The organism is Carnobacterium sp. CP1, assembly GCF_001483965.1.
Taxonomy (GTDB): domain Bacteria; phylum Bacillota; class Bacilli; order Lactobacillales; family Carnobacteriaceae; genus Carnobacterium_A; species Carnobacterium_A antarcticum.
In genome coordinates this window covers 1,967,501-2,025,171 of record NZ_CP010796.1, presented here as the reverse complement: position 1 = coordinate 2,025,171, position 57,671 = coordinate 1,967,501, and the positions used below count along the sequence as shown (strand labels likewise).

General features: G+C 38.8%; 57 protein-coding genes, 8 tRNA genes, 2 rRNA genes, 1 other RNA gene, 3 pseudogenes and 2 riboswitches (2 of these 73 running past the window's edge). Of the genes and pseudogenes, 17 read left to right on the top strand and 54 right to left on the bottom strand.

From position 1 onward, the window contains the following. Window positions 1–1,171: the 5' portion of a peptidoglycan DD-metalloendopeptidase family protein gene (locus NY10_RS09560; protein ID WP_058919740.1), read on the bottom strand. It extends 335 nt beyond the left edge of the window; the window shows 1,171 of its 1,506 coding nt (coding positions 1–1,171); the start codon lies at window positions 1,169–1,171; its stop codon lies off the left edge, out of view. Window positions 1,172–1,373: 202 nt separating this feature from the next. Here NY10_RS09560 and NY10_RS09555 point away from each other — a divergent pair, with 202 nt between their 5' ends. Beyond that, on the top strand, window positions 1,374–2,510 hold the full coding sequence (locus NY10_RS09555) for an NAD(P)/FAD-dependent oxidoreductase (protein WP_197409011.1): 1,137 nt from the start codon (window positions 1,374–1,376) through the stop codon (window positions 2,508–2,510). 101 nt (window positions 2,511–2,611) lie between these two features. Here NY10_RS09555 and NY10_RS09550 read toward each other — a convergent pair whose 3' ends face one another. Further along, window positions 2,612–2,833: a GNAT family N-acetyltransferase gene (locus NY10_RS09550; RefSeq protein WP_058919738.1), complete on the bottom strand. Its 222-nt coding sequence runs from the start codon at window positions 2,831–2,833 to the stop codon at window positions 2,612–2,614. 340 nt (window positions 2,834–3,173) lie between these two features. Between NY10_RS09550 and NY10_RS12485 the strand changes: the two are divergent. The 3 pseudogenes from NY10_RS12485 to NY10_RS09540 all read left to right on the top strand — a co-directional run. Beyond that, window positions 3,174–3,374: pseudogene (locus NY10_RS12485) on the top strand (SDR family oxidoreductase); the annotation flags it as partial. 148 nt (window positions 3,375–3,522) lie between these two features. Further along, window positions 3,523–4,131 (top strand): annotated as a pseudogene (locus NY10_RS09545) (NUDIX hydrolase). Window positions 4,132–4,470: 339 nt separating this feature from the next. Continuing rightward, window positions 4,471–4,779, top strand: a pseudogene (locus NY10_RS09540) (YrhK family protein); the annotation flags it as partial. 261 nt (window positions 4,780–5,040) lie between these two features. Here the strand turns inward: NY10_RS09540 and NY10_RS09535 are convergent. The 8 genes from NY10_RS09535 to NY10_RS09505 form a co-directional block, all read right to left on the bottom strand. Then, window positions 5,041–6,396: an FAD-dependent oxidoreductase gene (locus NY10_RS09535; protein ID WP_058919737.1), complete on the bottom strand. Its 1,356-nt coding sequence runs from the start codon at window positions 6,394–6,396 to the stop codon at window positions 5,041–5,043. 476 nt (window positions 6,397–6,872) lie between these two features. Then, window positions 6,873–7,757 (bottom strand): SDR family oxidoreductase, encoded by an 885-nt coding sequence (locus NY10_RS09530; RefSeq protein WP_058919736.1) that lies wholly within the window; start codon window positions 7,755–7,757, stop codon window positions 6,873–6,875. Between the two features lie 231 nt (window positions 7,758–7,988). Continuing rightward, entirely contained in the window at window positions 7,989–9,794 is a 1,806-nt protein-coding gene (locus NY10_RS09525) for an ABC transporter ATP-binding protein (protein WP_058919735.1), read from the bottom strand. Continuing rightward, window positions 9,794–11,548, bottom strand: a complete 1,755-nt coding sequence (locus NY10_RS09520; protein ID WP_058919734.1) for an ABC transporter ATP-binding protein — start codon at window positions 11,546–11,548, stop codon at window positions 9,794–9,796. Before NY10_RS09520 ends, NY10_RS09525 begins: the two co-directional genes overlap by 1 nt. 111 nt (window positions 11,549–11,659) lie before the next feature. After that, the gene (locus NY10_RS09515; protein WP_058919733.1) at window positions 11,660–13,333 is read right to left on the bottom strand and encodes an FAD-dependent oxidoreductase; all 1,674 of its coding nucleotides are present in this window, start codon (window positions 13,331–13,333) and stop codon (window positions 11,660–11,662) included. Between the two features lie 41 nt (window positions 13,334–13,374). Then, window positions 13,375–13,671: an ArsR/SmtB family transcription factor gene (locus NY10_RS09510; protein WP_058919732.1), complete on the bottom strand. Its 297-nt coding sequence runs from the start codon at window positions 13,669–13,671 to the stop codon at window positions 13,375–13,377. 245 nt (window positions 13,672–13,916) lie between these two features. Further along, window positions 13,917–14,045: a hypothetical protein gene (locus tag NY10_RS12905; RefSeq protein ID WP_257721133.1), complete on the bottom strand. Its 129-nt coding sequence runs from the start codon at window positions 14,043–14,045 to the stop codon at window positions 13,917–13,919. Between the two features lie 173 nt (window positions 14,046–14,218). Next, window positions 14,219–15,100 carry a coiled-coil domain-containing protein gene (locus tag NY10_RS09505; RefSeq protein ID WP_231726728.1) on the bottom strand — a complete coding sequence of 294 codons (882 nt, stop codon included), beginning with the start codon at window positions 15,098–15,100 and terminating at the stop codon, window positions 14,219–14,221. A 240-nt stretch (window positions 15,101–15,340) separates the two neighbouring features. Here NY10_RS09505 and guaD point away from each other — a divergent pair, with 240 nt between their 5' ends. Then, window positions 15,341–16,693 (top strand): guanine deaminase, encoded by a 1,353-nt coding sequence (gene guaD / locus NY10_RS09500; protein WP_197409009.1) that lies wholly within the window; start codon window positions 15,341–15,343, stop codon window positions 16,691–16,693. Window positions 16,694–16,712: 19 nt separating this feature from the next. After that, window positions 16,713–18,032, top strand: a complete 1,320-nt coding sequence (locus NY10_RS09495; protein ID WP_058919730.1) for a uracil-xanthine permease family protein — start codon at window positions 16,713–16,715, stop codon at window positions 18,030–18,032. Between the two features lie 305 nt (window positions 18,033–18,337). Here NY10_RS09495 and NY10_RS12625 read toward each other — a convergent pair whose 3' ends face one another. Then, complete coding sequence (locus NY10_RS12625) at window positions 18,338–18,514, bottom strand: hypothetical protein (RefSeq protein ID WP_156413289.1); 177 nt, start codon at window positions 18,512–18,514, stop codon at window positions 18,338–18,340. A gap of 211 nt (window positions 18,515–18,725) precedes the next feature. Further along, a complete protein-coding gene (locus tag NY10_RS09490) occupies window positions 18,726–19,511 on the bottom strand; it encodes a hypothetical protein (protein WP_058919729.1) in 786 nt (261 codons plus the stop codon). 476 nt (window positions 19,512–19,987) lie between these two features. On the opposite strand from NY10_RS09490, the gene NY10_RS09485 reads away from it, so the two are divergent. Beyond that, window positions 19,988–20,302, top strand: a complete 315-nt coding sequence (locus NY10_RS09485; RefSeq protein WP_058919728.1) for a hypothetical protein — start codon at window positions 19,988–19,990, stop codon at window positions 20,300–20,302. Between the two features lie 317 nt (window positions 20,303–20,619). Here NY10_RS09485 and thiE read toward each other — a convergent pair whose 3' ends face one another. From thiE to NY10_RS12620, 4 genes are all read right to left on the bottom strand, one after another. Next, entirely contained in the window at window positions 20,620–21,252 is a 633-nt protein-coding gene (gene thiE, locus NY10_RS09480) for a thiamine phosphate synthase (RefSeq protein ID WP_058919727.1), read from the bottom strand. Further along, window positions 21,242–22,057: a bifunctional hydroxymethylpyrimidine kinase/phosphomethylpyrimidine kinase gene (gene thiD, locus NY10_RS09475; RefSeq protein WP_058919726.1), complete on the bottom strand. Its 816-nt coding sequence runs from the start codon at window positions 22,055–22,057 to the stop codon at window positions 21,242–21,244. The genes thiE and thiD overlap by 11 nt, the downstream gene beginning before the upstream one ends. Continuing rightward, window positions 22,054–22,794 carry a hydroxyethylthiazole kinase gene (gene thiM, locus NY10_RS09470; protein WP_058919725.1) on the bottom strand — a complete coding sequence of 247 codons (741 nt, stop codon included), beginning with the start codon at window positions 22,792–22,794 and terminating at the stop codon, window positions 22,054–22,056. Before thiM ends, thiD begins: the two co-directional genes overlap by 4 nt. Before the next feature lie 173 nt (window positions 22,795–22,967). Beyond that, window positions 22,968–23,066, bottom strand: a riboswitch (TPP riboswitch). Window positions 23,067–23,123: 57 nt separating this feature from the next. Beyond that, window positions 23,124–23,221: riboswitch (TPP riboswitch) on the bottom strand. Window positions 23,222–23,400: 179 nt separating this feature from the next. Beyond that, window positions 23,401–23,571, bottom strand: coding sequence for a hypothetical protein (locus tag NY10_RS12620; RefSeq protein WP_156413288.1), 171 nt, complete (start codon window positions 23,569–23,571; stop codon window positions 23,401–23,403). A gap of 131 nt (window positions 23,572–23,702) precedes the next feature. Here NY10_RS12620 and NY10_RS09465 point away from each other — a divergent pair, with 131 nt between their 5' ends. The 3 genes from NY10_RS09465 (at window position 23,703) to NY10_RS09455 (ending at window position 24,941) form a co-directional block, all read left to right on the top strand. Further along, window positions 23,703–24,143 (top strand): ASCH domain-containing protein, encoded by a 441-nt coding sequence (locus NY10_RS09465; protein ID WP_058919724.1) that lies wholly within the window; start codon window positions 23,703–23,705, stop codon window positions 24,141–24,143. A gap of 29 nt (window positions 24,144–24,172) precedes the next feature. After that, complete coding sequence (locus NY10_RS09460; RefSeq protein ID WP_058919723.1) at window positions 24,173–24,418, top strand: hypothetical protein; 246 nt, start codon at window positions 24,173–24,175, stop codon at window positions 24,416–24,418. Between the two features lie 187 nt (window positions 24,419–24,605). Continuing rightward, window positions 24,606–24,941: a hypothetical protein gene (locus tag NY10_RS09455; RefSeq protein WP_058919722.1), complete on the top strand. Its 336-nt coding sequence runs from the start codon at window positions 24,606–24,608 to the stop codon at window positions 24,939–24,941. 133 nt (window positions 24,942–25,074) lie between these two features. On the opposite strand, the gene NY10_RS09450 is transcribed toward NY10_RS09455, so the two are convergent. Then, window positions 25,075–25,902 carry a hypothetical protein gene (locus NY10_RS09450; RefSeq protein ID WP_058919721.1) on the bottom strand — a complete coding sequence of 276 codons (828 nt, stop codon included), beginning with the start codon at window positions 25,900–25,902 and terminating at the stop codon, window positions 25,075–25,077. A gap of 245 nt (window positions 25,903–26,147) precedes the next feature. Here NY10_RS09450 and mscL point away from each other — a divergent pair, with 245 nt between their 5' ends. After that, window positions 26,148–26,564 carry a large conductance mechanosensitive channel protein MscL gene (gene mscL, locus NY10_RS09445; RefSeq protein ID WP_058919720.1) on the top strand — a complete coding sequence of 139 codons (417 nt, stop codon included), beginning with the start codon at window positions 26,148–26,150 and terminating at the stop codon, window positions 26,562–26,564. Window positions 26,565–26,650: 86 nt separating this feature from the next. Here mscL and NY10_RS09440 read toward each other — a convergent pair whose 3' ends face one another. From NY10_RS09440 to cypC, 18 genes are all read right to left on the bottom strand, one after another. Beyond that, window positions 26,651–27,895: an MFS transporter gene (locus tag NY10_RS09440; protein ID WP_058919719.1), complete on the bottom strand. Its 1,245-nt coding sequence runs from the start codon at window positions 27,893–27,895 to the stop codon at window positions 26,651–26,653. Between the two features lie 330 nt (window positions 27,896–28,225). Next, complete coding sequence (gene rsmI, locus NY10_RS09435) at window positions 28,226–29,104, bottom strand: 16S rRNA (cytidine(1402)-2'-O)-methyltransferase (RefSeq protein ID WP_058919718.1); 879 nt, start codon at window positions 29,102–29,104, stop codon at window positions 28,226–28,228. Then, on the bottom strand, window positions 29,082–29,441 hold the full coding sequence (locus NY10_RS09430; protein WP_058919717.1) for a GIY-YIG nuclease family protein: 360 nt from the start codon (window positions 29,439–29,441) through the stop codon (window positions 29,082–29,084). Before NY10_RS09430 ends, rsmI begins: the two co-directional genes overlap by 23 nt. Continuing rightward, window positions 29,425–30,180, bottom strand: a complete 756-nt coding sequence (locus tag NY10_RS09425) for a tRNA1(Val) (adenine(37)-N6)-methyltransferase (RefSeq protein ID WP_058920304.1) — start codon at window positions 30,178–30,180, stop codon at window positions 29,425–29,427. Before NY10_RS09425 ends, NY10_RS09430 begins: the two co-directional genes overlap by 17 nt. A gap of 114 nt (window positions 30,181–30,294) precedes the next feature. Beyond that, complete coding sequence (locus NY10_RS09420) at window positions 30,295–31,278, bottom strand: NAD(P)H-quinone oxidoreductase (RefSeq protein ID WP_058919716.1); 984 nt, start codon at window positions 31,276–31,278, stop codon at window positions 30,295–30,297. 133 nt (window positions 31,279–31,411) lie between these two features. Next, window positions 31,412–31,618 carry a hypothetical protein gene (locus NY10_RS09415; RefSeq protein WP_058919715.1) on the bottom strand — a complete coding sequence of 69 codons (207 nt, stop codon included), beginning with the start codon at window positions 31,616–31,618 and terminating at the stop codon, window positions 31,412–31,414. A 192-nt stretch (window positions 31,619–31,810) separates the two neighbouring features. Next, on the bottom strand, window positions 31,811–32,719 hold the full coding sequence (locus tag NY10_RS09410) for a 1,4-dihydroxy-2-naphthoate polyprenyltransferase (RefSeq protein WP_058919714.1): 909 nt from the start codon (window positions 32,717–32,719) through the stop codon (window positions 31,811–31,813). Between the two features lie 250 nt (window positions 32,720–32,969). Continuing rightward, window positions 32,970–33,314 (bottom strand): DNA replication initiation control protein YabA, encoded by a 345-nt coding sequence (locus tag NY10_RS09405; RefSeq protein WP_058920303.1) that lies wholly within the window; start codon window positions 33,312–33,314, stop codon window positions 32,970–32,972. A 65-nt stretch (window positions 33,315–33,379) separates the two neighbouring features. Continuing rightward, window positions 33,380–34,363 carry a DNA polymerase III subunit delta' gene (gene holB, locus NY10_RS09400; protein WP_058919713.1) on the bottom strand — a complete coding sequence of 328 codons (984 nt, stop codon included), beginning with the start codon at window positions 34,361–34,363 and terminating at the stop codon, window positions 33,380–33,382. A gap of 12 nt (window positions 34,364–34,375) precedes the next feature. Next, window positions 34,376–34,705: a cyclic di-AMP receptor DarA gene (gene darA, locus NY10_RS09395; protein WP_058919712.1), complete on the bottom strand. Its 330-nt coding sequence runs from the start codon at window positions 34,703–34,705 to the stop codon at window positions 34,376–34,378. 34 nt (window positions 34,706–34,739) lie between these two features. After that, a complete protein-coding gene (gene tmk, locus NY10_RS09390) occupies window positions 34,740–35,375 on the bottom strand; it encodes a dTMP kinase (protein ID WP_058919711.1) in 636 nt (211 codons plus the stop codon). Window positions 35,376–35,538: 163 nt separating this feature from the next. Then, window positions 35,539–35,763 carry a YaaL family protein gene (locus NY10_RS09385; protein WP_058919710.1) on the bottom strand — a complete coding sequence of 75 codons (225 nt, stop codon included), beginning with the start codon at window positions 35,761–35,763 and terminating at the stop codon, window positions 35,539–35,541. Between the two features lie 85 nt (window positions 35,764–35,848). Continuing rightward, window positions 35,849–36,415, bottom strand: a complete 567-nt coding sequence (gene recR / locus NY10_RS09380; protein WP_058920302.1) for a recombination mediator RecR — start codon at window positions 36,413–36,415, stop codon at window positions 35,849–35,851. Window positions 36,416–36,577: 162 nt separating this feature from the next. Further along, window positions 36,578–36,889, bottom strand: a complete 312-nt coding sequence (locus NY10_RS09375) for a YbaB/EbfC family nucleoid-associated protein (RefSeq protein ID WP_058919709.1) — start codon at window positions 36,887–36,889, stop codon at window positions 36,578–36,580. Between the two features lie 33 nt (window positions 36,890–36,922). Continuing rightward, window positions 36,923–38,794, bottom strand: a complete 1,872-nt coding sequence (gene dnaX / locus NY10_RS09370; protein ID WP_058919708.1) for a DNA polymerase III subunit gamma/tau — start codon at window positions 38,792–38,794, stop codon at window positions 36,923–36,925. A 172-nt stretch (window positions 38,795–38,966) separates the two neighbouring features. After that, window positions 38,967–39,053, bottom strand: an RNA gene (gene ffs / locus NY10_RS12480) — signal recognition particle sRNA small type. Window positions 39,054–39,322: 269 nt separating this feature from the next. Further along, a complete protein-coding gene (locus NY10_RS09365) occupies window positions 39,323–39,967 on the bottom strand; it encodes a hypothetical protein (RefSeq protein WP_058919707.1) in 645 nt (214 codons plus the stop codon). A gap of 219 nt (window positions 39,968–40,186) precedes the next feature. Beyond that, window positions 40,187–41,443 (bottom strand): CYP152 family fatty-acid peroxygenase CypC, encoded by a 1,257-nt coding sequence (gene cypC, locus NY10_RS09360; RefSeq protein WP_058919706.1) that lies wholly within the window; start codon window positions 41,441–41,443, stop codon window positions 40,187–40,189. A gap of 254 nt (window positions 41,444–41,697) precedes the next feature. Between cypC and NY10_RS09355 the strand changes: the two genes are divergently transcribed. The 4 genes from NY10_RS09355 to NY10_RS09340 are packed head-to-tail and all read left to right on the top strand — an operon-like array spanning window position 41,698 to window position 44,881. Further along, entirely contained in the window at window positions 41,698–42,075 is a 378-nt protein-coding gene (locus tag NY10_RS09355; protein WP_058919705.1) for a GntR family transcriptional regulator, read from the top strand. A 10-nt stretch (window positions 42,076–42,085) separates the two neighbouring features. Continuing rightward, window positions 42,086–42,775 (top strand): ABC transporter ATP-binding protein, encoded by a 690-nt coding sequence (locus tag NY10_RS09350; RefSeq protein WP_058919704.1) that lies wholly within the window; start codon window positions 42,086–42,088, stop codon window positions 42,773–42,775. Then, a complete protein-coding gene (locus NY10_RS09345) occupies window positions 42,772–43,605 on the top strand; it encodes a hypothetical protein (protein WP_058919703.1) in 834 nt (277 codons plus the stop codon). The genes NY10_RS09350 and NY10_RS09345 overlap by 4 nt, the downstream gene beginning before the upstream one ends. Window positions 43,606–43,621: 16 nt before the next feature. Then, window positions 43,622–44,881, top strand: a complete 1,260-nt coding sequence (locus tag NY10_RS09340) for a hypothetical protein (RefSeq protein ID WP_058919702.1) — start codon at window positions 43,622–43,624, stop codon at window positions 44,879–44,881. Window positions 44,882–45,080: 199 nt separating this feature from the next. Here the strand turns inward: NY10_RS09340 and guaC are convergent, their stop codons facing one another. The 5 genes from guaC to NY10_RS09315 form a co-directional block, all read right to left on the bottom strand. Then, window positions 45,081–46,055, bottom strand: coding sequence for a GMP reductase (guaC, locus tag NY10_RS09335; RefSeq protein ID WP_058919701.1), 975 nt, complete (start codon window positions 46,053–46,055; stop codon window positions 45,081–45,083). A 323-nt stretch (window positions 46,056–46,378) separates the two neighbouring features. Beyond that, window positions 46,379–47,059: a PepSY domain-containing protein gene (locus NY10_RS09330; RefSeq protein ID WP_058919700.1), complete on the bottom strand. Its 681-nt coding sequence runs from the start codon at window positions 47,057–47,059 to the stop codon at window positions 46,379–46,381. A 105-nt stretch (window positions 47,060–47,164) separates the two neighbouring features. Further along, window positions 47,165–47,716, bottom strand: coding sequence for a GNAT family N-acetyltransferase (locus NY10_RS09325; protein WP_058919699.1), 552 nt, complete (start codon window positions 47,714–47,716; stop codon window positions 47,165–47,167). Between the two features lie 124 nt (window positions 47,717–47,840). Then, the gene (locus NY10_RS09320) at window positions 47,841–48,737 is read right to left on the bottom strand and encodes a cation diffusion facilitator family transporter (protein WP_197409008.1); all 897 of its coding nucleotides are present in this window, start codon (window positions 48,735–48,737) and stop codon (window positions 47,841–47,843) included. A gap of 30 nt (window positions 48,738–48,767) precedes the next feature. Continuing rightward, window positions 48,768–49,295 carry a Chromate resistance protein ChrB gene (locus tag NY10_RS09315; RefSeq protein WP_156413287.1) on the bottom strand — a complete coding sequence of 176 codons (528 nt, stop codon included), beginning with the start codon at window positions 49,293–49,295 and terminating at the stop codon, window positions 48,768–48,770. A gap of 236 nt (window positions 49,296–49,531) precedes the next feature. Here NY10_RS09315 and proC point away from each other — a divergent pair, with 236 nt between their 5' ends. Beyond that, window positions 49,532–50,344 carry a pyrroline-5-carboxylate reductase gene (gene proC / locus NY10_RS09310; RefSeq protein ID WP_058919697.1) on the top strand — a complete coding sequence of 271 codons (813 nt, stop codon included), beginning with the start codon at window positions 49,532–49,534 and terminating at the stop codon, window positions 50,342–50,344. A 36-nt stretch (window positions 50,345–50,380) separates the two neighbouring features. On the opposite strand, the gene tadA is transcribed toward proC, so the two are convergent. Continuing rightward, the gene (tadA, locus tag NY10_RS09305) at window positions 50,381–50,923 is read right to left on the bottom strand and encodes a tRNA adenosine(34) deaminase TadA (RefSeq protein WP_058919696.1); all 543 of its coding nucleotides are present in this window, start codon (window positions 50,921–50,923) and stop codon (window positions 50,381–50,383) included. Window positions 50,924–51,043: 120 nt separating this feature from the next. On the opposite strand from tadA, the gene NY10_RS09300 reads away from it, so the two are divergent. Then, entirely contained in the window at window positions 51,044–51,907 is an 864-nt protein-coding gene (locus tag NY10_RS09300; protein WP_058919695.1) for a helix-turn-helix domain-containing protein, read from the top strand. A 42-nt stretch (window positions 51,908–51,949) separates the two neighbouring features. Here NY10_RS09300 and NY10_RS09295 read toward each other — a convergent pair whose 3' ends face one another. From NY10_RS09295 to NY10_RS09235, 13 genes are all read right to left on the bottom strand, one after another. Next, window positions 51,950–52,354: a hypothetical protein gene (locus NY10_RS09295; RefSeq protein ID WP_058919694.1), complete on the bottom strand. Its 405-nt coding sequence runs from the start codon at window positions 52,352–52,354 to the stop codon at window positions 51,950–51,952. A gap of 135 nt (window positions 52,355–52,489) precedes the next feature. Further along, entirely contained in the window at window positions 52,490–54,988 is a 2,499-nt protein-coding gene (locus NY10_RS09290) for an ATP-dependent Clp protease ATP-binding subunit (RefSeq protein ID WP_058919693.1), read from the bottom strand. 19 nt (window positions 54,989–55,007) lie between these two features. After that, on the bottom strand, window positions 55,008–55,475 hold the full coding sequence (locus tag NY10_RS09285) for a CtsR family transcriptional regulator (protein WP_058919692.1): 468 nt from the start codon (window positions 55,473–55,475) through the stop codon (window positions 55,008–55,010). Window positions 55,476–55,795: 320 nt separating this feature from the next. After that, a tRNA-Pro gene (locus tag NY10_RS09280) sits at window positions 55,796–55,869 on the bottom strand. A 29-nt stretch (window positions 55,870–55,898) separates the two neighbouring features. Next, window positions 55,899–55,972 (bottom strand) — tRNA-Arg (locus tag NY10_RS09275). Window positions 55,973–55,979: 7 nt separating this feature from the next. Further along, window positions 55,980–56,068: transfer RNA gene (locus NY10_RS09270), tRNA-Leu, on the bottom strand. Window positions 56,069–56,120: 52 nt separating this feature from the next. Beyond that, window positions 56,121–56,192: transfer RNA gene (locus NY10_RS09265), tRNA-Gly, on the bottom strand. 3 nt (window positions 56,193–56,195) lie between these two features. Further along, a tRNA-Thr gene (locus NY10_RS09260) sits at window positions 56,196–56,271 on the bottom strand. Between the two features lie 21 nt (window positions 56,272–56,292). Next, window positions 56,293–56,377: transfer RNA gene (locus NY10_RS09255), tRNA-Leu, on the bottom strand. Window positions 56,378–56,415: 38 nt separating this feature from the next. After that, window positions 56,416–56,488, bottom strand: a tRNA-Lys gene (locus NY10_RS09250). A gap of 1 nt (window position 56,489) precedes the next feature. After that, window positions 56,490–56,565 (bottom strand) — tRNA-Val (locus NY10_RS09245). Between the two features lie 29 nt (window positions 56,566–56,594). Continuing rightward, window positions 56,595–56,710 (bottom strand): 5S ribosomal RNA (rrf, locus tag NY10_RS09240). Window positions 56,711–56,802: 92 nt separating this feature from the next. Further along, window positions 56,803–57,671: ribosomal RNA gene (locus NY10_RS09235) — 23S ribosomal RNA — on the bottom strand; it runs 2,051 nt beyond the window's last position.

Below are 57,671 nucleotides of genomic sequence, written 5' to 3'. Positions count from 1 at the left end.
GGTAACCGTATGGCGATGTGGTGTACCCGCCACTAGGACGGATGAATCCTGAACCATTTACGTTAGACGCAGGTGGTTTTATCGGATTCGGTTTAACCGTGCTTGGTTTAGAAGGCGCGGGTGTTGGTGTTGGGTCAGGTTTCGCAAAAGATTCATTGGATGATGCTTGACTATTTGGTGCTTCATCAGCTGATGCTTTTGGTGTTTCTACAACACTCGCTTCTTTTTCGACTACTGCTGCAACCGTTTTTTGCTCCGCAGCTTTTGCTTGTGCTTCCTCTGCTTCTGCTTGAGCTAGAGCTTGGGCTTCTGCCTCAGCAATGGCTTCAGCTTGAGCAGCAGCTTCTTCTTCGGCTTTCTTAGCTGCCGCTAGTTTAGCTTGTTCTTCTTCAAAGATACGTTGACGTTCTTTTTGTAAACTTTCAGATAATACACTCGTTTGAGTGGCAATGACTTCTTGTTCTTGAATAAACGTATTTTTTTCTGATTCTGTCATATCGTATTCTGCTGCGATTTGGATGATCTTATCGTCCATTTCAGCTTTTTGTGCCACTAAATTATTTTTACTCACTATGATATCATTTTTCAGCGTTTCGATCGCTTCTTTTTCAACTTCGGCTTCTTTTTCAGTCAATTCTAAAGCAATTTGGTCGCTTTCTTGTTTAACTACAATACTCTTATTGGCAGAAACCAATTGGTTGGCTACGCCCATTCGGCCGACTAGATCCGATAAGCTTTCTGCAGAAACAATCAATTCGATCAAATTAGAAGCACTTCCATCCGTTTGAACCGAACGTGCTTGCGTTTCAAGTTTTCCTGTCCGTTGTTCGATCAAGCTTTGTAGTAATTGAATCTCTTTTTGCAACTCTTCTATTCTTAGGTTAGACTCTTCTAATTTTTTCTCTTGCTTATGTAAAGTGATGACGACTTCATCAATTTGAATCTGCAGTTGTTGAATGTCAGTTTCAAAAGCTGCTTTTTTTGATTCTAAGCCCGTTAATGTTTCTTCTTGTTTTTTTATATGACTGTTTAATTCAGACGATTTATTTTCAAGTTCTTGTTTTTGCTGTTCCAGCTCTTCAATAGAAGCCGCACTTGCCGTTGCAGGCATAATGAATGGACCTGTGAGCAACATAGTCGTAATAAAACCGACAACTAATTTCTTTTTCATTGAATTCCCCCATACCTTTTCCAAATCTTCTACTTAACTACCCTAGTGTAACATATTTAACCACTTTACTAGATGTTAATTGGCTAACAATAAAAACCCTTATATTACAGAGGTAACAAAAATCAACTCACTGTTATTTAATATATGTATGCTAAACTAAGAAAGAATCTAAAGAAAAAGGGGACTTATTATGAACAACAAAATGCCCATTGCAGTTGTCGGTGCAGGCATCGTAGGAGCAACGACCGCATTTTATCTTAGTGCTGCCGGCTATGCTGTTACGATTTACGATGAAGGTACAGGACAAGCAACATCGGCCGCTGCGGGAATTATTTGCCCTTGGCTGTCACAACGCCGCAACAAACAGTGGTATCAATTAGCCGCTGCCGGTGCAGCTTTTTATCCAACGTTGATGCAAGACTTGAATGAGGACATGTCGAATTCTGGCATTTACCGCCAAGTCGGAACGTTAGTCTTTAAAAAATCTCCTGAATTATTAGCTAAACTTGAAAAAATAGCTTTAAAACGACGAGAAACTGCTCCAGAAATTGGCGAACTGTCTATCCTTTCGCCTGCTGAGATCAAAGCCAAGCTGCCTTTGCTGGAAACGGAACAATCGGCTTTATTTGCTTCTGGCGGAGCACGAGTTGATGGATCCTTGCTGACTAAAAAGTTGGTAGAGGCGGCCGTTTCAAATGGCGCAGACTATTTTCCTGAAAAAGCTCAGTTAACAATGTCGACAACCGGCACTTATACTATCGCCACACCTACACACACTAAGCATTTCTCTGCTGTGGTTTTAGCTGCAGGCGCTTGGTTACCTGAAATATTGCAGCCTTTAGGATTTTCTGTCGACATCCGGCCACAAAAAGGCCAATTGATCCATTTAGAAGTAGAGGAAGAAACACAAGACTGGCCAGTGGTGATGCCAGATGGCGAAAAAGATATCATTCCTTTTCCGAACGGACGCATTGTAGTCGGCGCTACTCACGAAAATGATGAAGGATATGATTTAGTGCCGTCTGAAGAAAAACTAGCAGTCATGCTGAATGAAGCAGCCGAACTTGCTCCTAGTTTAGCCAAAGCAACAATCAAAGAAGCACGTGTCGGTACACGGGCTTTCACTTCTGATTTCGCCCCCTTTTTTGGCGAAGTTCCAGAATCTCCCGGCTTATATGTGGCCAGCGGTTTAGGCTCTTCCGGGTTGACTTCAGGACCAATCATTGCCCGTATGTTAACTCAATTGATCATGGATAAACCCACTGATTTGCCAGTATTCGACTACCCTGTAGCACGTTATATTCACAGAACTCATTCATATACAGAGATAAAAGATTAAAACTTAAGTTAAAGCAACATAACAACAATCGTGAACTGGCTAGCGTTCACGATTGTTGTTTAATTATTTGGTCACCTTTTAAAGACTTCTGCGTTTAGTGATTATAAATATTTAGACATGCTTATATCTGTCGTTTTGAATCCCATTTTTTCATATAGTGAGAATGCCGTCGTATTATGCGCAAATACATGCAGCATAACTTTCTTTATTCCCATCTTTTTAGCGATTTCTTCAAGTTCCGACATCGTTTGCGTACCATAACTCAAGCTCCGAAATTCTTCAAATATAATAAAATCATAGATAAAAGCTGCTTTGCCATGCACTGATATGCTCCCAATATAGTAGACAGTAGAAATACACAAAATTTCTAGACTATTATGTGGGGAGTGTCTTTTCAGCTAAGTAGAGTGCTCAGTTTATTTGAATACTAAATGAAAAAACTCTACAACAGTAAAAAATAATTCGTTTTAATAAACTGAATCACTTTCTTGATTTCTTTTTCCATGCAGCATTAATTTTGATGATTAAATTCCAAGTAATCCAAGACCATAGCGATTTGTTCTTCGACTGAATAGTCTCCTTCAATCCTTAGTATTGGACAAGATAACTCTGCCATCCAATGTTCATGCAAGATTTTACTTCTAACTTCCATACCTGCATGCAGGACCTATCTGGACGCCTCTTCAATTAGATAATGGACAATTAGAAGGACATTTCCCTGAGTTTGGCCAAAGCAATCCATTGAAACGGGCTGGACAACCTGTAGAGCTAGCCCCGGTTTACGTTCTCTTGGCTTCAGATGAAGGTAGTTATATCACTGGGCAAATTTATGGTGTAACTGGCGGCAAACCGATTGATTTATAATTGATTGCCCTATTCCAAATTCTATAGCGAACTTGCACCATCAGGTTACAGCCCACGATGGACGAACTCCAACTAAAAGCCAATTTTAGTTGGAGTTTATTTTGTCGCTGTCTTCGTTGCTAGCTGTATTGCCATTGGTTTTGCTATTATAAAATACAATTATTTAGAACAATATAAAAGATTGCTTTCCATAGCTGAAGCTGGAATCTTTTATGGTAAGGATTTATTTGATAAAGAACGATATTGAAGAATTAAAAGAGATAGCATTGAAGTTAATAAATGACGTGGGCAATGAACCGATTGAAAAGTTAGAGAACATAGTTGCTGCTAACGAAGGATACCCTACTCCTAAAATTGACGTTAGAGCTTATATTAAAAAAGATAACAAAATATTGCTCGTAGAAGATTTTCCAACAAAAGAGTGGGCTTTGCCAGGAGGTTATGCCGAAATAGGATTAACTCCTAAAGAAAGCATTATAAAAGAAGTATTAGAAGAAACTGGTTTAACAGTTGATGAGTGTAAGCTAATGGCTGTATTCGATACGAATTTACGAAAAGATATTCCTCAACTGTTTCAATATTATAAATTGGTTTTTTATTGTACTATCGCCGGTGGAACTTTCAAAGAAAACATCGAAACTTCTGATGTAGGCTTTTTGATTTAGAAAACTTACCAAAATTATCAAAAAATAGAACAACTAAAGAGCAATTGATTGAACTGTCTAACAGTAATAGCACAAGTATTTATTGTGAATGATTAGTATTGCACAATCAGCTTTTTTACATAGCTCTTGCTCAGAACGACTATTAAATTACAATATTGCGCTAACTGCATTTACTTAAAAACGAAATTATTGGTTTCAAAGTACTGACAGTCTTTAGTAGTAAAATTCAAAACAAACCTCCACTACTTCTAAAACTGTAGGCATTACTCCTAACACTCCAACCGTCTCTTTAACGACATTAAGCCAATTATTTGCTCTGCCTACTCTACTCTCCTTTCGCTTCTGTTTCTCAAGGTTATTCTTGGTAATAAAAAGTACAACCTTGTATAATAAAAAATAAATGTTTGAAAAATAAAGTGAGGTAAATGGATATGCCAAAAATTAACCGTAAAAAACATGATCTTCACCCTGGTAAAGATGAAGATATTGAAATAAAGAGCGGTCGCTTTCGTTTGTACTTTCAAAATCGCTATTCAATTATATCCTTGATGACTGATCTCCTTACAGGAATATTTTATATTATTGGAAGTATAGCCAGCCTAACTCCTATCCCAGATATTTATGGTACGTATCTTTATTTAACAGGGGCCATTTTTTTAACTGCACGCCCTATTTTAAAAATCTTCCATAATATCTTTATCTACGACGACAAAAAAATAGCAGAACGAGAAGAGCAAAAAGATACAGAAGATGAAGAATACAATGAAGATTATTATGGTGAGGATAACGATGAAGAATATAAGGAAGAGGAAGAAGAGGAGGAAAAAGAAGAACAGGAAAACAATCAAAAGAAAAAATGATCTGATTTGTATAGGTTTTTCGATACAAATGCTAGGCAAATTTTTCATTGCCCATAAAAAAGCTCACCTCTAGCAGCATTTTAATGCATTTAGAGGTGAGCTTTTAGTTTGTACTATTTTATTGGTTTATTTTTTAATCAATCAGAACAACATCTTGTCGCTTCCAAATGTTTCGCCTAACGCTTCTTGTGCGAGAACATTCAAGAAATTCCATGGACGATTGTAACCTGGCTGGAAGAAGAAGTCACCAAGAGCCAACTGTTCCAATGTCCATTCTGCTGAAATGCACACAGACAAAGTATTGATGGCTGCTGTAATATCGTACGTTGACATCAATTGAGCACCAACGATTCGGTGACTGTCTTTTTCAAAATGAATTTTCATCAATACGGAATCTTCATCACCCATAAAGGCAGGGCGAATTTTTTCTTCAACATATTTGCTAGCTACTTCAGCGTCTATTGTATCGCTATCGCAGTCTTTGACTCCAGTAGAAGCAAAGTTATAATCAAATAAAGAAAGACCAGAAGTACCGGAAACAGCTGGCATTTTAACTTTTTTCTCCACAATATTTTTCGCTGCAACAACACCTTGACGGCGAGCATTAGATGCCAATGCGATCAATTTCGATCCGTTATTTGGAGCAAAAGGAACTTTTGTAGCATCTCCGGCTGCAAAAATGTCTTTTTGAGAGGTTTCCATGTATTCATCGATAATGACAGTACCGTCTTGATCCAGTTCAACGATCCCTTGAAGCCATTTTGTATTTGGACGAACGCCAGTTGCCATAATAACTGTATCTACTTCATATTCGTCTTTATCAGTGACTACTTTGGCTACTGCACCATTTTCACCAGTAATTTCTTTCACCATTTCACCGGTACGAACGCTTAGTCCTTTTTGTTCCAAATGGTTTTCTAACACATCTGTAAATTCTTTATCTAGATAAGTGTTCAAAACACGACCTAAAGCATCCACGACCGTTGTTTCTATACCAGCTTTAGCAAATGCTTCTGCTACTTCAATACCAATGTAGCCTCCGCCGACAACAACAGCTTTCTTCGATTTTGCCATACGATTTTTAATTTCCCCAGCCCAATCACGGCCGCGCACATAGAAAACGTTGTTCAAGTCAGTGCCGGGTATCGGCAATTCAATTGGATTAGCTCCAGGAGTAATGATCAGCTTATCGTAGTTTTCTTCCGTTTCTCCGTCTATTGTTTTAACCGTAATAGTTTTTGCATCAGGGTTAATACCTATGACATCGCTATTCATATGAACATTTATTTTTTGTTCTAAGTATGAAGCCTCTGTTGCATAATGCAGGCTGTCAAGCGACTCTGAAATACCTTCCAAATAGCTCTGGATTCCACAAGACAAGAATGAAGCTGTTGAACCTCGTTCATATAAATGCAATTCAGCATCGGGCTGTTCTTTCAATAATGTTTCGATTGCCTCATAACCGGCATGAGATGTTCCTACTACAATAACTTTCAAATTAATGCCTCCTATTAAAAATCATTTCTTACAATGTGCAGTATATCACTTAATTTTTTTTTTTTAAAAGAAAGTGCATTAAAATACTATCTTTTTGTAAAGTTATAATTATCTGAATATTCCTAAATAACCATATAACGAAACAAAACTGTCTTTACCAACACAATCATTCGCTTCAAGAAAAACGCAAGCCTTTTCATTGAAACAAGACGAGAAAAAGTTTTACTTCTTGCGTCAGTTGTGAAAACATTGTTTAGGATAAAAAATCACAATTCAGAAAATGGAATACACTCGTTTAGTATGAATTCAGTTATTACATTGTAAAAGACCAGACAGTTTGATACATACACCATTCAGTCGCTAAGGATGCAAATAAAAATTTATTCCTGTTTTTGATTACAATAAAAAGAGCCTACAGAACAGTAAACTGTAGGCTCTGTTTTCTAATTTCCAAAAAAATTCTCTTCACTCTATTCTTATAGCTTATCTTTTATCTTATTCACAATACCTTTTACAGGAGTTGTGGCGGGTTCAATATCGATCGATTTTTGAACGAGTTCGTGTCTTTCTCCCAAATTTTCGTCGGACTTTTTATCCCACAATTCTTTTTGTCTTTTTTTAATCATCGCACTCATTGCCTTAGGAACAACATTTCGATAGTCATTCGTTTCGCCAGTGATTACTTTGATGCCCTCTTTGATGAGTTCTTCCGGATCCAATTGTTCATAAGGAAATGCCAGCTGTTCATAGTCGAAAAGCCGTTCTGCTGGATTATCCCGCCAGGTTCTCCATGCTTCAAATTCGCGGTCGTTGAAGCCAGTCAAGTAAGGCCCAGGGTTGATGACTGCTACTTGCACATTGAACTCTTGAAGTTCTTTGCTAAGTGATTCGGCAAATGCTTCTAATGTAAATTTTGATCCGCCATAAGGTCCCGATAATGGATCCGCCATAAGACCAGAAACAGAAGACATAAATACGATTTTTCCTCTTTGCTTTTTAACCATTGCCTTAGCTATTTTTTGAGTCAATAGGATCGGCCCGAATACGTTTACCTCAAATTGATTGCGCAAGCGTTCCTCTGGTATATCTGCTAATGAACCGCCTTCCGAAATTCCAGCGTTATTCAATAATACATCGACATCCCAAGTCCATGCCCTTTCCCTATCTGCTGGATCGGTCACATCTAGTTTCTCAACCTGTATGTCAATTTTCCTTTCTTTTGCTTCATTTTCAAGAGCGGATACTTCTGACATCGTTTCGACTCCTGCGATGACCTTTTCTCCTTGTTCCGCCAAACCTAAAGCAATGCCTTTTCCAAACCCGGTTCCTGCACCCGTAATCAAAAACGTTTCTTGTACCATCTGCTATTCCTCCTAAAAGTTTTAATAGACTGGTTATCCTATAAGAAGTATAACGGTACAGGGAAACCGTTTCCCAATGATATGCACCATTTCTCGTAATTCCTGTCTCTAAATCTTTAAAATGCTTGTGTACAAGCAACCTATCTTTAAAACCCCTCAGTGGACGTTAAAACTAACCGAACACATTCTCAACACAAAAAAACACTTTCTAAAAAGAAAGTGTTTTTTTGCTTACTGTTCATAGGTTTCCAATTCACCCGTTTTTTCTTGATATGTTTGTAATTGATACATATCGTAATACGTACCTTTTTGATCAATCAATTCATCATGAGTTCCTTGCTCAACAATTTCACCATTATCTAAAACTAAAATTTTATTTGCGTCTTTAATAGTAGATAATCGGTGAGCGATGATTAAAGAAGTTCGGCCTTTACGCATGTTGGCTAGCCCTTTTTGAATCTTTTCTTCCGTTTCTGTGTCTATATTGGCAGTTGCTTCATCGAGAATTAGAATACGCGGCGAGCGCAGAATCGTTCTAGCAAAACTGATCAATTGCTTTTCTCCTGCAGATAAACTTGCTCCTCGTTCGATTACTTTTGATGCATACCCATTTTCCATTTCTAAGATAAAATCATCTGCATAGACAAACTCAGCAGCTTGCTCAATCTCTGCTTCGGTATAGTTCTCATTGTACATGCGGATATTGTCCGCGATAGTTCCATAGAACAAGAAACTATCCTGTAACACTAGTCCCATTTTAGTCCGAAGTCCTTCTATCGGCATATCTTTCAAAGAATGACCGTCAATAGTGATTTCTCCTTCGTGATAGTCATAGAAACGCATCAGTACATTGATAATGGAACTTTTCCCTGATCCAGTTTGGCCGACTAAAGCCACCGTTTCACCTGGATTGACTTCAAAGTTAATATTACGCAATACTTGCTTTTTGCCATCGTACGAAAAATTGAGATTGCTTACGCGAATGTGGCCTTCTGTGACTAGACTATTTCCCTCTGAATTGGATTGCGGCGCAAGTTCTTCGCTTTGCAGCAGTTCTTGGACTCGGTGCCCAGAAACAATTCCATCTTGTAAAGAACTCAAGCTATTCATCATTTGACTGATCGGTTGAAAGAAAGAGCGAGAATACGCTGTAAAAGCATATACCAGACCGATATCCACTGTATTCTGACTCCAATCTTGATACCCAAAAATGATCAGCACGGCTACTAGTGCGACTGATTCGATCACATTGATGGCTGGTGCTAATAATAATGCATTCATACTGTACATTGAACGACGAGCCGCTACATATTCTTGATTGATATCGTCAAACTCGCCTATCAAGCGCTCCTCTTGGTGGTATTTCTGAACAATGCTCATTCCACTAATGGATTCACTCAATTTGGCGTTCAATTGACTCAATACTCCTCGCATGCGACTGTAAACAAGAGTACTTTTCTTTCGGTAAATTCCTGCAATCCAAACAATGATCGGTGTGAACAGAAGAAATACCAATGCCATCCGCCAATTTAACGCAAACATTGCAATCGTAATTGAAATAACGTTAAATAATCCATTAGAAATATTTAAAAAGACTGTCCAAAATTCTTTAATCGTCTCCGTATCATTTGTCACTCTAGAAACAACTGTACCAGCAGGAGTTTGATCAAAGTACCGCATCCCAAGCAATCCTACCTTTTCATACAATTGATTTCGAATATTCCCTACTGTTCTTTCTGAAGCCGTATTAAAGAGAAAATCTTTTATATAAGAAAATCCGGCTTTAAAGATGGTTAACACACCATAAAAGATGACTACACGTACTGTAATCTCCATAGTTGCTGATCCTTTTGCTAAATAAGTATCAATATAACGCTGAATAATGATAGGTAAATATGCAGCGATCGCTGCACTTAATGCCAGAAATACAAAAGAAAACATAAAAAGGAATTTATAAGGTTTGGCAAAACGTAATAGACTAAGTAAAATATGCCAAGATTCTTTATTCGAAAAAGTTGTTTGTTTTTGTGCAGCCACTATTCTCCCTCCCTATCTAATTTTTTCTCAAGTTGTTGTTTTTGATACATATCGTTATACCAGCCTTCTTCTCCTATTAATTCTTGATGCGTGCCGCGTTCGCTAATGCTTCCTTTTTCGATCACAATGATTTCATCTGCATGCATAATTGAACTGATACGATGAGCAGAAATAATCGTTGTTTTGTGCATTCGCTCTTGTTTTAAAGAACTTAAAATAGCTTCTTCTGTCTGAGCGTCTACGGCTGATAGAGAATCATCGAGAATCAGGCATTCTGGTTCTACCGCTAAAGCACGAGCAATCGCGATCCGTTGTTTTTGCCCGCCCGATAGCGAAACGCCTCGTTCCCCAACTTCCGTATCGTATCCTTCAGGAAATTCCAGGATGTCTTCATGAATGTTGGCTAATTTTGCATATGTTTCAACTTCTTTTTGAGATAATGCTGGATTCCCAAATCGGATATTTTCTCGAATAGTTGTTGAAAACAGAAAGTTTTCTTGCGGAACGATTGCGATCCCTTTTTTTAACGACTCTAAAGCATATTCTTTTATATCGATGCCACCGTATGAAATTTTTCCTTCGTACTGATCATAATCGCGCAGCAACAGTTTATAGATCGTACTTTTTCCAGAACCTGTTCTACCAACAAGTCCCAGCATTTTTCCTTTTTCTAAATGAAAATCAATATTGGTTAACGTAGGTTCCGTATCATCCGGATAAGCAAACGATTGGACATCAAAAGAGATATCGCCATCTAGAGCTCGACGATAGGGATTTTTCTGCTCCACAATAGAAGGAGCGTAATCTAATAGATCTTCTACTCTATCGTAAGCTGCACTTCCGCGTTCCAGTGTATTGATCAGCCCGCCTACAGCTAACAGCGGCCATTGCATCATACCGATATAACTAATGAATGCGACTAGATCTCCGATAGAAATACGCCCGCTTTGGACATAACTCCCGCCAACCAATAAAGCAATCACATACGTTAACCCCATAACGATTTCTATACTGGGGTTTAGTGCCGCTTTTAATTTGTAGACACGCTGATTTTCATCTACAACATGTTGTGTCTCTTTCTTAAAAGCAGACAAATCTTCTTTTTCTTCTCCGAATGTTTTCAGGACTTTCATACCTGTCACACTTTCTTGGACGTGATCATTCATTGAAGAAAAAGCTTGTAACGCACCACGGTAACGTGCGTGAATCATTTTTCCTAAATAAGTCGAAACAACGATTAAAATAGGGAATGGCAAAATCGCTATCAGCGTTAGTTTCCAATCAATGAAAAAGAACATTGAAAAAAGGGTAATGCCGCCCAACGATAAAGCATCTGTTAGAGTTAAAACACCATCAGCTGCAACAAATCGGATGGCTGACAAGTCATTGGTAGCATGAGCCATCAAATCACCTGTACGGTATTTATGAAAAAACTCTGAATCCATCCGAGTAAAAAAAGAAAACAAGCGATTACGCAGTATGGACTCGATTAGTGTTGAGTTGCCAAATAAAGCCATTCTCCATCCGTACCGCAATGCGTACATGACCAGCGAAAAAATAAGAATCAGCGAAGCCCAAAAAAGCAGAATCTTCCAACTTAACGTTCCTCCAATAAAATGGTCAATAATCGTACCGATTATTTTTGGATTCAGAACCTGTAGAATGGCACAGATAATTAAAGCAGAAACACCGAAAGTATAACTTTTCCAGCGCAATTTGAAAAACCAGGTATATTTTTTAAACGTATTAAACATGATTTCGTTCCTCTCTTTTTGGTTTCGTATTTAGATATATGATTGCATCGCTACCCATAAAAAAACAAATAGAAAGAAAAACTTCCTATCTGTTTCTAATAGTAGTTATTTTTAGTGTTTATTTTTTAGACGCATCATTTTCAGATAACTTTGATAGTTTTTATTTCCCCCAGATAAATTGTAAACTTTTTCAAATCCATGGTTCAGCAACACGTTTTGAGCAGCATTGCCTGTAACGCCTTTATTACAATAAGTGATAGTCACAAGAGATTTATCCAACTCTTGGCTTCTTTCTCTTAATTCAGCAAGCGGGATATGAACAGCTCCTTTAACATGAGCTTTTTCAAAGTCTTTTTTTGAACGAGTATCAACAATTTGCAGCAGTTCACCACTGTTTTGACGGTGCACTAAATCAGCTGGCGTCATTAATGGGTTACGGTTTAAAGCATTATCTAACGCCATTCCAGTGTAAAGAACAGGATCTTTAGTTGTGGCAAATGGCGGCGCATAAGCCAAATCAAGATGGAACAAATCTTCCGCTTTGGCTTTAAACGTAATGGCTGTTGCCATCACATCGATCCGTTTATCTACCCCGCCTCGTCCAATAACTTGTGCTCCTAGAATACGGCTCGTTTTTTTGTCAGCTAAAGCTTTAATAATCAACTCTTTTCCACCAAGGTACTCAGCATGGTCCGGTTTAATGTTGTAGAGAACTTCAACTTCATATCCTTCTGCTTTGGCCTCTTTTTCAGTCAAACCTGTTTGCCCAACATGCAAATCAAAGATCCTAAAAATTCCCGTCCCTAACACGCCACGGTGTTCTAAGTTTCCGCCAGTTATCACATCTCCCGCGATCCGGCCCATTTTATTGGCCGTTGAGCCTAGTGGGCGGTAGATAGGTTTGCCTGTAATAACAGAAAAACTTTCAGCAACATCTCCAACGGCATAAACATCCGGAAGATTGGTTTGCATGTTTTTGTTCACAGCAATCGCTCTTGACTCTCCAATTTCCACGCCAATTTCCTTCGCTAATTCAGTATTTGGGCGTATCCCTGCAGATAGGATAACAATATCTGGTTCAATCGTAACCCCTTTTGTAGTTGTTACCTTTTCTACTGAGGTTTCCCCATCAATCGTTTTTACAGTATCGCTTAGGATAAGATTGACTCCTTTTTCACGCATATGCTCTTCCACTCGGAATGTCATGTCCGGATCCATAGGCGGCATCACTTGATCTTCTAGTTGGACGACCGTTACCTCTAATCCTTTGCGGACTAATTGTTCCGTCATCTCCAAACCAATAAACCCAGCACCGATAACTAAAGCTTTTTTAGGTTGGTTCATGGCTGAAAAAGTTTCAATATCTCGTGCATCTTGAATGTTGCGAATTTGGAAGACATTATCATACTGTTTTTGATCAAATGGAGACGGTGTTAATGGTGCAGCACCTGTTGCCAGAACTAAGATATCATAGTAGTCTTCTTTGGTTTTTCCAGAAATTAAATCTTGTACTTCGAGCGTTTTCTTTTCATGGTTTATTTTAGATACTTTATGTTCCGTAAAGATGTCTATTTCATATCTTTTTTTGAACCATGCTGCATCACGTGGGGTTAATTCATCGATATTTTCTACCTCTCCACCAAGTTGATAAGGGATGCCGCATACAGAATATGAGATGTCTTTACCTTGATCATAAACGACGATCTCAGCATCCTCAGTATTTCTTCTCGCTTTAGCAGCTAAAGATGTTCCAGCAGCAACTGATCCAATGACAATAATTTTCATGTTTTTCCTCCTCGTAACCAGCAAATTTTTCTTCTTTTACTCTACTTCTCCACAAATACACCTGTATTGCCAGAAGCTAAATGAATCGTATCGGTTACTAACTGTTTCATCTTATCATCGTTCAATGAATAATAATGCCATGTTCCAGTCTTTTTTACCGTTATTAAATCTGCATTTAGAAGAGCCTTCATATGATGGGATAAAGTGGGTTGGGTAAAGTCAAAATGCTCCAAGATATCGCAAGCACACAATTCGCCACCAGAAAGCAGATCTACTATTTTCACACGTTTAGGATCGGATAAAGCTTTCATTACCTTAGCATAAGCTTCATAGTCCATACCTAGACCTCCTTAACCTTTTTTACTCACTTACCAATATAGATGATATTCTATGTATCAGCAACCTATTTCCCAAAAAAAGTTCGCTTTACACGAATTTATTTAAAATCATTTAGCTCTTTTTCTAGAGAAGAGACCGTTTCATTTTTTTAGACACAATAAAAACATCCCTAAAGTTAGAATTTTTCTAACTTTAGGGATGCAATATATGAATACTCAAGTTCAGCTTTCTTTTTTACAGCTCATCACTGTTTAACAGTTTTTGTTAATGCTGTGACTGTGCTGCCTGGTAGTTCTTCTAAGCCTGGATTACTTGGAGTATCTAGGTTGTCATCATTTTTCATTGCTGAAATTTTTAGTTGAACTTGTTCCATAGCTTTGGCATCAAGTTTATAGGACTTCATGAATACTAACGCAATCGAATCTGTTAACGAGAAAATCGTACCGATAACACCAGTAACATAACCTCTAGATTCACTCGATCACTTAATTTATTATCAGTCGCTAAATTCTCACTTCTTGTTTTCCTTTTAATTTAGCTTTTATTCTAAAACAAGGTTTCTGACTCTTCGATTCGTTTTTGAATGTCTTCTTTGTTGTTTTCAAGTTTACTTTGTAGTTCTTCAATAGCTGTTTCGAGTGTTTCAAGCATGTCAATATTACGTCCAATTTTTGACTTTGTATCCCAGTCAGAGAAAAGATTATCAAAGAAAATATCAAAAGTTTTACTCATGCCGCTAAACTTTTCGTAACTAAGGTAAGTATCTAAAGAAAGATCTTTTAATTCTTGGGTATAATTTTCTAAGAGTTGCTCTAATCGGTTCATCTTAGCCTCTGCTTTATCAATTTTATCGTATTTCATCATGTCGAATAGTAGACTGCTGTTTGTAAACATATCCCATGTTGAAAAAGAATCGGCTGAATCTAAGTCATCTAATGCGAAGTCTATTCCGTCTAATACTTTTTCTCCAGCTGCTAACGCTTCATCAAGTTCTTTCAGTTCTTGTTTAAGTTGAGTACGTTTTGTTTCTTCTACACTGATTTTTTCCCGGAAATTAGTATCTTGTCTGTATAAAAGTTCTTTTAATTGCTTGATTCGAGCAGTAGTTTGATTAATAGCTGTTTGAATAGTGCCTAATTGTTCTCTAGATTCAAGCAATAGAGCTGAAGATAAATCTAATTCCATTTTAGCAGCAAGTTGTTCTTGTATTTCTTTATCGATGTTTTTATCGTAACTTCCCACTAAGCGTTTCAAGAAAGTTGATAAAGATTCAGCTTGTAATTTCTCAACATCTTCACTTTCTTTAGCAAAAGTTTCTTTTGCTGCCTCATACCGTATAGTATTTTCTTCAAATCTTATTTTTGAATTTGCCTCTTTTTTTAACAGTGATTTTATTTCTTCTTGTAAAGCTTGATACTCTTCAATCATCAAATTCACCCCTATGTATGTTTGGTTTAAAACGTTAAAAACTTCTATTGAATCTATTATGACTTAAAGGGCCGTTAATCTCAATAAGTGAATATGCAGTTTGAACTACGGGCGAATACACGAACAATACAATCGGACACTCCATTCATAATTCGTAATTACTGTTGACTTATCAGTTTTATATCCTATATAATAAAAATTGTACAAATAAAACGAACGAAGGAGAGAATTTTGGAGAACATTGTTAAGGTTTTAAAAGGGACAGGTTTTTCTAGCATTTCTGCTCATAAGATTGAAATATTAGAACACTATCTCTACTGCCTAGATAATAAAGGAATGATCGCAAAACGTTTGGCTCCGTCGAACTCGTTATATCAATCGACTCTTCAAGAAGCAAAAAAAGAAGGTAAGTTAATTGAATTATCTGAAGGCCAATACCTCTTACCAGGATTTATCGATTTACATATTCATGCTCCTCAATGGGCACAAAGCGGAACAGCACTAGATATTCCTTTGCACCAATGGTTAAATACATATACTTTTCCACTAGAATCAAAATTTGAAGACACCGCCTTTGCTGAAAAAGTCTATTCTCACTTGGTGGATACTTTGCTGGCAAATGGAACAACAACTGGACTTTATTTCGCGACAGTTCATGAAGAAGCTAGCTATAAATTAGCTGAGATCTGCGCAAAAAAAGGTCAGCGCGGATTGGTTGGCAAAGTCGTAATGGATGATCCTGAACAAAATCCTGACTATTATCGTGATCAAGACACACAAACTGCACTGGCAGATACAGAACGTTTCATTCAACGTGTCAAAACTTTGCATTCTGAAACAACACAAGGTGTTTACCCCGTTGTCACTCCTCGATTTGTGCCAAGCTGTACCGATACCGCTTTAGCAGGTTTAGGGCAATTGGCGGAGACTTATGATGTGCATGTGACCAGTCATTGTAGCGAAAGCGATTGGGAACATGGTTACGTCAAGAATCGATTTGGTAAAAATGATGCCCAAGTCCTGAATGACTTTGGTTTATTAAGAGAAAAGTCCGTTATGGCTCATTGCAATTTTTTAAGCGAGGCGGATGCTCTGACATTTGAAGAGAAAGGCACAGCTATTGCCCATTGCCCCGTCTCTAACGCTTATTTTGCGAACAGCGTAATTCCCATCAAACAGTTTCACGATCTTGGGGTTGAAGTCGGATTGGGAACAGACCTTTCTGGAGGATACGACCCAAGTATCTACTCTGCAATACGCCAAGCAGTTATATCCTCTCGCATGCTTGAAGATGGTGTGGACACGAAGAAGGACCCTAAAGAACGTGGAATGAAAAACTCTCGTATCACAGCTAAAGAAGCCTTTTATTTCGCAACAGCTGGTGGCGGAGAAAGTGTCAGCCTGCCAATCGGACGACTTGCAGAAAATTACGCTTTTGATGCCCAAGTGATCGACACGACTGTTCCTCAAGCTTCAATGCCGATTTTCGAAAAAATAGAACCCTTAGATGATATTTTCCAAAAGCTGCTTTACTTAACAAAGCGTGAAAATATCGTCTCTGTATGGGTTCAAGGAAAACAAATCAGCAAATAAAAAGGAGATTGCATACGAAATGGAAACTACTCAAACGATTTTAACAGTGGGCACAGAAGAGCCCATATCTTGGAAACAAAGTTTTTTACTTGGGTTGCAGCACTTGCTGGCGATGGATGTCTATGTTGTTCCATTCATCGTTGCTTTGACTGTTGGCTTCTCTGCTAGTCAGTCAGCTATCTTGATTCAATCGACTTTCATTGCTGCTGGCATCGCTACTATCATCCAATCTGGTTTGCTGATGAAAATGCCGGTTGCACAAGGCGCTTCTTTTATTCCCATTGGCGCTATTGCCGGAATTACGTTGGCCAATGGCGGTGGCATGGAGGGCTGGGGTGCAGCAATGGGCGCGAGTTTTTTAGGTGCGATCGTGGTAACGATCCTAGGTTTCACAGGCTTGTTTCATAAATTTATTGATTCCTTTGTTCCATCTGCGGTAGGTGGTACCATTATTTTTTGTGTCGGCCTGTCCTTGATGCCTGCTGCTGTGAATGACAATATTTACAACAGTGCTGTTGGATCAATCGGGCAAAATATTTTCTTGGCACTTATAACTGGAGCCATTATGATCGGCTGCTCTATTTTAGGAAACCACTCATCTAAAAGCGGCCGTATTTTCCGCATTGCTTCTGTTATTACTGCCCTGTTTGCCGGCAGTATTCTGGCTGGATTTATGGGGATGCTAGACTTAACTTCAGTGGCAGAGGCAAAATGGTTTTCTATGCCGCAATTCATCTTCAAAGATTTCACGTTTTCTTTTGATTTCTCCGCGATCGTGACCATGCTGATCATTTATATCGTCTTAATTGCTGAAACAACTGGCACTTGGCTGGCCGTCAGCAATGTTACAAACACCCCTCTTAATAAAGATTCCATCAACCGCGGGGTTATCGGCGAAGGATTGGGTTGCATGACGGCTGCTCTTTTCGGCACCACACCTGTAACAGGTTATTCTTCCAATGCTGGTATCATTTCTATTACGGGTATTGCTAGCCGGCGAGTCTTTTTAGCTGCTGGCGGATTATTTATTGTTTTTGGCTTATCGGGCAAATTATCCGCTTTGATTTCCTCTGTTCCTTCTGCTGTTATTGGCGGTGTATTTGCACTCGTATGCGGAGTCATTGCGATGAGCGGCTTTCAAGTCCTAAAACAAGAACAAATTGGACAAAAAGAAACCTATGTTGTCTCTATTCCAATTCTATTGGTAGTGGCCTTGACGTTTCTGCCAACTGATTACTTAGATACCTTGCCTACCATGATTCAATACCTTTTTGGCTCTCCAATAGCAATAGCCGCTTTAACCGCTATTATCTTGAACAAAGTCTTGCCTCAAAATTAAATAAGAAATTTTACAAAAATTAAGACCGAGACAAAAACGTCTCGGTCTTTTTTCATATACAAAAGTACATATTTTTTTACGAAAGCAGTTATTGTTGCTTATTTAAAAATTTCAGAATTCTTAACAAGTTTAATCTTTGTCACGTTTCTTGTAGTTTCTGTAGGAGAACCAGCATCCCAATAAAACAAAAGCTCCTAAGACTACGTGGTCTACAGTAGCTGAAAAACCAATGCTACTTCTTACTACAAATGCTAATGAAGCTAATACTAAACTAACCATAATTTATGGTTTAGTTCTCATTGGAATCACCTTCTCTTAATAAACGAGGTACCAAAATAAACAACACCTACAACTATCGCTAAATACCCTACTTGAATAAAAAATTCCCCAACAGAAGGGTAAAAATATTTCAAACCATAGACTACCGCAGTATAAATAAAAACAATTGTCCAATAATTTTTCGATTTTATTTTTTTATTCATATGGGCGCTCCTTTTCTCTTTTAGATCTCTATTAAAATAGACGTTTGTCACTAATCTTTTCACTTTAGACAGTAGTTTTTAAAAACACCTTTTTGTTTTTTATGTAAAAAAGCCCTTATAATACTTCAGCAATTTTTTATGAAAACTAAAGTAAAACCGTCTTCTAACTATTGCCTTTAGCGGCGTACATATTATTCCTGTCCAATGCTTCTTATGAAGGGTAACGAATATAACTTTTTTGCTTTTCAATACCCGTTTTCAAATCATTTTTAGCCTTTTCAAGGTTTAGTGCAATCATTTTTTCAACGTCCTCAACGATGATCAAATCCAGCGAACGGATATTATTTTCCAATTCTCCTACAGCCCCGGCTATTTTTTCAACAAATATTTTTTGATTGCGTGAGAGCTTCTTCCATTGTTTCGTCGTTTTCAAATAAGCAGAATAGGCTCGAATATCTTCATTTCGCTTTACTAAAATACTAATGGTTTCAAACTGATATAGATTGACCCAGTTCGCTGTTTCAATGCCTTTTTCGATATCTTCACCCGTTAATTCTCCTCTTATCAATAATTCATCGTAATACCTTTGAAATTCGAGGATCAACCTATTGAATTTCTGTTGCATATTCCATAGGTCTTTGAACGCTTCATGACCTGCCAATACTTTTAAATCCTTCGTATTTACTGGAATTTCTAAAGGTTTTATATAGTAATTGGAATCTATCTTTAAATGATCTCCACCAATACTAAAAATATTGTTGCTAACATCAGAAAACAACGAGAGCGAAGACTGTGCAGCGTAAGCTTCTTCTTTATCCTCTTCTCCTACTGTTGTCAAATAGGCTGTTGCTCTGGGCTTATCGTTTACAGTGAACCCCGCCATGTAGTAAGGCTTATTGTTTACTATTCGGTATATCGGATTAATAAATACTCCTTCATACCATTTTTTGTGTTTCTTCACTTTACGCATCAATGTTTTTTCCGTTTCTTTATCCATAAATTTCTCCTTCTATTTAGCTAAATCTGTGCCGCCCTTAATTTTTAAGGACAGCACAGTATAAAACCCATGTGTTGATCTTTTATGTATTTCCTTAAAAATTTTACCATAGCCTTGTTTGTAAATCCTAACAATAGCCTTTAAACAATCTCAGTTGGACAAATAATATTTTTATAAATAGTAACAGCAGCAATCTCTAAAGGATTGCTGCTGTTACATCTCTTTCTATTGATCGAAAGTGAAGGTATTAAAATATAGAGCAAATAACTGTTCCTATTAAATCAAAAAAAGATTCTAATTGCTTCTTTACCGAATAAGTTAGTTTTTTTCTCATTGTTATTCCCACCTTTTCAGTAAAAATGATAATGAATGTGCTAAGAGCAGTTTATTTTCTATAATCAATTCATCTTAATAATACCTGACTGTCCATGATATGTGTATACTAAGAATTAAGTATATTAAGAGGAGGATTAGATATGGTTAATTTACTTATTTTAGGAAGTTTGGCATTGGGATTAACTGCTTGGATTCTCCCAATTATTAATCTTGTGAGACATAAAAAAAATAACAATAAAAACTGGGTGACTCTTTCTATTATGAGCGTTAGTGCTTGTGCTATTTCACTCTATTTACAGCTTGTCTATAGTTCTCATTTGGTAGAAATTAATGACTTAAGTGCGTTGATGGATACAATTGGTACCATAGCTAAAGCAGCAGCAATTCTTTTAATCGTTACCATTGTATTGAACGGCATAACTTTAGTTGTATATCGGAATAGAATAGAAAAGTAAACTCTCAAATTTGATATGAATGAATAATAAAGAGGTTTTTGAAGGAAGACACTATATTCATACCTTCTTAAATAAAATGACATATACACAAAACTAATTTGGGCTATTATATTACTTTTTTTTATTTCTCAGAATAAAGATAACTATGAATAAAAAACACAATAAAAACAAACTAAATCCCATAGAACCATGCTCCTCTTTTCATAAAATAATGACAACTTTATTTTTACTTTCCATAACTTCAATCAATTTTACAGTAAAAAGAGTTTGCATAACAATTTAATGATGCAAACTCTTTTTTTGTTCGTCCTAAACAATCAATTTATATTTTCTAAAAGCAGATTCTCAACCGTTTGCTTAATATCTTTGCTGTGGCAGATAACTGAAATAACCGACACGCCGTCTGCTCCTGAAGAACGAACAGCACTAGCATTTTCTTCTGTAATTCCTCCTATGCCAACAATTGGGAAATTGCCAGCCTGTTTTCGCATCGCACTTAAAAAAGGCAATCCAGCAGGAGGTTTTGCATCTGTTTTAGATTTTGTTCTATATATCGGACCAATTCCCACGTAATCTGCTCCGTTAAGTATAGCTTGTTTCATTTCTCTAGAATTGTGTACAGAAACGCCCACTATTTTTCCTTTTGCTTGTTCACGAAATGTCGAAAGGGCTAGATCTTCTTGGCCGACATGGATACCATCAGCGTTTAGCTTAAGTGCGAGCTCCACATCATCATTAACGATAAACGGCACTTGGTAACTTTGGCACATTTTTTGGCAAGCACGGGCAAACTCTTCATAAGCTGCGCCTATTAAAGCTCCTTCGCCTTTTTCACGTAATTGGAAACAGGTGATTCCCGCTTGTAAGGCTTCTTCGAGCGTTTTCAGTGGGTCTTTTTTGCAGTTTACAGTGCCCATTATAAAATAAACATTCAATCTATTACAATCCATTCACTTCTACCTCGCAGACTCCTTGCTCGCGTTTATAAGCAAAATGATTCGTTGGTCCATGACCATTCCCAATATGAAGAGGCGTAGAAATAGCTAAGTGAATAAATCTTTTCGCTTCAATAATCGATTCCTGCAGCGGTAGCCCTTTTGCTATATTTGCTGTAAGAGCTGCCGAGAACGTACAACCTGTCCCATGTGTATCTTTTGTTTGGACACGAGGAGTCGTTATCGTAAAAGATTTCTGGTGAGTATACACTCTGTCCGTCGCCTGATCTTCATCTAAATGCCCGCCTTTTATGACCACGCATTGAACCCCCATTTGCAGGATTCGCTCTGCAGCTCTTTCAATATCTTTAGAATCTTTGATGCGTATACCGGTTAGTATTTCTGCTTCTGGAATGTTTGGTGTGCAAATGGTTGTATTCGGTAAAAGTTTTTCGATTAATGCCGTTACTGCTGCATCTTGCAATAGACTTGCCCCGCCTTTTGCAATCATGACGGGATCGACGACCAATGGAATTTTTTGTTGATGTACAATTCCAGCTACAACTTCAATAATCTCAGCCGAAAACAACATACCTGTTTTCATTGCTTGTACAGAAAAATCATCTAGTACGTTTTGCAGTTGTTGCTGTACAAAGCTAGGCGTTACTTCAAAAATGCCATGTACACCGAGCGTATTTTGGGCAGTTAAAGCTGTTACTACTGTCGTTCCAAAGACACCAAGTTCTTGAAAAGTTTTTATATCCGCTTGGATCCCAGCGCCGCCGCCTGAATCTGATCCCGCAATCGTTAATGCAATCATCTCTTTACCTCCGCTAACTTTTGTAATGCATTCATCATTTGTACAGCAAATATTCCTACTTCCTCTGTACTTTGTTCAGCAGCTTGTTTGTAGTCTTTTAAAGTCGTAACTAAGCCTTCAAGCGGTTTTGCACTGCTAGCAAGAGAAGCTGCACAGATGGCGCTTAATAAACAACCTGTACCCGTGATGCGTGTAGCGATTTCCCTGCCTCCAGCAATATGAAGTCCTTTGTGCCCATCTGTTACGAAATCAGATTCCCCAGTTACAACAACCAGACACTTGTACTGCAAAGCAACCCGCTTCGCTACCCTAGCGATATCTATTTCGCCTATGCCGCTATCTACACCTTTTGACTGCCAATCTTCACCTGCAATTGCTGCTAATTCACCTGCGTTACATCGAATCAAATCAAACTGAATTTCCTTTAAAAGGTGCTGAACCAATTGTTTTCGATAGTTTGTGGCACCTACGCCTACAGGATCGAGCACAATAGGAATGCCCAACTCGTTTGCTTTTTTGCCAGCAAGCAGCATGGCTTTTGCTGTACGGTCATTCACCGTTCCAATATTAATAAGCACTGCTTGGGCAATCGAGACTATTTCAGAAACCTCATTCACTTCATCAGCCATGATAGGCGAAGCACCAATTGCAAGTAAGCCGTTAGCCGTGAAATTAGCGACAACATAATTTGTCATGCAGTGCACTAAAGGGGCTGCTTTTTTAATTTGTGATAACATGCTTGATCCCTCTTTCTTTTAATTTTTTATCTAACATTTAAGTTTACTATTCGTACTGACTCATCTATATTTCTTTCAAATCACTTCAAAATACACTAATCCCAGCCCTCCTTTTTTGAACGCAAGCACAAAAAAAGCCCCTACAAAAGTTGTAGAGACTAAAAAAGTGTATAAGAAAACCACTAATTGCTCCCTACGTCAGTATTAACTAACAGGTTCAAAGGGTCAGGTTTTAGCCTTCTCAACACAAGTGTGTCCCCCCGCGATTAAAAATTTTACAAAAGAAAAGCTCCCCATAATAATGGAGAGCTCAGTACATATCATTCAATACATATGTACATAGTGCTCCCTGCGTCAGTGTTAACTGACAGGTTCAAAGGGTCAGGTTTTACCTTCTCAACACAAATGTGTCCCCCTGCAAAACATTTAATTACTGATAAGCTTACTATATCTAAAATAGTTAATCAATCATCTTCAGATAAACCCTGTTAACCTTCACAATCAGAAATCTTATGATAAGTAGTGTTATAATGTTTTTCATCTCACTTTTATAGAGAATAGTTTCATTTTATTCGTTACCACATACATTTTGTCATAAACAGATCTTTACTTTTTTGAAGACAGTATACCTAAAGTCACGAAAACAGAAAAGATAAGAGTTCCGATCAGAGCTGAGGTGAAATCAATACTTTGTCCTTTAAAATATTGAGTAACTAAATTAGCTGTTAGATACAGTCCTGCAAGTAGAGCAACTCTTTTAATTTTATTCTTATTCATTTTAATCCTTCTTTCCTTCCTTTTTCTGATTTCACTTTAACACACGTTTTTGATTAAACACTACCATGTTATTTTATTTAAGTTTATACTAATTATAGTTGCATAATAACATTTTCGAATAGGGGATTTTTATGAAAGCAAAACAAATGTGGAATAATTTTATACAGTTACATCCAGAATATCAAGATTCTGCTTATAGTGCTTGGAGTTACGGAGCGATTCCTGATCAATTGGCAGAGTTAACGCTAAAAAATATTAAAACAGCTACAACATCTGCCTATGAATTATATGCTCTAGAAGATGAACCATTACCTCAAGTGAATGAGTTAAGTATCATACTAGATAGTAATGACAACGCTATATGCATGACAAAAACGACAAAAGTTTACGTTGTTCCTCTTAATGAGGTCTCTGCAGAACATGCCTTCAAAGAAGGTGAAGGCGATAGAACTTTAACTTATTGGAGAAAAGAACACATAGACTTTTTCACAAAAATATATCAGGAGACTAACCTTAGATTCAGCGAGAATATTCCAGTTGTTTGTGAAGAGTTTGAAATGATTTATAACTGATTGTCTTTTTATACAGAGGAGTAATTATTTTGAAAAAGAGATTAATAAATTTAGCTTTGTTAAGCATTGTTCCAATTATTTTAGCAACATTAGCACACTTTATCTGGGGCGTTCATTCAAGTTTGATAGCTGGTATCCTTTACGTTGTTTTGTTCGTATTTAATTTGCCTAGCGGAAGTTTCATAAGTACCAATAGCGATTACAATATTAAAAGAGTGAATCCTCATTATAAAGCTGAAAAGCAAGATTTTAGTTCTTTAAACAGCAGCCTTTAATCACATTAGCTGTCTTAGTTTTATTAACTATTGTGAGCTTCCTTATCTATTTTCAGCAAATACAAAACTAGTGTTTAATTATTGTTCGCCCTGTTCCATCCCTACCTTTTTAATAAAGTTCGTATTATACTACGACTATACTGATAAATTGCTTTAATTTTAACATAATAATAAGGAGATGATCATTGTGTATGACATTCAAAACTCTCATGACTTAGTTCAAGCTTTGAATAAAAAAGAAGATGAAATCGTTGTTACAGGCAGTTATTGTAAAGAATTAAAAACATTGATAGCTGCAAACGTACCAGACTCTGACTACGTTGGGGTAATGCCTGGCCAAGTATTAACACAAGGATTTTTCATGCCGCTATTTTCTAATTTTGTAAACGATGTCTTGAGTCTGTTTGACTCTTCTAACCTTTCCAAAGAGCAAAAAGAAATCAAGAAAAGACTGCGGCTTTATAACGTTATCAAAAATTCTCCTAATAAAATTAGTTTAAGGTTGAAGCAACTTGATTATTAAAAGTCGTTTCATTCGCGTATTGACCTGCTATGATGAGTTTTTCTAGCATTCATTCTGCTATTTCATAAAAATGCGAGAACATAAAAACCTCCTATCCAATCAAGGAATAAGAGGTTTGTTCGTATTGATTCTATTAGTTTGTATAAGGAACATACTCGCCATTCAAAGGATCCATTTTCAATAATGTTTCATCTGAAAGGTTGTATTGGAACATTCCTACCATGTTGGAAATCTCTACGCCGTCTACTTCATGAGCATGTCGGATTTCGATTTGGTATGTACCTTCATCGATTTTCGATACATAAAATTGGTTGCCTTCAGCAGAAATCCCGGTCATTGAAACAACTTTGTTCAAGACCTCTGTCCGTTCTTCTTCTGCTGTCATCACGGGTGCTTCACTCGTGCTTGATGCAGCACTGCTAGATGTTGCAGCTTCAGAAGATGCTGCTGTCGAACTAGATTGTTCTGCCGCTGCTTCTTTCTCAGTTAACCATGCTTGGATTTCATCATCGGATACTGTTTTGATATCATGTCCTGTTGCTTCTTTGAATTCTGTTGCTGCTAAATCAGAAGTCCGTTCGGTTTTGTAAGCAGATTGTTCGATCAATGCCGCTGACTCGTCGGCTTTGACTTTTTCTGCTTGTGCGGAATTGATTTTTGTTTTTAATTCTGTTGCTTTTGCTTCTAATTCGCTGTACTCTGTTAAATCGTTTTGCAATAATGTATCGATACTGCCTGCTGCTTCGTCTAGCTTTCCAGCCTCGAATTGCGCTAAGCTGTCATCATACATTTTTTGATACGTTGCTTCTGCTGTAACTTCTTGACTTGATGAGTCTTCTGATACAGAAACAACTTCGGAACTAGCTGATGATTCTGTCGTTCCATTGTTCTCAGTCCCACAAGCACCTAAGAGAACGATACTGGCAAATGCCATCATAAAAATTTTAGATTTTTTTATCATATTTCTGTTCCTCCTTTAACTATTCCTTTTTTATTTCATCCCCATTATACCTTACTTTACTTTCCTACCCATACATTTACGATTAAATTTATGAGATTCTTTCTGATTGCACAATACCTACATGTATATATGCGTTGCTTATTCAATCGATTTGTTCAAATGAAAGCTCTATTACAGGGTATTCCTTTTAATTGATTCTCTTTTTTATTATACTTGGAACAGTTGAAAAGAAAGGAGCAAACCAAATGAAAAATTTTATAGAAGAATTTAAAGAATTTGCCTTCAAAGGCAATGTGCTCGACTTAGCCGTTGGGGTCGTTATTGGTGCTGCATTTACAGCCATCGTAACTTCACTGGTTGAAGACATCATCATGCCTTTGGTCGGTATAATAGCCGGCGGTACTGACGTTTCTAGTTTGTCGTTAGAAATTGGCACCACTACTTTAGCATACGGCGCTTTTTTACAAGCAGTTATTAATTTCTTACTTATCGCATTTGTAGTCTTTATGTTTATTAAACTGATCAACAGCGCTGCTGCCAAATTCAAAAAAGAAACAGGCGAAATTGGCGAAGAAGTGGAAATACCGGCTGCTGAAGAATATTTAAAAGAAATCCGCGACTTATTGGCAAAAGAACAGGCATCTTCTTCAATAGAAGAATAAATTTTATGTGTCACTAAAACAAAAAATCCCAGAAGAAGGTGCCGAACAAGGCACTTCGCTTCTGAGATTTTTTTCGTTGTTGCTAATTATTCGACAATGTAATCTGGGTTTTGGTAGTTGTCTTTTTTCAAGCCTTTGATGCTCATCATGATCACAAAACTGAATAAGTATAATGCCGATAAGAACAGCATAACCGCAAACAGATTGTAGTGGTCCAGAATAAGACCAATTGCAACGGATGAAAATCCGCCGACTGCACGCCCAACATTTAAAATCACATTATTAGCTGTTGAGCGAATATGCGTCGGATAAAGTCTGCCGACGATTGCTCCATATCCTGCAAACATCCCATTTGCAAAAAAGCCGACGACCGCTCCTCCTATCAGCAATGTCCATTCACTTGTCGCTGTGACAAATAAGAAGACTGACGCTGCTGAAGCGAGCAAGAACAGCGCGTACGCTGTGCGAGCTCCAAGTTTATCTAGAATACGGCCAAACAGCAGCATTCCGATGCTCATGCCGATAATCGTTGAAATCATCCAAATCGATGAACCTGAAACAGACAAGCCTAAACTTTCTTGTAAAATCGATGGCAGCCAGTTCATTAAACCAAAGTAGCCGGCAATTTGAACCGTAGCCATGAGCATCAAAGAAATCGTCAAGCGCGTTAATTTAGGCGTTTTAAACAGTTCTTTGATTGATGTCGAAGGACCGTCCGTTTCTTTTTGTGCTTGTTTCCATTCATCGGTTTCATCCAAGTGTTTGCGCACCAAGACAGCCATAATCACAGGCAGTAAACCGAATAAGAATAACGTATTCCAGCCTAGTGTGGGAATAATCAGCGCCGCTAAGACTGCTGCTAAAATGGAACCGAACTGACCGGAAATCGTAACGATCGACGTCATTGCACCCATTTTCTTTCTGGAGAACACTTCAGCAACCAAAGCCATACCGATACCGTATTCGCCGCCCGCTCCCACACCTGCTAAAAAGCGGCAGAAGTAAATTAAGTAGATGTTGTTTGCAAAATACATAGCCGCTGTGGCGAAAGCAAAAATATAAACCGTATAGCTGAACATTTTGATTCGGCCATGTTTATCGGCCAGCACACCAAAAAAAACGCCCCCTAGTAGCATCCCTATGTTTGTCACCGTAGAGATGAGTCCTGCTGCCGCACTATTGAGCTGCAAATCTGCAATAATAGAAGATAACGAGAAAGATAGGAACATAATGTCCATATTTTCTAATCCGTATCCTACTGCTGATGAAGCCAATACTTTCTTTTGGTAGCCTGACATGGTTGGATTACCAGTTGCCGTTTGTTGTTTCATATTTTATTTTCCTCCTAAAACGAATGATCTCTGTCATTCATTATTTTATGGTATTGTCGATAAGTATACGGAACATTTCTTTTTTGAGCAAGTCTTTTTTATCAGATAGGACAAAAAAGCCCATTTTGAAGTAAAAAATGAATCATATGAGGGTCACCACTTTTGGGACAAACTTATCTCCTTTTAGCAGCCATTCGTCTCATGTAGACACAAAAATAGACAAGCCCTCTGATTTAGATGAGAGACTTGCCCAAATAGGAGCAGGCTGACCAACAAAAACAGCAAATCATTGAAAAAATGCCGATTTTTGTCTCACTCCACGCTTCTGCTTTAAAGCTCATGATAAGCAGCATAAACGTCTTGTTTTTTTATACCTCTTAGTTTAGCTACCTCTTTGATCGCTTCTTTACTGGTAAGTGCTTGTTCATCGATCACTGCACCGACATGCTCTGAAAGAGTCATTGAGCTCCATGAGGTATCAGCTTCTGCGATTAAAGAAGCTTCGCTGTTGCCTTCGATGATCAAACAAAATTCACCGCGTACTTCTGAAGTGTTTGCCCATTCCAAAGCTTCCGCTATCGTACCGCGAATAAATTCTTCATAACGTTTGGTTAATTCACGGCAGCAAACGATTCTCCGTTCGGCTCCAAAGACCGTCACCATATTTTTTAACACTTCTTTTAAGCGGTGAGGCGATTCATATAAAATCAAGGTCTCTGGCCGATGATTTAATTCTTCCAACTCTTGGAGTTGTTCTTTTTTCTTGCGCGGCAAAAAACCATAGAAATAAAAGGGCTGCGGAGCAATTCCTGAAGCGATCAAAGCAGTTAGCCCAGCATTTGCACCGGGTAATGGAACAACGGGTATCCCGGCTTCAATACAAGCTACCACTAATTCGTGGCCTGGATCGCTAATGGAAGGCATCCCTGCATCACTGACTTGCGCAATCGTCGATCCTTCATGCATTTTTTCGAGGAGCTGCACGATACGTTCTTGAGTATTGTGTTCATGAAAACTGATTTGCGAAGTTTTGATTTCAAAATGATTTAATAATTTCTGGGTATTCCGGGTATCTTCAGAAGCAATGAGGTCAACTTCTTTCAGTATCCGAATGCCGCGAATCGTCATGTCTTCCAAATTTCCAATAGGAGTTGGCACGAGATACAACATGCCTCTGCTTTCTTTTTCAAAGCTCTTTTGACTCTGCATTTTCTTTCTCCTCCTCTGCTGATAACTGTTCGCTATTTACGATACGCGGTTGGTTTTCATCGATGGGGAACTGAACCCCTTGTGTCCCTAAAAACCGCTCTTTTTTTTGGCGCGTTTGTTTTTTAAAGGCGTACTCTGCTTTAGTGGCTTCGCTGCGTGTATTAAATGCTTCCGCATAAATCAGTTTAACTGGGCGGCGTCCAGCTGGTCTGGTGTACTTTGCGCCAACACCCTCATTGTGTTCTTGTTCTCGGCGGGTCAAATCTGTTGTGTAACCACCGTAAAAACTGCCGTCACGGCAATACAGCACATAAAAATAACTAATCGTTTTTGCCATAGAGCATCTCACTTACTTCAGGCAAATAGCGGTTATCCTCGCCATAGACAAAAAGCGGCGGCAAGACTCGAAAACCGGTGTCTTTGCCATCTTTAATGCCTTCGATCAATAGCGTGTTCGCTTCTTTTCCGACTTTTGGGTAAACCAACCGCATTTTTTTAGGAGCCAAGCGGTGCTTCTTCATCGTGGCCAAAATTTCGATCAGCCGATCTGGACGGTGAACGAAATACGCTTTGCCGTTCATTTTCAGCAACCCGCTGGTCTCTTTCATGACTTCATCTAAATTCGTATGCAATTCATGCCGTGCGATCGCTAAATGTGAATTAGGATTTTTAACGCTGGTACCTTTATTGATAAAATAAGGCGGATTACACGTCACCACATCGACAGAATCTTTTTTGATCCAATTGGTCGCTTGATTTAAGTTGCCGTGGATCATCGTTAATTGGTTTTCTAAACCGTTTAATTGGATGCTGCGCTCAGCCATTCCCGCCAGTCGTTTTTGTAATTCGATACCGATGATAGGGCTTTTCGTCTTCTGGCTCAATAGCAACCCTACAACCCCATTACCCGCACATAAATCCACGATGGTCGCCCGATCATGCCGGGGAACTTGCGCAAAGTCTCCTAGCAATACTGCATCCAATGAAAAAGAAAAGACGGTCGGGCTCTGGATAATTTTTAATTGGTGGCTTAATAAATAATCAATACGTTCGTCTTCTTGTAACCATTGGTCCACTCTGCTGACACTTCCTTCAATGTTAATTCGCTCCCCATTATACCATAAAAAAAAGACCAAAAGCAGTGCTCTTAGTCTCCTATTGTCTTCGTATTCAGTTAGCTTAATGAAAGATCAAGCTCGAACTTTCAAAATGATTTTCCCAATGTTTTTATTGTCTTCCATATACTGATGAGCTTGTACGACCTCTTCCAATTGGAAAGTAGTATCAATAATTGGATGAATAGTCTCCCGTTTAAAGTATGGCAAGACAACCTTGACAAATTCTTGTGTCAGTTTTGCTTTATACTCATCGCTGCGTGGTGTTAACAAGGTGCCTTTTAAGGTCACTCGCTTGGCTAATAATGCTGACAAGTCTACTTCTTTGACTGTCGCACCGCCAAGTGTTCCAATCAATACCCAGCGGCCGTCTTTTTTGATGCTTTTCAGATTGTTTTCCCAATAAGAAGCTCCGATAAAATCGAGAATCACATCGACGCCGGCTTGATCTGTGTAATCAAGCACTTCTTCAGCAAAGTTTTCCTCTTTGTAATTGATCGTTTTGTCTGCTCCTAATGTTTGGCAAACTGCTAATTTTTCTGCTGATCCGGCCGTTACGATAACACGAGCTTGCGTAAGGTGTTTTGCCATTTGAATAGCGGCTGTTCCTACACCGCTGGCACCTGCATGGATCAAAACCGTTTCAGCTGTTTTTAACTCTCCCAACCAATATAAGGTTTGATAAGCCGTTAAAAAAACTTCTGGAATAGCGGCTCCTTGTTCAAAACTCATACTCTCTGGTAAAAGGATCGCTCGATTTGCTGGCAAAATGGCGTATTCTGCATAACCGCCCTGATTGACTAAACCGGCTACTCTGGTTCCAGTCTTATACTTTTCACCATTTCCGCGATTTTCGACGACCACACCAGCAATTTCAACACCCAGAATGGGATACGGTTCAGATAGATTCGGATTCGAACGCGTTACTATATCCGTTCGGTTCAGCGCTGCTGTGCGTACTTCTACTAACAATTCGCCTACTTTTGGAATCGGCTTATCGCGTTCTTGAATCTCCATTTGCTCGGCTTCGCCAGGCTGTTTGATGCTGACTGCTTTCATATTTTCCCTTCCTCCCTTTCTTCTGCTAATAGAATAGCTTAAAAAAACGGCCAAAAGATAAGTGCATCTTTTCACCGTTTTGTCTGTATAAATGTATCCTTTTATTTACGATGAACTCAACTCAATAAGCTGCTTAAATCAATTCACTGGCTTCTTTTAATTCAAACGTTTCATCTTTATGCGCCTTAAGGAATTCAAACGCTTTAGGTTCGTTTTTTAAAACGATTTCCTCTTCTGTTTCATCTGCTTTGGTCATCGTGAATGTAAAACTAGTTGTCTCTTTTTGTCGCGTTAAAAACTCTTCTAATTCAACGTTAGACATTTTGTTTAGTTCATGCATCTTAAATCCCACCTTTGTTTTTTTGCAGTATCGTTATAAATCCAATATACCACTCAACGAAGTGAAATTCTAATAATACACTCTTGAGGAAGAATCATCTTAAACAAAAAGGAGGTGAGATAAAAGCCTCACCCCCTTTAAAGATATATAATTTGATTCATTCATTTCAACAAGTTTAACGGTTTTAATCGTTTAAAAATTCAATAAAATTCCCAATCCAAATGTAACGATCAGAAAAATCGGGATAATGGCTGAATTTTGGACAGCGTACATAAATGTTTGAGACTTCACTTGAACAGCCAAAAACTTATCGGTATTCTTTTTCTCTAATGGAATCGATAGCAAAGCTAACAGAACCATTTTTGGATAAACACCGATGAAAACTGAAACGATCAATGAAACGTATGCTAAAATATAAAGCCATTTGAACAAAACTAACGATTTTGGTTTTCCAATATAGTACGGTAAGGTAAAGCGATTGTCTTCAATATCTTCTTCCAAATCGCAAATATTATTCGCTAACATAATGTTCGTCACAACGATGACGGTTGGCAAAGAGGCTAAGAAAATTTTCCCCAGCGTTGGACCATCAAGTGCCATAACATTAAAAGCATTGACAAAAACGGTAATAAAGTAAATTCCAAAGCCCATAGCAATGCCTGAAAAAGCTTCTCCAAATGGTGTGCTTGAAATAGGACGTGGACCAGCAGTATACAAAATTCCAATTAAAAAGCAAATAAGTCCCATATAAAGCAAAGCCATACTGGTTTGAGTCACTAAGTAGATTCCTAATAAAGCTGAGATGATTCCTGTAATCGAGTAAACTTTTTTGACCGCTGGCATAGAAAGATTTTCCTTACCGATCGTCATTTCTTGTGCACTTAGGTCTTTTTTATTGCTGGCTATCTCATAGTCTAAGTATTCGTCTCGAGTATTAACTGCCGCATGAAATAAAACCACTGCGATAAATAAAACAAACGAATTTAATATATTTAATTCTTGATAATGATACCAACTGTATAAAAGTCCGACTAAAACTGGAAAAATACTGGCAGTAGTGGAATACAATTGTGCCAACTTAACGATTGCCTTAAAGTTCATATAACCCTTCCTTTAACTCTTTTTTTAAATAAATTTGAAAACTGTTGAATAGCTAAACAATGAAGCCCTGAACTTGCCGCTCAACAGCAACTTCTCTAATATGCGACGAAGTCTAACTGTTGTCAAGGAAAATAGCTTAATTGCTTTACAAAAGTGGACAGATTGAAAAAGATGACTTCGATAGGACTAATCGAAATCACCTTTGAAGCAGAAACGTTTCAATTTCTGTTGCTCTCGTTTCATTTCAATGTTATCTTCGATCCCCGTAAATGACATCTAAACAGAATGCACAGGGTTCATCATTCACCCGACGTGATCCATAAAAGACGTTACAAACATGGAAACCATCTTCGTATAACTTCTCAAGGTTCAAACGTGACTTACTCATTTCGGGTTCCACAACTTCTTCGTTTGGACGCTGCTGCTTTTCAAGGTCGCTTAACCGATCTCTTAAATGCTGGTTTTCAATTCGAAGAGTGGCATTTTCTTCAACGAGCGCTTCGACTTCACGTTTCAAATCAGATATTTGATGCAAAGTCGCATCTGTATCTTGCTCTAACTTCGTAAAGCTATCATATAAAGTTTTTTTATCCATTCCTTTTTCACCCATTCTTTACTATGATCTTCGCCTAGTTTGGTTGTCTTAGTTATTCAAAAACTTTATATCAGCAATAAAGACAGCTGTTCAAAAACACCTTGTGCATTGACGTTGCTTTCTAATTTTTTTCTGCTCAGTAAAATAGTTTCCAATGCTTCCGTTAAATGTGCTCCATTAAAACGACCAGCTGTCTCTTTTAAAATTTCTTGATGTTGCGGGTAAGCCAAAATGTCAACTGCTTCATAATTAAGCATCAGTGCATCACGATAAGCCAGCAATAGCAAATCAACCACCAACAAATAGTGCTCTCGGTCTTTAAAATGAGGCATGATATCTGTCTGTACGAACACAAAACCTTGTTGTTCTTTTTTCGAAACCAGAACAAACCATTTCCAAATGATTTTTCTCGCTTCATTAAACCACTCATCTTGACTCATTTCGATTGCTGTTTCTAAACTATTCGTAAGATGAACTAAAAGCGAAGCTTGGCTCACCGGCAGTTCTTTTTTTTCTAATTCTGCTAATAAGCGCTTTTTAGAAAGGGGTTGGAAGTGAATCAGCTGACACCGCGACAAAATCGTCGGCAGGAGGCGTTGTTTGGCGGTTGTTAATAAAAAAGCCACGACTTTTCCATCAGGCTCTTCCAAGAATTTTAAGAGGCTGTTTGCTGCTCCGATCGTCATTTTCTCAACGTCTTCTACAATAAAGACTTTTTGCTTTCCTTCCACACCGCTTTTTGAGAATTCAGCTTTTAAATCACGAACTTGTTCTACTTTGATGGAAAGTCCATCCGGTGCGATTTCAATCACATCGGGGTGCTGGTGTTGTAAAACCCGTACACAAGTGGAACACTCTTCACAAGGCAGATGGTCATGCGGATTCTGACAAAAAAGCGACGCTGCTAACCACAGAGCCAAATCTTTTTTGCCCGTTCCGGACACTCCTTCAAAAAGATACGCGTGAGCCAATTGGTTTTGTTTAACTGTTTGCTGCATTTGTTTAAAAACGATTGGTTGAATCCATTTTAATTTCTCTTCTATTTTCATCACAACCTGATCTTAGAATTGCTCGAATTGATCAATTGGCAAGACGAATACTGTCGCTCCGCCTACTTGAACTTCAACTGGATAAGGCATATTGGTTTCCATTGAAACGTCTAAACTAACTGGGGGTGTCATAAATTGTTCCCGCGATTGGCAGTTATCGCGAATCCGGTCCAAGACTTCATCCACACGCTCTTCTTCGATCCCAATAATAAAGGTAGTATTGCCAGCTTTTAAAAAGCCGCCGGTTGTTGATAATTTCGTCGCGCGGATTCCTGCATCAACAAATTCATTCGACAAACGGTTGCTGTCTTTATCTTGAACAATGGCTAAAATTAATTTCATTTTTTTCGACCCCTTTTATTTTTTGAATTTTTGATCAACGTGCTAATCTTTTCAGTAAAATAGCGTAACAATCCTGCACTACTTTCTCCAAGTCTTGACTGGCGTCTATTAAAATCATGCGCTCTTGATTATTTTCAACTAACTCTAAATAGGCTGAACGAACGGTTTCATGAAACGTCAAATTCTCTTGATCCAATCGATCGTATTGCCGATTGCTTTTGTTTTTATGGATGCGTTCAAGCCCGGTTGCTGCTTCTATATCTAAATAAAGCGTTACATTTGGCGAAATATTCTCTGTTGCAAACTGATTGATAGCTGCAACTTGCTCTACTCCGATGCCTCGTGCCACACCTTGGTAAGCCAATGAACTGTCTACAAAACGATCACAAATGACAATTTTTCCATCGGTTAAAGCCGGTATAACTTTCTCGATCAAATGTTGTCTTCTACCAGCAGCGTATAAAAGCGCTTCTGTGCGGACATCCATTTCAGTGTTTTCCGGATTTAAAATCAATTCACGGATTTCTTCAGCGATCCGACTGCCGCCTGGTTCTCTTGTTGCAATAATTTTCTGGTTTAATGCCTTTTCCAGCTTTGGAAGTAAAGCTTGAATCACGCTCGTCTTTCCTGAGCCATCCGGACCTTCAATCGTAATAAATGTTCCTTTCAATGCACTAAACCCCTTTAATTCTTTCTTTTGATACCTACTTAACATTATACTGTATCTCACGACGACAGTCTAATAGCAATTACGCTTTACCGGTTTCCAATTTTGATTTGCAAACCGCAACCGGTTACAACGGTTTGTAAAAAAGGAAACACTTCCAGATGGTTTATCTGGTCGTATCTCCTTTGATGTCTCGTTTCCGTGCTTCTTTAAACAAATAGAAATACTTTATTTCGGCTAATTTGGTTTGTGCAAAAAGCAAACTGTCTTTTTCAATGACCGATTGCTCAATCTTTTTAGCGTATTCCCAATCATCTTTTGTTTGGGTCATCAGCTTCAATAATGCGGCATCGTATTCTTTTCGTAAGTTTGGCTTCTTTCTAAACAGCATGTATACCGCCTGCTTTCTTGTGAAAAAATACTTGTTTTTCTTGCAAATAGGTTACTCGTTTTTTTGTTTTAGCCTTGATTTCTGACTAGAGTTCTCTCCGGCCTTCAACGGCTTTCAGCAACGTGATTTCATCTGCATATTCAATATCGCTTCCCACAGAAAGCCCATGAGCCAAGCGTGTAACTTTAATGCCGGCTGGCTTGATCAAACGCGACAGGTACATCGCCGTTGCTTCTCCTTCAGCCGTTGCATTGGTTGCAATAATGACTTCTTTCGCTTCTTCAGACTGCAGTCGTTTGATCAAACTTGGAATATTGATATCTTCCGGCCCTGTACCTTCGATTGGAGACAATACACCGTGCAGCACATGGTACAATCCATGGTATTCACGCATTTTTTCTAATGACATCACGTCTTTAGGATCTTCTACCACTAAAATCGTACTACGATCACGTCGTTTGTCTTGGCAAATCGAACAAGGGTCTTCTTCTGTAATGTGCCCGCAAATCGAACAATAGTTTAAGTCTCGTTTAGCACTGATCAACGCCTTGGCAAAATCAGTTACATCGTCTTCTTTCATATTGATCGTGAAAAAAGCTAGCCGTGCAGCTGTTTTAGCGCCAATTCCTGGAAGTTTCATATAACTGTCCATTAATTTTGTTATCGGTTCAGGATACAATTGGCTTCATTTCCTCTCTTAAAAAATACTTTCCATAGACTGAATAGATAAAGATTAAAAAAACGGGACCCATTCCGGCATCCCATTTCTTGCTGTGTTTGATTGAAGTGGGGATTCAAAGAATTGGACCGTGGTCTACATTCCAGGAATATTTTTAGTGTATTTCCCCATTGTTGCTTCCGTTTCAGCTTCTACTTTGGCTAGTGCATCATTCGACGCTAAAACAATTAAGTCTTCTAAAATTTCAACATCTTCTGGATCAACGGCTTCTGGTTTGATCGAAACAGATTTCATTTTCCGGTCACCCGTTAGCGTAACAGTTACTAAATCACCATTCGTTGTTCCTAAAAATTCTTTTTCGTTCAAGGCTTCTTGTGCCTTTACCATTTCTTTTTGCATTTTTTGCATTTGTTTCATCATACCTTGCATATTTCCCATTCCACGCATCTTCTATCTCTTCCTTTCAATTATCAATTAGGATCAATCATTTCTTACTTCAACAATCGTTTTGCCAAATAGATTCATTGCTTCCGTCACCACAGTGTTGTCTTCTTCCTCTGTTGGCGGAATGATGCCTTCTAAACTATCCCACTCAGAAGAGTCAGCTTCTGCAGGCCTTTTTTTCTGATCAGCAGCACCGTTTTCTTGCTGCTGTGTGGTCGATTGAGGTGCTTGACCGGTTGGGTTAGCAGATTGCTGTACCGGCGCTTTTTTAACGGACGGCTGGCCTTTTAATTGTTGAACGTATTGCCCTCTAATGACCGGCCATTGTTCAGCTGGCACACAAATCATTTGCGGTTCATATCCAACTAACCGACGCAAATACTCTGTAACAGCCGCTAATAGTTCCGTGTCATTCGTCGCTTTTTGACATAATATATCGTAATCAAACGAAACGATCAAGCCGTTCGGACTAGCGGCAACTGGTGTTGAAGCTTTTAGCATAGCGCGCTGAGTGACGGACAACATATTCAATAAATCCGGCCAGACATCTCGAAGCTGGTTCAGATTTTCTTTAGTGGCTTCTTTTAAGACACCATAAATGGCCGGTGTATTCGGAGTAAATTGATTGCCGGTTGCTTTCGTTGCGGCTCTTTTCGCTTTTTTAACAGGCTGTTGAGCTCCGCCATTAGCTGCTATCGACTGCAATTGTTTTTTCATTTGCATCAATTCATTTTCAAGATTGGCCATCTTTCCTTGATCGGGCGCAGCTTCAACTGGTGTTGCAGCTGCTGCTTTAGGTTCTACAACCGAAGCTGCTGGATTTGGATTCAATTGGGTTAGTTTGACTGTTGCAACTTCTAAATAAACATCTGGATGATTGGTAAAACGCAGTTCATTTTGCGTACCATTTAAAATCGTGATCATTTGATACAGCAAATTGGCTGAAATGGTTTCACTTAACCCTTTAAACCCGGTATCAACTGTCGCTCCGTCCAATAAGTCGCTCATTTGAGGAGCTTGTTGGTAGACGAGGATGTCTCGGCTGAATAAAATCAGATCTTCAACAAAACGTGAAGCATCTTTCCCATCTGCCAAAATCTCTTGCAGCAACGATAAGCCTTTTTCTGTATTGCGCGTTACAATGGCATCAAAGTAAGCCAACATCAATTCTTGCGTCAAGCTGCCTGTCACACTCATAGCGTGCTCGATTGTGACCACACTATCGCCATAAGAGATCGCCTGATCTAAAATGCTTAATGCATCACGCATTCCGCCTTCTGCTGCACGTGCAATAACCGGTAAAGCTTCTTCTTCAAAACCGATTTTTTCTTGGTTTAAAATATAGATCATCCGATCGCAAATGTCTCGCACAGAAATGCGTTTAAAATCAAAGCGCTGGGTCCTCGAAATAATGGTCAACGGAATTTTATGCGGTTCAGTTGTTGCTAAAATAAAGACAACATTTTTAGGTGGTTCTTCCAATGTTTTCAGTAACGCATTAAAAGCTCCCGTTGACAACATATGAACTTCATCAATAATGTAGATTTTATAATCTGCAATAGTGGGTGCGTATTTGGCCTTGTCACGGATATCTCGAATTTCTTCGACCCCATTATTACTGGCCGCATCAATTTCGATCACATCGTTTAACTGTCCTTGAGTAATGGCAACGCACGTTTCACATTCGTTACACGGTTCGCCATCTTTCAAATAATGGCAGTTGATGGCCTTGGCAAATATTTTAGCCCCACTGGTTTTCCCGGTTCCACGAGGGCCTGTAAAGAGATAAGCATGACTTGTCTTCCCTTGGATCAGGGCATTTCTTAATGTCTGTGTAATGGCTTTTTGTCCGGCAATGTCTTGAAAACGTTGAGGCCGCCATACTCGATAAAGTGCTTGATAACTCAATGCATTTCTCCCTTTCTTAACCCTGTAGTTGCTACTCTTTATTATACGTTATTTCACGTTAAATTTAAACCTTGATCCTTGCTTTCTCTTGAGTGAATAGTAAGCAAAATAGGGTTTTGGACAATAAAAAAAAGTTTTCGATTCGGAAATCAAAAACTTTTTTTATTCTTCTATGTACGTACAGCACATGCTGAAACAATCTTAGTGCTGCTTCCTTCCAGATCTGACACGATTCGAAAGATCAACATTGCCATACGGCCTTGCGGCATCTTTAATTATACCGCATTTGTTAAATAAAAGCTAGTGCTTTTTTACTCCTGGTCTAAATCATCGATTAGTCAAAGCTTCACGTGTATAGCCCTAGTACAAACAACAAAATATCAAAAGGCAGTGATAAGCTTTTACACTCCTCAATTCATTCATTAAAAATAGTTCCATGTCTCATCACATTGGCAACCCATCTGCTTGGAAAGGTTGTCTTCCTATAATGACTACTAGTTCTGCCAGTTACAATTTACGGTCCATCCATTAACGATGACCAAATCGACGCGCAAATTCTTCAGCGCCCAGTCTACAGGCTGTTTTGTCTCCAATCATTCGGAACATCTCATAATAATCCATGCTATCAAATGTAGCTGTATCAATTGGTTCAACTCCAACACGCTCTCCAGCCCAACTACCAACATTCTTTTGTTCTGCTTGCGCCAATATAAAGTAAGGCATTAAATTTTTCTTCATTCTAAATAATCGTTGATCCATCGTCATGAATAGATGTGAATCGTAATTAATCAAAACGTATTGATTCACAAATTTTTCCCAGCTCTTCTTCAGTCGATTTGCCTCTACAGGTGGAATTGTAACAACTTTGATCCCCTTCTCTTTACGTGTTCTACGCAGTAATTTTTGTTTGTATTCTCTGTAATATGTGCACCCTTCCTGCTCAATTAAATGTTCTCTTACTTCTTCAGAATCCTCAACTAAAGAAATTCTATCCCCTTTCCACTCGTCCATCAATAAATGGAAAAATTCATACTGGAAAGGATTCCCTAATTGTGGGTGTACAAGAGAAATTTCTTCTACCCTGCTTCCGCCACTCAATATTAATTCTGACGGTTCCATAATTATTTTTTTATCAATATTTACCAATAAATTTTCTTGTTCCATTATTTTCAAAATCAACACCTCCAATATATTTTTGTGGAGTTTTAATCCCCTATATAAAGTACGCAATTTCGGTGAAATTTTTTCAAAATAAAAAATATTTTTCTTAACTTAACTATAGCCTCTTCCTCGTTTTCTTTTGAAAGCTTACTCAGAAACACTAAAAACAGAGCAGAAATTGGAAGATTCCATTTTCTACTCTGTTTTCATTTCATAATTTTTCTTTTTGAATTAGTTTTTCATGCGGATATTTTTCAAAATCATTTCACTATGAGGAATACTCGGCATTTTATCTAGACTATAGCTTAAGTCTTGTTGAGGCACCTCGTATTCCATGCGGTTGGCTAAATAGTCTAAACAAGTATTCATCACTTTGATCGTCAACCACTCTCCGGCGCAACGGTGTCCACCTAAAAAGTCGCCGCCTCCTTGTGGAATAAACGAAAAGGGACTTTCTTTCCAGTCCATAAATCGTTCAGGATCAAATACTTCAGGGTTTTTCCAAAGGACCGGATCATGGTTTGTTCCGTAAATATCAAGAATCGTTAAGGTCCCTTCTTCAAATTCATAGCCTTGCCAAGTAAAATCTTTTTTTACGATCGCTCCTTGGAAAGGAAAAAACGGGTAAAATCGTCGTACCTCTTGAACAAATGCTTGCAGTTGTTTTGGATCACCAGCAGCTAATTTTTCTTTTGCTGCCGGGTATTCATGGACAGCCAATGCCGTAAAGTTAATGTAGATCGCAATCGCGACAATCGGTCTGATAATATTTAATACCTCTACCGCGGCCGTATTGGCATCTAATAGATTTCCTTCCAAATCTTGGTGCCATGAAAAGACCGCTAAAGCTGTACCTTCAGGAGGAGACAATTTTTTATCGCGAACTTGTTCGATCAGGTTTTCCATCCATTTTTCAGTTTGGTTGCGGTCATGCCGTCCTATCCAATGTGCTGGCCCAATTTCAGCAGGTGTTTCGATCATCTTGCCTAGATCTGCTGCTAATTCTGCAACTTCTCTTTCTTCAAAAGGAACACCAGCCCATTCACAAGCTGTGCGAAACAATACTTCTTGAGCTTCATGGTACAGCACGATTTCATCTTGCTCTGCCCACTTTTCTGCCGTTGCTTCCCACTGCTTTTTCAAGATTTTATCCATCTTATCTAATTTTTCGGGAGACATTAAAGACATAAACATTTCTTTGCGGTGCAAATGCTCTTCGCCGTCCAATGTTTGAACGCCTGTTTCGCCAAACAACGTTTTTTGCACTCTTTTTGGTGCGGCGCCTGCTCTTTTAAACTTAGTCGTATCATAAAAGAGTTCAGCTGCTGCTTCTCCACCTATACAGAACGCTTTTTGGCCTAATAAACGGGTTTCGAAAACATCCGATTGAAAACTTTTTCGTCTGTTCAAAATATAGCGATACCCTTCTTTTAAAACATGCACTGTATTATCTAACCCTTTTTCATGAGGCATTGACTGTTCATCCATTCGTTCCACTCCTTCAAGTTCTACTTTTAATTTTATATACTTAAAATTCCTCGTTACAGGGTCAGTATACGAAACCACTCTTGTGGATTCAACTATTACGATTACAAGCAAAACGATTGTCGGCTAAAATAATGCTTGACACACTTCGTGTATTAACACTATAATACACGAGACAACAGTATTAACCCCTTAATACATTTTTTTACAGCGAGTGTATTAAGCGCCTAGTACAATAAAACGATAGGAGAGCTGCTATGAATATAAATCTTAATAAGCGGGATCCGGTCTATTTGCAAGTTGTGCGCTACTTTAAAGAACAGATAGCTATTGGACAGCTGAAACCCGGTCAAGAGATTCTCTCGCGGCGAGAGTTAGCCAATCAACTGAAGATCAACCCCAATACAGCACAACGAGCCTATAAAGAAATGGAGGCCGCTGGATTGATTTATACTGAAGGAAATCTGCCAAGTAAAGTCACAGAAAATACAACCGTTTTAAAAAATGTGCGCAAAGAATTGATTGCAGGCGCTGTTGACACATTTATCACCGCTATCGAACCGATAAATGTGCCTTTGAATGAAATCATCGAATTATTAGAAGATAAATATACTGAAAACAATCATCAAGAATAGGAGGATCCATATGATCGAGGTAAAAGAAATCACAAAAAAATTTGGCCGTACTAAAGTATTGAAAGGTTTGTCTTTCACCGCTAACAAAGGCGAGATCACTTGTTTGATCGGCATCAATGGTGCTGGAAAAACGACGATCATGAATGCCATCATGAATTTAACCCCTCTTAACAGTGGCGAAATTTTAATTGACGGAAAGAAAATCACTAAAGACAGTTATCAAAAAATCACCTTTATTCCTGAGACCATTGCTATGGTCTCTCAAATGACTATTGGGCAAGCGATGCAGTTCATGCGGGATTTTTATGTAACTTGGAATCACTCACGCGCTATCGAATTGCTGTGCTTTTTTAAACTTCAAGAAAAAGAAAAAATCGCTGACCTTTCTAAAGGAAACACTGCCAAAGTCAACTTGCTGCTCGGTTTAGCCTTAGATGTCGATTACCTTTTAATGGATGAACCTTTTTCGGGAATCGATATTTTCAGTCGAGAACAAATTGCAGAGGTTTTTACTAGCCATTTAGTTGAAGACCGCGGTGTGATCATCACGACTCATGAAATTAATGATATCGAACATTTGATTGATAAAGCTATTTTGTTGGATGATGGAGTCGTCGTTAAAGAATTTAATGCTGAAGAAGTCCGTGAGACAGAAGGAAAATCCGTCGTCGACGTGATGCGGGAGGTTTACATTAGATGAAAAATTACTTAAAATTATTGAACTTTGAATTGAATCGATTTATAAATCTTTATCTTGTTTTAATTGGTTTAACGATCGTTTCGCAAATCACAGGTACAATCGTGAGATCAAAAAAATTTGTTAGTCTTGCAAATACAGCTATCCATAAAGACTCGATCCCATTAGATCAATTTTTCGAATACAATCAGCCTATGAGTCTCATGAACTTGGTGTCAAGCGGCTGGTTTTTGATTCCTATTGCTTTAGCTGCGGCGGCTTTGCTGTTTTATAGTTTCTTTATCTGGTACCGTGATTGGTTCGGAAAAAATACATTCATCTATCGGTTATTGATGCTGCCCACTGCACGAATAAATTTATTTTTCTCCAAACTTTCTGCAATTTTTTTGATGGTTTTAGGACTAGTTGCTACTCAGCTGATTTTATTGCCAATTGAAAATACACTGATCAAATGGCTGGTTCCAAGTGAGCTCAGAATAGATTTATCTATCAGAGACAGTATTGCCTTTTCAGAATTTTTAGAGCTAATTCTCCCTAGTTCATTTAGTCAATTTTTGATTAATTATGGATTAGGAGTGCTATTTTTAACAGTAGCTTTTACCATCATTTTATTTGAAAGAAGTTTTCATTTTAAAGGAATTTTCTTAGGCGGTTTATTTGGAATAGCTGCTGTGATTTTTTTCTTTTCACCTTATCTTATTGAGGCATTTTTGCACCATGATTATCTCTATCCCATTGAGCACTTTACCCTTTCAGTTGTTTTAGGAACCATCCTTATTGGGATTAGCATCTGGATCAGTCATTATTTATTAAACAAGAAAGTCACAGTCTAATGAGGGAGGCTACAAAATGAAACGTTATTGGAAGTTAATGGCAATTAGTTTGATTGCTATCTTAGCCATCGCTGTCTTTTATCTTCAACCAGTCTTTACAAAAGACCAATACCCAGAGTTTACTTTTAAAACGGTTAAAGGCGATTCAGCAGAATTGAACGATTTAACCCTTAATGCTAGTTATACACCTGTGCTAATTAAGACTAACGAGAGTACCTTTTCATATACACAAGAACCACTTACACTTACGAACAGAGAAACCCATTACGAGAACCAGCAATCTTACTTTGAAAAATTATCAGCGAATTCTTCAGATCCTCAGCTGCAATCTTTGCAAAAAGAATACAAGCAGTTTATGCGCGGTAAATACTTAGATTCCCATAATTTCTTTGAAGACGATATCTTTTTAGCCTATGTTGCTATCGATGAATCCAGCTTACACACTTCTGCTAAAAAAGCCGTTTTCGATATCCAGATTTTGAACAAAAATTCAAAAGAAACAACGTCTTATGCTATTGATATTCCAGTTACAGGAGCAGAGAATTATTTGTCAATTCAAAAAGTACAAATCATCGACAGTGCATTAAAAATCGTAACTGAAAATAATTTTTTAACAGATAAATTAGAGGAATTTCATATCTATCATTTGGACTTAGGAAACCAAAAAGTAACGAAAGAAGATGTACTTTCATTTGAATCCGAATTATCATCTGGCAATCAAAACAATATGGTTAGGATGCTTACCGATAACTCACAAGCTGCTCACGTTGAAAATGAGTTGGTTTTTGAAGCACATTACAATGCGCCTTTTGATGAAGAAAAGGCAGCAGCAGATCCAGATTATTATCCTGAATACTTAGGTTCTGAATTCTGTATCTATAACCTTAAAACCAATACAACTCATAAACTAGCTGTACCAGCAGAACTCAACCCAGAAAATACAATGGCCTTGATTGATGGGACTACTCTTTACTTGTACGATTTGACGGATGATGCAATAACTGTTTATGCTGTATCCGTTAACGATGTCGCTAAAAACACTGTTTATACATTAGAGTTGCCTGCTGGCAGCAGTTCTAATCGTGAGTGGCTAGACATCGTGGATGCTAAGCTCTATCTAGCAACTCCTACTAAAGGTTCTCAGACCGAAAAAGAGCTGACTGTTTATGACTTAGACAGCAACACTATTTTGTACGAAGGAATAATTGAAAAAGCTAAGGGTTCTACTCAAAAATCAACTGACGGTTTGAACATTTATGACGGTATCATCAACTAAAACTGCATAAAAAAAGGGAGTGAGACAAAAAGCGTTTAGACCCGAATCACTGGAACGAATAAGCGCAGTATGGTCACAGACCATCGAGCATTATTCGTGAAGTGGACGTCGGGTCTGCTTTTTGGAACACGTTCTAGAATAAATATTCGGATATGCAAAAGAGGTTGGGACTTTTGTCCCAACCTCTTTTTGCATTTTATTAACGGTCGCCATTAAAAATAGAATTTTTAACAATGACATAATCAACTTTACGCAGGGATTCCAGATCATTTCCGCCAGCGTATGAAATAGAAGACTGTAAGTCTTGTTTTATTTCTAGTAACGTCTCTGAGATATCGCCTTTGTGTTCTACCATGATTTTTTTGCCTTCAACATTTTTCCGCTCGCCTTTTTGAAATTCTGAGGCACTGCCATAGTATTCTTTAAACGTTTTCCCATCAATTTCAAGCGTTTCTCCTGGCGATTGTTCATGTCCTGAGAAAATCGAACCCATCATGACCATTGATGCACCAAAACGAATGGATTTAGCAATGTCTCCATGGTCGCGGATACCGCCATCAGCAATAATCGGTTTCCGAGCCGCTTTTGAACACCAGCGAAGCGCAGCCAATTGCCAGCCGCCCGTTCCAAAACCTGTTTTCAATTTTGTGATACAAACTTTTCCAGGTCCGATTCCCACTTTTGTTGCATCGGCACCGGCATTTTCTAATTCACGAACGGCTTCAGGTGTTCCAACGTTTCCAGCTATTAAGAATGTTTCCGGTAAGTGTGTTTTTATGTGACGAATCATCTCAATCACTTGGTTGGAATGTCCATGAGCGATATCGATCGTAATGTATTCCGGTATAAGGCTTTTTTCAGCTAATTCTTTGATAAAAGTGTATTCATCCGCTTTAACGCCGACACTGATCGAGGCATATAAGCCTCTTTTGTGCATATCTTCAATAAACGGCTTCCGTTTTTCTTCTTCGAAACGGTGCATCACATAGAAGTAATCATTCTCTGCAAACCAGATAGCTAAACTTTCATCCATTACTGTTTGCATATTCGCCGGTACAACTGGCAATTTAAATGTTCGGCTGCCGAACACTACGCTAGTGTCACATTCAGATCGGCTTTGGACAATACTTTTATTGGGAATCAATTGGATATCTTCATAATCAAAAACTTTCATGGGCTTTAAAACCTCTTTCTCTTCGTTTTTATCTTATTTTTGCAGTTTTCTCTTTCAACCGCCGCTTACAAACGAACATTAATTCATATTTCCAGTTTCATAGTTCGTCCACTAACCAATTTACCGCAAATGGCGTTATTTGTCAAAAGAATTAAGCATAAAAAGGGATAAAAGGGAACTTTCTGATTAAAAACCGATCGGTCGTTCGATATCTAATGAAAACAGACCTGTTTTTCCCGTTTTTTTAGAACAACAAAAAAACAGCCATTTCCCAGAATACTTTTCTGGAAAACAGCTGCTTTTTCACTACCATTCTTAAACAATCAGTCTTTATCAATAATGTCTCCTGTTTTAGCATCAACGTAAACATCAACATCATGATCGCCATTTTCAATATTTTCTACTTCTACTTCATAATAAGTTTTCTCAAGTTTGGTTTCCAATTCCCATTCTTCAACGTAGCCGCTGCCTATTTCCTTAAGCGCCGCAGTCATTGCTTCTTGAGGCGATATCAGATTGGTTAAATCAAGCTCTGTCTTATTCTGAGTGTTTTCAGTTTCTCTTTCTTTTTCTAAAATATCTCCAGACATTGCATCGATATTCAGTTCCATTTCTTCGCTTTGATTGAACCCTTCAACTTCATATTGATAGTAGCCATCATCTAAATCAAAACTAATGGATTTGATCGTAGTATCCGGATATGTTTCATTATAAATATCAATAGCCTGTTCTAAACTGACTTTGTAGTCTTGATTTTCGATTCCTTGAGAAGATGCCTCATCGTTTGTGTTTTGAGATTCATCGGAAGAAACAGCTGAACTGCTCTCACTCGCTTGATCTGCTGATGACTCGCTGCTCACTTCCGGCGTAGTAGTTGATGAAGAAACGGACTCTTCCGGTGCTGGATTCGGCGTCGTTTCGTTTGCCCCACAAGCTGCTAAGACTGTTGCGGATGTTACCGTCACTAATCCGACCAAGAGTTTCTTACTCGTATGTTGTAACATATTATCCTCTTCCTTTCCTTTATTCCTCTATCCTGATCATAAATGAAAGAACAGAGAGATTAAAGCAAAAGGCTTGTTTAGTTTTCCAAAGCAGCAACATACTTTTTACTTCATGTACTCTTCTTTCAAAATGGAATAACAGACATCATCGGAAAACTCGTTTCTCACCAATCGATTTTTGCGCAAGACGCCTTCTCGGGTCATGCCTAAACGTTCCATCACTCTACCGGAAGCTTTATTTTTAGAATCGTACATCGCGTAGATGCGTTCTAACCCAATGATGTTAAACCCTAATTCCAGCAGCAAGTTTGCTGCTTCGGTTATATACCCGTTTCCCCAGAATTTTTTATTTAAGGTATAGCCCAATTCCGCTTTTTTATGTGTCATATCAACACGCAAATCAATCGTTCCAACCATTTTATTGTTTTCTTTCAATACCAATGCGTATTTTCCAATTGGATCTTTGGCGAAATATTCCGCAATCACATTTTTTGTCGCTTCTAAATTTTGATGGGTGTCAAAAACAAACCGTGTTGTCTCTTCATCAGATGCGTATTCGTACATATCTTCAGCATCCTCAATTGAAACCGGCCGCAGAATAATGCGCTCACTTTCTAAACGATTGTGCTTGATCAATAAATAAAGGGTACTTTCCATAGGCTATTCCTCTTTTCCGTCCATTTTTAATGCTGCTTAATTCACGAGTTTAATCGTAACGAACTTAGTGCTAAATTTCAACTGATTTTTTCCAACGGATCGCTGCTTCTCTTTGCGGTTGGAATTAAGGAGTTTTTTTCTCTGCGGTAGGCGAAGCTGGTTCCACGTGTACATCAATGTCGATCACACCATAGTTGTCTTTTAATACACGTTCAACATTTTCGGTAATTTGATGCCCTTCGTGAACAGTCAACGTCGCTTTGACCAAAATCGTTACATCAACATAGGTATTGGCACCATATTTACGTGCTTTGATCGAATCAACGAAAAGAACATTCGGCAATTCGAGGATACTCGTTTTATAAGCTTCCAATTTTTCAGTATCAAATCCGTCAGAAAGAGAAAAAGCACTATCTCGAAAAATTTCGATACCGGTTTTTAATATAATGATCGCAACGATAATAGCCATCAACCCATCTAACCAAACAAAACCCAACATCGATCCAAAAATGGCTACAGCAGTGCCTAAACTAGTCAAAGCATCGCTGAGGTTGTCTTTTGCGACAGCTTTCAATCCTTCGCTGTTGATTCCTCGCGCTAATCTTAAATTATAAATATAAACGCCTAACATGACAAATGCAGCAACTAACCCAGTAATTCCCGCAATCTTATCCGGCGCTATGATCTCTCCTTCAAAAATTCGGCTAAAACTAGAGTAAAATACTTGAATCCCTACTAAAAGCATCACAAAAGAAGTTACCAAGCTGGCAATCGTCTCCGCTTTCCAGTGCCCATAAGGATGGTTGTCATCCGCTGGTCTTCTGGCTAAACGTAAACCAATCAACACCGCTACAGAAGAAACGGCATCGGTCATATTGTTCAGTCCATCTGCTTTTAAAGCTGCTGATTGATAGGTCATTCCAATAAAAATTTTAGCTACCGACAAAACAATGTATACGACGATACTTAAAATCGCCCCTTTTTCTGCTCTTTTCAGTTCTTCATAACGCTCTTGCATGATCATTGACCCCTTTAACTGTTATATATTTCTTTATTTTTCATTCCGAATAAAGACCAATTGACTGAACGTCTCAAGTATCTCCCGACTTTTTTCGACCAATTCATGGGCTTTTTTTTGACTTGGAGCAGTAAAACGATCGCGCAAAACAATTTTTTCATACCAAGAAACCAATTTTTCAAATTCATGTTCTTCTTCTTCTAATTCAGCAAAAATAAATTTTTCGTTTTTTATTTCTCTTCTGACTTCTTGTAAATAATTTTCACATTCACGAATCAATTCAAGGTACTCTTCTTCGCGCATTTGATTAAACTGTCCAATAACCGCTTGTTCCTGTTCTTTTCCTAAAAATTCTGAGCTGACTAAAAAGCTTTCGCCTCCATTAGCCTGAATTTCTTGAGATAATTTCTCCAATACGCGATTAGCTTCATTTGTATCTGGTAAAATCCATAGAGATTGTTGTAAATTAACCGCACCATATCGCTTCAACTTGCGCCACGCAGCTACACGGTAACGCGAAGGTTCGCTTGGTAAAGTATAGCTCATCATTAACCACTTCACAGTTCTCATCCTTTTTGTCGTATTTCGATAGATAATTCGTAACAACCGTTACATCTTTTTTTGCAACACGAGCTTCATTCTAACATCTTGTAACAGTCGTTACAAGAGGAAGGTTTATAGGGTAGAACTTATTCATGGGCATTTACCGAAAAAGAACGCCTAGCTTTCGGCTTTCTATTTTATGGTAAAATAAAACTACATCAGTTAAGTGTATCTAAAGAATGGAGTGTTTCGTTATGAAAGTAGGATTTATTGGAATAGGAAATATGGCCAGTGCCATTATCAAAGGGATGATCCAACAAGGACATACAAAAAGTGAAGATATCTATGTCACAAATCGCACCAGTGATAAATTAGCCGCTTTTACTGCTGAAACGCATACGATTGCCTGTGCCTCTAACGAAGAATTGATCAAATCAGTTGATGTGGTCGTTTTGGCTACCAAACCAACCACTCTTCCTGCTATCTTGCCGGCTCTAAGTTCTACGATCCAACAACATGACCCATTGATCGTATCGATTGCTGCCGGCACGACTCTTGAACAGCTGGCAAATCTTCTTGGGGAAAAATCGAAAAACCCGATTATCCGGGCAATGCCGAATCTCAATTCTATGATTGGCGAGGGAATGACAGCGGTGTGCGGCAATGCTGCTGCTTCTGCTGAGCAGGTCACCTTTATTCTTGATATGTTCAAAGCTATCGGTGAAGCCGTTGAATTGGAAGAAAAAGACTTCAGCACATTCACTGCTATTGCCGGCAGCTCACCTGCGTATGCATTCCTCTTTATTGATTCTTTAGCTCGCGGAGCAGTCAAAAATGGAATGCCAAAAGACCTTGCTACGAAAATTGCAGCACAAGCTGTCTTAGGTAGTGCCAAGATGATCTTAGAAAGCGACCAATCTCCTTGGAACTTGATTGACCAAGTTTGTTCACCAGGCGGCACAACAGTCGCCGGCATTGTTGCTTTAGAAGATGAAAAATTTATTTCAACTGTCATTAAAGGGGTTGATGCGACCATCGCAAAAGACCAAGAGCTAATGCAGGGTTAAAAATGAAAAGAAGGATAGACGGCCTCAACTGGCTGTTTACCCTTCTTTTTCCTTGTCTGTTCCATCTGTCGATTCTTGCAAAGCTGCTGCTTTACGTGCAGCTTTTTCGGCTTTTTTACGTTGACGCAAAGCTTTAAAAAAATCTGTCAGTAACGCTCCGCATTCTTGTTCTAAAATAGCTTTTTCAATTTCAACTTGATGATTGAAGCGTTCATCTGCTAATAAATTCATTAATGTACCCGCGGTTCCTCCTTTAGGATCTGGAGCACCGTAATACAATTCTTTGACACGTGATAAAATCATTGCTCCACTGCACATGGGGCAAGGCTCAAGCGTCACGAACAGTTGAGCATCTTCTAAACGCCAATTTTTTACCGTTTGATTAGCTTCTTGAATGGCCAACATCTCAGCGTGAGTTGTTGCATCATGGCTTTCTTCCCGCCGATTGTGCCCCCGACCAATAATTTCTCCATTTAAAACCACAACAGCCCCAATCGGCACTTCTAATTTAGCTCCAGCTTTCTTTGCTTCTTTAATTGCTTCACGCATAAAACATTCTTTTTCTTCTGTCGTTAACATACATTCATTCCTTCATCGTTTCTTGGTCCCATCATATCATAAACTGTCCCAAAATCTGAAAAAGAATGTTAGAATGGAGTTAGAAGAGATCAATAGTCTCTATCTCAAAGAGGTGATTTTTTGAAGTTTGATCAAATTAAACAAATCTATCCAGAAGCTCAATTAGTTCATGAACCTAAAAATACAAATGTAACCGTTTCGTTTCCTTTTAAAGACCAATGGATTCAATTCAATGCCGCTACCAAAACGAACCGAGAACTCGATTTGCTTCAGCTAATGTTTAAACCAGAGCAAGCTCCCCTCCAGCATGCCGCTAAACAATCTGATTGGTATGCTTTTTTACTTGGAGAACGAAATGAGTTGCCAGAGAAAACCGGTGATTTCCGTGTGATTCAATTTGCCCTTTTAAAAAAAGACCAGCAATTTGACCAAAAAACATGGCTTAAAGCTTTTAAAAGTATGTTTGAAAGCGTTGATGAAGCTTTTTTTATTGACGAGACTGCTGGCTTGTTGATCCAAAGCGAATCAGCTGGAAAATTAACAGTCGAAGAATTGTCTGCTATCATTCAGACCCTTGATGATGACTTCTCAATCAAAACGATTTGTTACATCGGACAGTTTTGGCCGTTCAATTCGGATTTCCGCAGCATCATTATGGAAGAACAAATCATTTTCAACAAACAGAAAAACAAGACCTCCGCACTCTTTTCGCTGCCGACTGTTGCTTTAAATTACTATACAGCTGAAGCATTAGAAAAAAGTCCGTTGATGCAAGCGTTGAAGAAAAAATTTATTGGCCAACCAGAGTGGAAAGAATTGGTGTTAGCTATGTGGCATAGTCAAGGGAATATCAGCTTAGCTGCCAAATCTTTGTATGTTCACCGCAATACACTCCAATACCGGATAGACCGCTTTTACGAACTTAGCGGCTTGTCTTTGCGTGATATGAATGACTTATTATTGTGTTATTTGTTACTGTTGTAAGAAAAAACAGACCTGATACGCAGGTCTGTTTTTTGCTGTCTTTTATTTTTTGATTTTATCTTTAATGTCGCCAGCTACATCTTCTGTTTTATCGACTACCATATCTTTTTTATCTGCCAGCATGTCTTTTTTGTCCATCAGCATATCTTTGAATTCACTTGTTGCATCTTTCAAATGATTGCTATACGTGCCCACTTGACCTTTTAAATCAGTGACTTTATCAACCACTTTGAGTAAATTAGTTATTTCGTCATCTGATAATTTTTCAACAACATCTAATGCTTTTTCGTTGCCTTTCAACTTATCTTTAACAAAGGTTTTAGCTTTTTTACGGTTGATGCACGCTTCTAGTTTCGCCATAGTTTTATCGGATGAAGATAGAATGAATGCTCCCACCGCCACAGTTGTGCCTAAGCCAATAAGTAAATTACGTGTTGAATTTTTCATACTACTCACATTCCTTTCAGTTATATCTGTGAACCAATCATAGCAGAAACTGGAAAAAAACACGAACAAAAACGCCTAATGCGATGGAACTGCATTAGGCGTTTTAATCATTATTTATTGGATAAACTCACTAAATCAAGCTTTTTCTTTATCTCCGGAAAGGGCAATTTTTTCTTTTGTTTCAGCGCCTTTGACAGTGATACGGATTTTGCCTTTAGCAGCCCCGATCGTTACATGATCACCAATTTTTACATTGCCGCTTAGCAATTCTTCGCTTAAGCGGTCTTCAATTTCTTTTTGAATTGCACGACGTAATGGACGTGCACCGTATTCAGGATCAAAACCAGCTTTAGCGATAACATCGATGGCAGCTTGAGTAATTTTGACATGAATGTCCATTTCTTCCAAGCGTTTGACAATCACTTGTCCCATCAACTTAACGATTTTATTCAATTCAGGTTTTTCAAGTGAATGGAAGACAATGATTTCATCCAAACGGTTAATAAACTCTGGTTTGAATGTGTTTTTCAATTCTTCTTTGATGCGTTTTTCCATCGTCTTATGATCTTTTCTAGCATCAACAGCACTAAAACCAACCGACTTTTCATCTCGTAAAGCTGTTGCCCCAAGATTGGAAGTCATGATCATAATGGTGTTTTTGAAATCCACTTTACGGCCTTTAGAATCCGTTAAATGCCCATCATCCAACACTTGCAAAAGAATATTGAAAACGTCTGGATGTGCCTTTTCAACTTCATCAAATAAAATGACTGAATAAGGTTTTTGACGAATTTTTTCAGTTAATTGTCCGCCTTCATCGTAACCTACATACCCTGGAGGAGAACCAATCAAGCGGCTGGTGCTGTATTTTTCCATAAATTCAGACATATCGACACGAATCAAGGCATCTTCACTACCAAACATCGCATCTGCTAATGTTTTAGCCAACTCTGTTTTACCTACTCCTGTAGGTCCTAAGAACATAAAGGACCCAATTGGGCGATTTGGATCTTTCAACCCGCTTCTGGCACGTCTAATGGCTCTAGCGACTGCACTGACAGCTTCTTCTTGACCAATCACACGATTGTGCAGCACTTTTTCCAATCTCAATAATCGATCGGTTTCTTTTTGCTCCATTTGTTGGACAGGTATTCCAGTCCAGAGCGACACTACTTCAGCAATGTCGAGCGCCGTCACTTGCAATTGAGAAGCAGCAGTAGATTGTTTTTCTTGTTTGAGCAGCAAGTCTTCAATTTTTTTCCGTTGGCGCATTTCTTTCACTCGAACTTTGGCAGCTTTTTCAAAATCTTGCAATTGGATCGCGGTTTCTTTTTCTTGGACCAATTCATCCAATTCAGTAATAGCAACAGCTAAAAGAGTGGGTTTATCTGAGACATCTAAACGCACTTTAGCTGCTGATTCGTCGATCAAATCCAGAGCTTTATCGGGCAGTTGTCTAGAAGTAATATAACGCGAAGACAATTGAACAGCTGCATGAATCGCTTCTTCTGTTATTTCAACATTGTGGTGTTCTTCATAACGCGAACGCAGACCTAACAATATTTCTTCTGTTTCGTCTGGAGTCGGTTGATCAACACGGATAGGTGAAAAACGACGTTCGAGTGCTGCATCTTTTTCAATATACTTTTGGTATTCGTCTAAAGTAGTCGCACCAATCGTTTGCAGCTCTCCCCGTGCTAAAGCAGGTTTCAGGATATTGGAAGCATCGATTGCTCCCTCAGCTCCGCCAGCACCAATCAACGTATGCAATTCATCAATAAAAAGAATCACTTCTCCATCTTGATAAATTTCATCGATAATTTTTTTCATGCGTTCTTCAAACTCGCCGCGGTATTTAGTGCCCGCAACTAATGAACCCATATCCAGCATCATCAAGCGTTTATTGGCTAACGTTTGAGGCACTTCACCGGTAACGATTTTTTGAGCCAATCCTTCTGCAATGGCTGTTTTACCTACACCAGGTTCTCCGATTAAGACAGGATTGTTTTTTGTTCGACGGCTTAAGATTTGAATAATGCGTTGGATTTCTGTCTTACGTCCAACGATAGGATCCATTTTACCAGCACGAGCGTTAGCCGTTAAATCTCTTGCTAATGAATCAAGTGTCGGCGTTCCTGCTACGGGTTTAGAAGCTGCCTTTGGACGTCTGCCTTTGCCATTTGTCACATCTGAGATCCCCATTTTTTTCAAAAGAATTTGACGGGTTTTGTTCAAACTAATATCTAAATTAGTCAAAATTTTAGACGATAAGATATCTTCTTCTCTTAATAGACCTAATAGCAAATGTTCCGTTCCTACTAAAGGAGCTCCCATTCGTCTTGCTTCGTCTGTAGCTAATGTGATTGCTTGTTTAGCTCGAGGCGAATAAGGCAAGACGGCGTTTTTCGAAACATATTTCATGGTTCCATAACCCGTGAAATGTTCTATTTCTTCTCTTACGTCTTTTTCCGTTACAGAAAATTGACGAAGTGTTTGGCCCGCAATTCCATCTTGTTCAACCATAAGGCCCAACAAGATGTGCTCTGTCCCGACAGAATGATGACGGAATCCTTTAGCTTCTTCCTGTGCTAACATTAGAACCATTTTTGCTTTTTCTGAAAATAATTCATTCATATTTTATTACCTCCGTCTTTTAAGACTGTTCATATTTTAAATTGTTTAAAAATGCTATTAAAATGCGTGCCCGTAATTCATGTTCCAGTTTTGAGTCTAAAGATAAAACCGATTTCTCCATCGCTGATAACATTAAATCGGCTTCTCGTTTAGCTATCATATTGTCTTCGTATAACGTTTCTACGATTGAAAAAGCGTTCCTTTGAGAAATCTTATCTCCAACCACATCAATCAGCATATCCAACATTTCTGCTTCATCTAACAACTTTACTTTTATAATTCGAATATACCCGCCGCCGCCACGTTTGCTCTCAACCAAATAACCTTGTTGAACAGTAAAACGTGTGTTGATGACATAGTTAATTTGAGAAGGAACACAATTAAATCGATTTGCCATTTCACTACGCCTAATTTCGACTTGCTCATCCGTTCCAAGTACTTTCTTCAAATAAGCTTCAATGATATCCGACATATTTTGATTATTCATGTGCTATTCGTTACTGAAACAATGAAGATGTATGGTATGTATATTACCTATTTTTACCACACAATGCAACGGTGTTCTCTCAGTAACACTCCTTTTCTTTTTGTCTTAACACTAGACTTAATCGCTCGTTCCTTTTTTCCTCTAGAACAGCGTCAACCAATCAGACTAATCCTTGACTAATCCTGACTTTCATTATACGAGAAAATAAGCCATTTGAAAAGCCACACAGTCTCATTTGCCTTAAAAACTATTTAATTCTAACCAAATAAAAAAATAACCACTAATGAAATAAGTGATTATTTTTGTATTTTATTCTTTTATCGGGAAGACAGGATTCGAACCTGCGACCCCTTGGTCCCAAACCAAGTGCTCTACCAAGCTGAGCTACTTCCCGTAATGTTCTTCAATGTTAGTTTTGAAAAATGCACCCAAGAGGAGTCGAACCTCTAACCGCCTGATTCGTAGTCAGGTACTCTATCCAATTGAGCTATGGGTGCTGAATAATGGTGCCGAGGGCCGGAATCGAACCGGCACGGTGATCACTCACCGCAGGATTTTAAGTCCTGTGCGTCTACCTGTTCCGCCACCCCGGCATTTAGAACAAGCAATGATTTTTTCAAATCTTGCTTACTAGTTGGTCTAGTAAGCGGAAGACGGGGTTCGAACCCGCGACCTCCACCTTGGCAAGGTGGCGTTCTACCACTGAACTACTTCCGCAAATGGTGCCGGCTAAAGGAGTTGAACCCTCGACCCTCTGATTACAAATCAGATGCTCTACCAACTGAGCTAAGCCGGCTAATACAGTAAAAAGAATAAATGGTGCGGGTGAAGGGACTTGAACCCCCACGTCTCTCGACGCTAGATCCTAAATCTAGTGCGTCTGCCAATTCCGCCACACCCGCTAAGCGTAGCATAACTATCCATCATAGATGTTTAGTTATGAGTCATGCAGGATTCGAACCTGCGACCCTCTGATTAAAAGTCAGATGCTCTACCAACTGAGCTAATGACTCATGGTGGAGGTTAACGGGATCGAACCGCTGACCCTCTGCTTGTAAGGCAGATGCTCTCCCAGCTGAGCTAAACCTCCATGGGATAAATTAAATTTAATGAATCAATGCGCGGCAGCGTCCTACTCTCACAAAGGGAAACCCTTCACTACCATCGGCGCTAAGAAGCTTAACTGCTGTGTTCGGCATGGGAACAGGTGTGACCTTCTTGCCGTCACCACCGCACATTTTTTCATCAAGAGAACGGTGTTCTCTCAAAACTGGATAGTGTTTTTCTCTTGCAACATCGTGTCGAAACCAAGACACCGTTTAAAAAATTGGTTAAGTCCTCGACCGATTAGTATTGGTCCGCTCCATACATCGCTGTACTTCCACTTCCAACCTATCTACCTGATCATCTCTCAGGGGTCTTACTCACTTACGTGATGGGAAATCTCATCTTGAGGGGGGCTTCACGCTTAGATGCTTTCAGCGTTTATCCCGTCCACACATAGCTACCCAGCGATGCTCTTGGCAGAACAACTGGTACACCAGCGGTGTGTCCATCCCGGTCCTCTCGTACTAAGGACAGCTCCTCTCAAATTTCCTGCGCCCGCGACGGATAGGGACCGAACTGTCTCACGACGTTCTGAACCCAGCTCGCGTACCGCTTTAATGGGCGAACAGCCCAACCCTTGGGACCGACTACAGCCCCAGGATGCGATGAGCCGACATCGAGGTGCCAAACCTCCCCGTCGATGTGGACTCTTGGGGGAGATAAGCCTGTTATCCCCAGGGTAGCTTTTATCCGTTGAGCGATGGCCCTTCCATGCGGAACCACCGGATCACTAAGCCCGACTTTCGTCCCTGCTCGACTTGTAGGTCTCGCAGTCAAGCTCCCTTCTGCCTTTACACTCTACGAATGATTTCCAACCATTCTGAGGGAACCTTTGGGCGCCTCCGTTACTCTTTAGGAGGCGACCGCCCCAGTCAAACTGCCCGTCAGACACTGTCTCCCAGCCAGATCATGGCTGTGGGTTAGAGTGGTCATACAGCAAGGGTAGTATCCCACCAACGCCTCCACCAAGACTAGCGTCCTGGTTTCATCGGCTCCTACCTATCCTGTACAAGCTGTACAAACACTCAATATCAAACTGCAGTAAAGCTCCATGGGGTCTTTCCGTCCTGTCGCGGGTAACCTGCATCT

Coding starts and splice junctions, on each gene's coding strand:
- NY10_RS09555 (WP_197409011.1), top strand. CDS start 1,374: ATGCCCATTGCAGTTGTCGGTGCAGGCATCGTAGGAGCAACGACCGCA.
- NY10_RS09415 (WP_058919715.1), bottom strand. CDS start 31,618: ATGCATGAACTAAACAAAATGTCTAACGTTGAATTAGAAGAGTTTTTA.
- NY10_RS09430 (WP_058919717.1), bottom strand. CDS start 29,441: ATGGCAAAAACGATTAGTTATTTTTATGTGCTGTATTGCCGTGACGGC.
- guaC (WP_058919701.1), bottom strand. CDS start 46,055: ATGAAAGTTTTTGATTATGAAGATATCCAATTGATTCCCAATAAAAGT.
- NY10_RS12625 (WP_156413289.1), bottom strand. CDS start 18,514: ATGAATAAAAAAATAAAATCGAAAAATTATTGGACAATTGTTTTTATT.
- NY10_RS09295 (WP_058919694.1), bottom strand. CDS start 52,354: ATGAAAAATTCAACACGTAATTTACTTATTGGCTTAGGCACAACTGTG.
- tadA (WP_058919696.1), bottom strand. CDS start 50,923: ATGTTAACGACAGAAGAAAAAGAATGTTTTATGCGTGAAGCAATTAAA.
- cypC (WP_058919706.1), bottom strand. CDS start 41,443: ATGGATGAACAGTCAATGCCTCATGAAAAAGGGTTAGATAATACAGTG.
- NY10_RS09485 (WP_058919728.1), top strand. CDS start 19,988: ATGGTTAATTTACTTATTTTAGGAAGTTTGGCATTGGGATTAACTGCT.
- NY10_RS09505 (WP_231726728.1), bottom strand. CDS start 15,100: ATGATTGAAGAGTATCAAGCTTTACAAGAAGAAATAAAATCACTGTTA.
- NY10_RS09515 (WP_058919733.1), bottom strand. CDS start 13,333: ATGAAAATTATTGTCATTGGATCAGTTGCTGCTGGAACATCTTTAGCT.
- thiM (WP_058919725.1), bottom strand. CDS start 22,794: ATGTTATCACAAATTAAAAAAGCAGCCCCTTTAGTGCACTGCATGACA.
- NY10_RS09350 (WP_058919704.1), top strand. CDS start 42,086: ATGATCGAGGTAAAAGAAATCACAAAAAAATTTGGCCGTACTAAAGTA.
- mscL (WP_058919720.1), top strand. CDS start 26,148: ATGAAAAATTTTATAGAAGAATTTAAAGAATTTGCCTTCAAAGGCAAT.
- NY10_RS09355 (WP_058919705.1), top strand. CDS start 41,698: ATGAATATAAATCTTAATAAGCGGGATCCGGTCTATTTGCAAGTTGTG.
- NY10_RS09340 (WP_058919702.1), top strand. CDS start 43,622: ATGAAACGTTATTGGAAGTTAATGGCAATTAGTTTGATTGCTATCTTA.
- proC (WP_058919697.1), top strand. CDS start 49,532: ATGAAAGTAGGATTTATTGGAATAGGAAATATGGCCAGTGCCATTATC.
- NY10_RS09520 (WP_058919734.1), bottom strand. CDS start 11,548: ATGTTTAATACGTTTAAAAAATATACCTGGTTTTTCAAATTGCGCTGG.
- NY10_RS09385 (WP_058919710.1), bottom strand. CDS start 35,763: ATGCTGTTTAGAAAGAAGCCAAACTTACGAAAAGAATACGATGCCGCA.
- NY10_RS09510 (WP_058919732.1), bottom strand. CDS start 13,671: ATGGACTATGAAGCTTATGCTAAGGTAATGAAAGCTTTATCCGATCCT.
- thiD (WP_058919726.1), bottom strand. CDS start 22,057: ATGATTGCATTAACGATTGCGGGATCAGATTCAGGCGGCGGCGCTGGG.
- thiE (WP_058919727.1), bottom strand. CDS start 21,252: ATGGATTGTAATAGATTGAATGTTTATTTTATAATGGGCACTGTAAAC.
- NY10_RS09495 (WP_058919730.1), top strand. CDS start 16,713: ATGGAAACTACTCAAACGATTTTAACAGTGGGCACAGAAGAGCCCATA.
- NY10_RS09290 (WP_058919693.1), bottom strand. CDS start 54,988: ATGAATGAATTATTTTCAGAAAAAGCAAAAATGGTTCTAATGTTAGCA.
- NY10_RS09420 (WP_058919716.1), bottom strand. CDS start 31,278: ATGAAAGCAGTCAGCATCAAACAGCCTGGCGAAGCCGAGCAAATGGAG.
- darA (WP_058919712.1), bottom strand. CDS start 34,705: ATGAAATTAATTTTAGCCATTGTTCAAGATAAAGACAGCAACCGTTTG.
- recR (WP_058920302.1), bottom strand. CDS start 36,415: ATGGACAGTTATATGAAACTTCCAGGAATTGGCGCTAAAACAGCTGCA.
- NY10_RS09405 (WP_058920303.1), bottom strand. CDS start 33,314: ATGGATAAAAAAACTTTATATGATAGCTTTACGAAGTTAGAGCAAGAT.
- NY10_RS09490 (WP_058919729.1), bottom strand. CDS start 19,511: ATGGATAAAGAAACGGAAAAAACATTGATGCGTAAAGTGAAGAAACAC.
- NY10_RS09345 (WP_058919703.1), top strand. CDS start 42,772: ATGAAAAATTACTTAAAATTATTGAACTTTGAATTGAATCGATTTATA.
- NY10_RS09440 (WP_058919719.1), bottom strand. CDS start 27,895: ATGAAACAACAAACGGCAACTGGTAATCCAACCATGTCAGGCTACCAA.
- NY10_RS12620 (WP_156413288.1), bottom strand. CDS start 23,571: ATGAATAAGAATAAAATTAAAAGAGTTGCTCTACTTGCAGGACTGTAT.
- NY10_RS09410 (WP_058919714.1), bottom strand. CDS start 32,719: ATGAACTTTAAGGCAATCGTTAAGTTGGCACAATTGTATTCCACTACT.
- NY10_RS09450 (WP_058919721.1), bottom strand. CDS start 25,902: ATGATAAAAAAATCTAAAATTTTTATGATGGCATTTGCCAGTATCGTT.
- NY10_RS09465 (WP_058919724.1), top strand. CDS start 23,703: ATGAAAGCAAAACAAATGTGGAATAATTTTATACAGTTACATCCAGAA.
- rsmI (WP_058919718.1), bottom strand. CDS start 29,104: ATGCAGAGTCAAAAGAGCTTTGAAAAAGAAAGCAGAGGCATGTTGTAT.
- NY10_RS09325 (WP_058919699.1), bottom strand. CDS start 47,716: ATGGAAAGTACCCTTTATTTATTGATCAAGCACAATCGTTTAGAAAGT.
- NY10_RS12905 (WP_257721133.1), bottom strand. CDS start 14,045: ATGGAACAAGTTCAACTAAAAATTTCAGCAATGAAAAATGATGACAAC.
- NY10_RS09285 (WP_058919692.1), bottom strand. CDS start 55,475: ATGAATAATCAAAATATGTCGGATATCATTGAAGCTTATTTGAAGAAA.
- NY10_RS09330 (WP_058919700.1), bottom strand. CDS start 47,059: ATGTTACAACATACGAGTAAGAAACTCTTGGTCGGATTAGTGACGGTA.
- NY10_RS09375 (WP_058919709.1), bottom strand. CDS start 36,889: ATGCGTGGAATGGGAAATATGCAAGGTATGATGAAACAAATGCAAAAA.
- NY10_RS09530 (WP_058919736.1), bottom strand. CDS start 7,757: ATGGTACAAGAAACGTTTTTGATTACGGGTGCAGGAACCGGGTTTGGA.
- holB (WP_058919713.1), bottom strand. CDS start 34,363: ATGAAAATAGAAGAGAAATTAAAATGGATTCAACCAATCGTTTTTAAA.